At 71.1% G+C, this 57671-nt stretch carries 43 protein-coding genes and 2 pseudogenes; 22 read left to right on the top strand and 23 right to left on the bottom strand.

All coding sequences use genetic code 11. The annotated features are described in order from the left end of the window. Positions 1-94 precede the first annotated feature (94 nt). The 6 genes and pseudogenes from Q0R63_RS01935 to Q0R63_RS01910 all read left to right on the top strand — a co-directional run. Positions 95-769, top strand: coding sequence for a GntR family transcriptional regulator (locus tag Q0R63_RS01935; RefSeq protein WP_295693193.1), 675 nt, complete (start codon positions 95-97; stop codon positions 767-769). A gap of 70 nt (positions 770-839) precedes the next feature. Continuing rightward, positions 840-2951, top strand: coding sequence for a hydantoinase/oxoprolinase family protein (locus Q0R63_RS01930; RefSeq protein WP_295693190.1), 2112 nt, complete (start codon positions 840-842; stop codon positions 2949-2951). Position 2952: 1 nt separating this feature from the next. Continuing rightward, entirely contained in the window at positions 2953-4860 is a 1908-nt protein-coding gene (locus tag Q0R63_RS01925) for a hydantoinase B/oxoprolinase family protein (RefSeq protein ID WP_295693187.1), read from the top strand. Between the two features lie 42 nt (positions 4861-4902). Next, the gene (locus Q0R63_RS01920) at positions 4903-5580 is read left to right on the top strand and encodes an isochorismatase family protein (RefSeq protein ID WP_295693184.1); all 678 of its coding nucleotides are present in this window, start codon (positions 4903-4905) and stop codon (positions 5578-5580) included. A gap of 145 nt (positions 5581-5725) precedes the next feature. Next, positions 5726-6163: an HNH endonuclease gene (locus Q0R63_RS01915; protein WP_295693179.1), complete on the top strand. Its 438-nt coding sequence runs from the start codon at positions 5726-5728 to the stop codon at positions 6161-6163. A 256-nt stretch (positions 6164-6419) separates the two neighbouring features. Beyond that, positions 6420-6842 (top strand): annotated as a pseudogene (locus tag Q0R63_RS01910) (GNAT family N-acetyltransferase); the annotation flags it as partial. A 48-nt stretch (positions 6843-6890) separates the two neighbouring features. Here the strand turns inward: Q0R63_RS01910 and Q0R63_RS01905 are convergent. Further along, on the bottom strand, positions 6891-7571 hold the full coding sequence (locus Q0R63_RS01905) for a winged helix-turn-helix domain-containing protein (protein ID WP_295693177.1): 681 nt from the start codon (positions 7569-7571) through the stop codon (positions 6891-6893). Positions 7572-7948: 377 nt separating this feature from the next. On the opposite strand from Q0R63_RS01905, the gene Q0R63_RS01900 reads away from it, so the two are divergent. Then, positions 7949-12121 carry a choice-of-anchor J domain-containing protein gene (locus tag Q0R63_RS01900; RefSeq protein WP_295693173.1) on the top strand — a complete coding sequence of 1391 codons (4173 nt, stop codon included), beginning with the start codon at positions 7949-7951 and terminating at the stop codon, positions 12119-12121. Between the two features lie 99 nt (positions 12122-12220). Here Q0R63_RS01900 and Q0R63_RS01895 read toward each other — a convergent pair whose 3' ends face one another. The 6 genes and pseudogenes from Q0R63_RS01895 to pstC all read right to left on the bottom strand — a co-directional run bounded on the left by Q0R63_RS01895 (position 12221) and on the right by pstC (position 19540). Beyond that, complete coding sequence (locus Q0R63_RS01895) at positions 12221-12775, bottom strand: hypothetical protein (RefSeq protein ID WP_295693170.1); 555 nt, start codon at positions 12773-12775, stop codon at positions 12221-12223. Between the two features lie 59 nt (positions 12776-12834). Then, a complete protein-coding gene (locus Q0R63_RS01890) occupies positions 12835-14334 on the bottom strand; it encodes an alkaline phosphatase family protein (protein ID WP_295693168.1) in 1500 nt (499 codons plus the stop codon). 165 nt (positions 14335-14499) lie between these two features. Then, positions 14500-16200: a substrate-binding domain-containing protein gene (locus Q0R63_RS01885; protein ID WP_295693166.1), complete on the bottom strand. Its 1701-nt coding sequence runs from the start codon at positions 16198-16200 to the stop codon at positions 14500-14502. Between the two features lie 104 nt (positions 16201-16304). Beyond that, a complete protein-coding gene (locus Q0R63_RS01880) occupies positions 16305-17141 on the bottom strand; it encodes a phosphate ABC transporter ATP-binding protein (protein ID WP_295693208.1) in 837 nt (278 codons plus the stop codon). 195 nt (positions 17142-17336) lie between these two features. Further along, positions 17337-18191 (bottom strand): annotated as a pseudogene (gene pstA / locus Q0R63_RS01875) (phosphate ABC transporter permease PstA); the annotation flags it as partial. 368 nt (positions 18192-18559) lie between these two features. Beyond that, a complete protein-coding gene (gene pstC / locus Q0R63_RS01870; protein WP_295693163.1) occupies positions 18560-19540 on the bottom strand; it encodes a phosphate ABC transporter permease subunit PstC in 981 nt (326 codons plus the stop codon). Between the two features lie 297 nt (positions 19541-19837). On the opposite strand from pstC, the gene Q0R63_RS01865 reads away from it, so the two are divergent. From Q0R63_RS01865 to Q0R63_RS01845, 5 genes are all read left to right on the top strand, one after another. Beyond that, positions 19838-22171 carry a hypothetical protein gene (locus tag Q0R63_RS01865; protein WP_295693160.1) on the top strand — a complete coding sequence of 778 codons (2334 nt, stop codon included), beginning with the start codon at positions 19838-19840 and terminating at the stop codon, positions 22169-22171. Continuing rightward, entirely contained in the window at positions 22168-23166 is a 999-nt protein-coding gene (locus Q0R63_RS01860) for a sortase (protein ID WP_295693158.1), read from the top strand. The genes Q0R63_RS01865 and Q0R63_RS01860 overlap by 4 nt, the downstream gene beginning before the upstream one ends. Positions 23167-23171: 5 nt before the next feature. Then, positions 23172-23633 (top strand): hypothetical protein, encoded by a 462-nt coding sequence (locus Q0R63_RS01855; protein ID WP_295693156.1) that lies wholly within the window; start codon positions 23172-23174, stop codon positions 23631-23633. 58 nt (positions 23634-23691) lie between these two features. Continuing rightward, positions 23692-24858 carry a substrate-binding domain-containing protein gene (locus Q0R63_RS01850; protein WP_295693153.1) on the top strand — a complete coding sequence of 389 codons (1167 nt, stop codon included), beginning with the start codon at positions 23692-23694 and terminating at the stop codon, positions 24856-24858. Between the two features lie 307 nt (positions 24859-25165). Continuing rightward, entirely contained in the window at positions 25166-25576 is a 411-nt protein-coding gene (locus Q0R63_RS01845) for a hypothetical protein (protein ID WP_295693150.1), read from the top strand. Positions 25577-25873: 297 nt separating this feature from the next. Here the strand turns inward: Q0R63_RS01845 and Q0R63_RS01840 are convergent, their stop codons facing one another. From Q0R63_RS01840 to Q0R63_RS01825, 4 genes are all read right to left on the bottom strand, one after another. Continuing rightward, positions 25874-28552: an alkaline phosphatase family protein gene (locus tag Q0R63_RS01840; RefSeq protein WP_295693147.1), complete on the bottom strand. Its 2679-nt coding sequence runs from the start codon at positions 28550-28552 to the stop codon at positions 25874-25876. A gap of 180 nt (positions 28553-28732) precedes the next feature. Beyond that, a complete protein-coding gene (locus tag Q0R63_RS01835) occupies positions 28733-30112 on the bottom strand; it encodes a deoxyribodipyrimidine photo-lyase (protein ID WP_295693144.1) in 1380 nt (459 codons plus the stop codon). Next, positions 30105-30941, bottom strand: coding sequence for a type II CAAX endopeptidase family protein (locus Q0R63_RS01830; protein ID WP_295693141.1), 837 nt, complete (start codon positions 30939-30941; stop codon positions 30105-30107). Before Q0R63_RS01830 ends, Q0R63_RS01835 begins: the two co-directional genes overlap by 8 nt. After that, complete coding sequence (locus tag Q0R63_RS01825; protein ID WP_295693137.1) at positions 30938-31846, bottom strand: NAD(P)H-binding protein; 909 nt, start codon at positions 31844-31846, stop codon at positions 30938-30940. The genes Q0R63_RS01830 and Q0R63_RS01825 overlap by 4 nt, the downstream gene beginning before the upstream one ends. 213 nt (positions 31847-32059) lie before the next feature. Between Q0R63_RS01825 and Q0R63_RS01820 the strand changes: the two genes are divergently transcribed. From Q0R63_RS01820 to Q0R63_RS01805, 4 genes are all read left to right on the top strand, one after another. Then, complete coding sequence (locus tag Q0R63_RS01820) at positions 32060-33205, top strand: acyl-CoA dehydrogenase family protein (RefSeq protein WP_295693134.1); 1146 nt, start codon at positions 32060-32062, stop codon at positions 33203-33205. Next, entirely contained in the window at positions 33205-34008 is an 804-nt protein-coding gene (locus Q0R63_RS01815; RefSeq protein ID WP_295693131.1) for a PhnD/SsuA/transferrin family substrate-binding protein, read from the top strand. The genes Q0R63_RS01820 and Q0R63_RS01815 overlap by 1 nt, the downstream gene beginning before the upstream one ends. Further along, positions 34002-35033, top strand: a complete 1032-nt coding sequence (locus Q0R63_RS01810) for a radical SAM protein (RefSeq protein ID WP_295693127.1) — start codon at positions 34002-34004, stop codon at positions 35031-35033. The genes Q0R63_RS01815 and Q0R63_RS01810 overlap by 7 nt, the downstream gene beginning before the upstream one ends. Positions 35034-35198: 165 nt before the next feature. After that, entirely contained in the window at positions 35199-35765 is a 567-nt protein-coding gene (locus Q0R63_RS01805; RefSeq protein ID WP_295693124.1) for a DoxX family membrane protein, read from the top strand. Between the two features lie 132 nt (positions 35766-35897). Here Q0R63_RS01805 and Q0R63_RS01800 read toward each other — a convergent pair whose 3' ends face one another. Then, on the bottom strand, positions 35898-36662 hold the full coding sequence (locus tag Q0R63_RS01800) for a DUF4232 domain-containing protein (protein ID WP_295693121.1): 765 nt from the start codon (positions 36660-36662) through the stop codon (positions 35898-35900). 148 nt (positions 36663-36810) lie between these two features. Then, a complete protein-coding gene (locus Q0R63_RS01795) occupies positions 36811-37293 on the bottom strand; it encodes a nitroreductase family deazaflavin-dependent oxidoreductase (RefSeq protein ID WP_295693118.1) in 483 nt (160 codons plus the stop codon). Between the two features lie 312 nt (positions 37294-37605). Between Q0R63_RS01795 and Q0R63_RS01790 the strand changes: the two genes are divergently transcribed. The 3 genes from Q0R63_RS01790 (at position 37606) to Q0R63_RS01780 (ending at position 40594) form a co-directional block, all read left to right on the top strand. Then, the gene (locus tag Q0R63_RS01790; protein WP_295693115.1) at positions 37606-38319 is read left to right on the top strand and encodes a TetR/AcrR family transcriptional regulator; all 714 of its coding nucleotides are present in this window, start codon (positions 37606-37608) and stop codon (positions 38317-38319) included. A 336-nt stretch (positions 38320-38655) separates the two neighbouring features. Further along, positions 38656-39435: a hypothetical protein gene (locus Q0R63_RS01785; RefSeq protein WP_295693113.1), complete on the top strand. Its 780-nt coding sequence runs from the start codon at positions 38656-38658 to the stop codon at positions 39433-39435. A 97-nt stretch (positions 39436-39532) separates the two neighbouring features. After that, on the top strand, positions 39533-40594 hold the full coding sequence (locus tag Q0R63_RS01780; RefSeq protein WP_295693110.1) for a sigma-70 family RNA polymerase sigma factor: 1062 nt from the start codon (positions 39533-39535) through the stop codon (positions 40592-40594). A 24-nt stretch (positions 40595-40618) separates the two neighbouring features. Here Q0R63_RS01780 and Q0R63_RS01775 read toward each other — a convergent pair whose 3' ends face one another. The 7 genes from Q0R63_RS01775 to Q0R63_RS01745 all read right to left on the bottom strand — a co-directional run bounded on the left by Q0R63_RS01775 (position 40619) and on the right by Q0R63_RS01745 (position 49284). Then, positions 40619-41848, bottom strand: coding sequence for an FAD-binding domain-containing protein (locus tag Q0R63_RS01775; protein WP_295693107.1), 1230 nt, complete (start codon positions 41846-41848; stop codon positions 40619-40621). 156 nt (positions 41849-42004) lie between these two features. Beyond that, entirely contained in the window at positions 42005-43513 is a 1509-nt protein-coding gene (gene araA, locus Q0R63_RS01770; RefSeq protein ID WP_295693104.1) for an L-arabinose isomerase, read from the bottom strand. Between the two features lie 17 nt (positions 43514-43530). Continuing rightward, a complete protein-coding gene (locus Q0R63_RS01765) occupies positions 43531-44250 on the bottom strand; it encodes an L-ribulose-5-phosphate 4-epimerase (protein WP_295693102.1) in 720 nt (239 codons plus the stop codon). Then, positions 44247-46037: a ribulokinase gene (gene araB / locus Q0R63_RS01760; RefSeq protein ID WP_295693100.1), complete on the bottom strand. Its 1791-nt coding sequence runs from the start codon at positions 46035-46037 to the stop codon at positions 44247-44249. The genes Q0R63_RS01765 and araB overlap by 4 nt, the downstream gene beginning before the upstream one ends. Continuing rightward, positions 46034-46948, bottom strand: a complete 915-nt coding sequence (locus Q0R63_RS01755; protein WP_295693096.1) for a carbohydrate ABC transporter permease — start codon at positions 46946-46948, stop codon at positions 46034-46036. Before Q0R63_RS01755 ends, araB begins: the two co-directional genes overlap by 4 nt. Before the next feature lie 2 nt (positions 46949-46950). Next, on the bottom strand, positions 46951-47898 hold the full coding sequence (locus tag Q0R63_RS01750) for a sugar ABC transporter permease (protein WP_295693092.1): 948 nt from the start codon (positions 47896-47898) through the stop codon (positions 46951-46953). Positions 47899-47925: 27 nt separating this feature from the next. Further along, a complete protein-coding gene (locus tag Q0R63_RS01745) occupies positions 47926-49284 on the bottom strand; it encodes an extracellular solute-binding protein (RefSeq protein WP_295693088.1) in 1359 nt (452 codons plus the stop codon). A gap of 248 nt (positions 49285-49532) precedes the next feature. Between Q0R63_RS01745 and Q0R63_RS01740 the strand changes: the two genes are divergently transcribed. Next, on the top strand, positions 49533-51047 hold the full coding sequence (locus Q0R63_RS01740) for an alpha-N-arabinofuranosidase (protein ID WP_295693085.1): 1515 nt from the start codon (positions 49533-49535) through the stop codon (positions 51045-51047). A gap of 103 nt (positions 51048-51150) precedes the next feature. Continuing rightward, positions 51151-52194 carry a LacI family DNA-binding transcriptional regulator gene (locus Q0R63_RS01735; RefSeq protein WP_295693082.1) on the top strand — a complete coding sequence of 348 codons (1044 nt, stop codon included), beginning with the start codon at positions 51151-51153 and terminating at the stop codon, positions 52192-52194. A 58-nt stretch (positions 52195-52252) separates the two neighbouring features. On the opposite strand, the gene Q0R63_RS01730 is transcribed toward Q0R63_RS01735, so the two are convergent. After that, positions 52253-53470: a low temperature requirement protein A gene (locus tag Q0R63_RS01730; protein ID WP_295693080.1), complete on the bottom strand. Its 1218-nt coding sequence runs from the start codon at positions 53468-53470 to the stop codon at positions 52253-52255. A gap of 62 nt (positions 53471-53532) precedes the next feature. Beyond that, entirely contained in the window at positions 53533-54192 is a 660-nt protein-coding gene (locus tag Q0R63_RS01725) for a hypothetical protein (RefSeq protein ID WP_295693077.1), read from the bottom strand. A 157-nt stretch (positions 54193-54349) separates the two neighbouring features. On the opposite strand from Q0R63_RS01725, the gene Q0R63_RS01720 reads away from it, so the two are divergent. Continuing rightward, on the top strand, positions 54350-56326 hold the full coding sequence (locus Q0R63_RS01720) for a peptidoglycan recognition family protein (RefSeq protein ID WP_295693075.1): 1977 nt from the start codon (positions 54350-54352) through the stop codon (positions 56324-56326). A 9-nt stretch (positions 56327-56335) separates the two neighbouring features. On the opposite strand, the gene Q0R63_RS01715 is transcribed toward Q0R63_RS01720, so the two are convergent. Continuing rightward, on the bottom strand, positions 56336-57574 hold the full coding sequence (locus tag Q0R63_RS01715) for a glycosyltransferase family 87 protein (protein ID WP_295693072.1): 1239 nt from the start codon (positions 57572-57574) through the stop codon (positions 56336-56338). Positions 57575-57671: the final 97 nt, after the last annotated feature.

Here is a 57671-nt window from a genome sequence, read left to right as displayed (position 1 = left end):
GAAACTCTTGTGGGGCCAGTGCTGAGACCCCTAGATTGCACACAATCATTCGTCAGCAGGACGGACCTCTGCGGTCCCGGACCCGGGAGGGGCGATGGCGGTCACCACGACCGACCGTGTCGTCGACACCGTGCGCGAGCTCATCCTCCACGGCGACCTCGCGCCGGGGGCCCGGCTCGGTGAGGTGGAGCTCGCGGAGCGGCTGGGGGTGAGTCGCACCCCGGTGCGCGAGGCCCTGACGCGGCTCGCGGCATACGGGCTCATCGACCTGACGCCCAACCGCGGGGCTCGCGTCACGACGTGGAGCCTCGCCGAGCTGGAAGGAGTCTTCGACCTGCGGTCGTCGCTCGAGCCGCGCCTCACGGCCCTGGCCGTGCCGCTGGCGACGCCGGAGGACCTCGACGTGCTCGACGACCTCGCCCGGCGCATGCTCGAGATCGGTATGCCGGGTGGCCGGCAGGACCTCGAGGCCCTCGTGCCGCTCAACCGCGCCTTCCACGACCGCATCGTCGCCATCGCCGACCACCCAGCTCTCGCAGGCGCGCTCGCGTCCGCCATCCAGACGCCGATCCAGCGCCGCAACTTCCAGACGTACGACGAGCGGTCGCTCCGCCGCAGCCTGTCCCAGCACGTCGAGATCGTCGACGCCTTCCGCGCCGGCGACGCGATCTGGGCCGAAGCGGTCATGACCGCCCACATCCGCAACGCCCGGGCCGTCATGGTCCGCGCAGCCCGATCCGCAGCCCGCTCCGAGGAGGACGAGAGATGACCCGCACCCGTCACACCCGTACCTGTGTCACCTGCAGCAGTGACCCCCGCTCGGGCGAGGGAGCGACCCCGTGAGCTACCGACTCGGCGTCGACGTGGGCGGCACCTTCACCGACGTCCTCCTCGTCGACGAGACCAGCGGCAGCACCTGGCGGGCCAAGACCGCGTCGACCCCGGACGACCAGGCCGTCGGTGTCCTGCACGGGATCACCCGGGTCTGCGACGACGCAGGCATCTCGCTGTCCGAGGTGGAGCAGGTCCTGCACGGGACCACCGTCGCGACCAACGCCATCCTCGAGGGCAAGGGCGCGACCGTCGGTCTCGTCACGACCAAGGGCTTCCGCCAGGTGCTCCAGATCGCCCGCTCCTACGTGCCTGGCGGCTTGGCCGGCTGGATCATCTGGCCCAAGCCTGAGCCCCTCGCCGCGCTCGAGAACACCGTGGAGGTCGACGAGCGGATCGCCAGCGACGGCACGGTCCTGCGCGAGCTGGACGAGGCCGACGTCCGCGCCGCGCTCGGGCGACTCTCCGGCATCGAGGCACTGGCGATCTCCTTGATCAACTCCTTCGCCGACCCGGCCCACGAGCGTCGGATCGCCGAGATCGCGGCCGAAGTGCTCCCCGGCATCCCCGTCTCGCTGTCGTCCGACGTGCTCCCCGAGATGCGCGAGTACGAGCGCACCGTCACCACCGTGGCCAACGGCTACGTCCAGCCTCAGGTCAAGCGCTACGTCGGGACGCTCACCGACCGGCTGCGCGAAGGTGGCGTCGGCGGCGAGCTGGCGATCCTGCGCAGCGACGGTGGCCTGTCCGGTGCGGCGGCCGCCACCGAGTCACCGGTGACGATGCTGCTGTCGGGGCCGGCCGGCGGGGTGACCGGCGCCGTGTGGATCGCCGAGCAGTGCGGCTATCGCGACCTCATCACCTTCGACATGGGCGGCACCTCGACGGATGTCGCTCTGGTGCAGGACCTTTCGCCGCGGATCGGCCGTGAGACGAAGGTCGGCGACCTCACGGTGCGCGCCTCCAGCGTCGACGTCCGCACCGTCGGCGCCGGCGGCGGCTCGATCGCCCACGTCCCCCAGCTGACCAAGGCCCTGCGGGTCGGGCCCCAGTCCGCCGGCGCCGATCCTGGCCCCGCGGCATACGGCAAGGGCGGGGCGGAGCCGACGGTCACCGACGCCAACGTCGTCCTCGGCTACCTCCCCACCGACCTCGCCGGCGGCGAGATCTCGCTCGACGCGGACGCGGCGCGCACGGCGGTCGCGACCGTCGCCGACGCGATGGGGCTCGCGTCCCCCGAGGCCGCCGCGGCGGGGATCATCGACATCGTCAACGAGAACATGCTCGGCGGCCTGCGACTGGTGTCGGTGCAGCAGGGATTCGACCCGCGCGACTTCGCCCTCATCGCCTTCGGCGGCGCAGGACCGTTGCACGCCAACGCTCTTGGCAAGCTGACCGGTGCCTGGCCGGTCATCGTCCCGCCGTCGCCCGGCGTGCTGTGCGCCCTCGGCGACGCGACGACGAGCCGACGGGACGAGTCGGCACGCACCGTCCTTCGCCGGTTCGCCGACCTGACCAGTGACGACCTGCGAGCCGTCCTCACCGAGCTCGGCGCGGACGCCGGCGCCCGGCTCGAGGCGCAGGGGGTGGAGCGCAGCGGCCACACGGTGGCCTACACCGTCGACGTGCGCTTCCACGGGCAGGGCTTCGAGATCCCCATCCCGGTGGACCCGGGCTGGCTCGAGGGCGCCGATCCGGCCGAGGGTCCCGAGGCGCCCGACGCCCTGACTCGGCTCGCGGCGAGCTTCGACGCCGAGCACGAGCGGCTCTTCAACTTCCTCCTCACCGTCGACCACGAGCTCGTGAACGCCCGGGCCACGGTCAGCGGCCCGCGCCCGGAGGTCGCCGGTGTCACGCTCGCGGAGACGACCGGACCGCCAGAACCGTTGCGCACCATCACGATCCACGTCTCTGGTGCGGCGGTCGAGGCCAAGCTCTACGACAGGGCGACCCTGCGGGCCGGCGACGTCCTCACCGGTCCGGCGATCGTCACGGAGATGGACTCCACGACGCTCATCCTGCCGGACCACGCCGCGACGGTGCACCCGTCCGGCAGCCTGCTCATGAACCCCGTCGACACCCCTCTCGACACCCCTCTCGACACCCCCGCGGAGGCCTGACATGGCGCGCATCATCGAGACCGCGACGGACGCCATCGAGCCGACCGCGGTCGACCCGGTCACCCTCGACCTCATCGAGAACGGGCTGCGCAACGCCCGCTACGAGATGGACGAGGTGCTCTTCCGCACGGCGCTGTCACCCGGCATACGGGAGCAGCACGACGAGTTCCCGCTCATCGCCGACCCGGGCGGCAAGATGGTCGTCGGTCAGTTCGGGCTGTCCATCCCCGACTTCCTCGACGGCTACGACGGCCCGATCGAGGAGGGCGACGTCATGCTCACCTCCGACCCGTATGCGTGTGGCGCGGCGATCAGCCACGCCAACGACTGGCTCGTCGTCGTGCCGATCTTCCACGAAGGCAGGGTCGTCGGCTGGTCGTCGATGTTCGGCCACATGTCCGATGTCGGCGGCAAGACGCCGTCGTCGATGCCGACCGACGCGCGGACGATCTACGAGGAGGGCGTCGTCATCCCGCCCTTCAAGCTCTACGCCAAGGGGGTGCTCAACGACGACGCCCTACGGATCATCCTCAACCAGGTGCGGGTCCCCGACTGGAACCGCGCGGACCTCAACGGACTCGTCGCCGCCTGCCGCACCGCGTCCCGGCGGGTCGTCGAGATGTGCCAGCGCTTCGGCACGGCGACCTATCTCTCCGCGCTCGACGCGCTCCTCCAGCGGAACTACGACGCGATGAAGATCCTCCTCGCGATGGTCTTCGAGGACGGCAGGACGCTGTCCTTCACCGACTACATCTGCGACGACGGCGTGGGCAACGGCCCCTACGAGCTGAAGCTGTCGCTCACCCGCACCGGCGAGAAGGTGCACCTCGACTTCACCGGCTCCAGCCCGCAGGCCGTCGGCCCGATCAACTACTACATCAACGAGAACCTCACCCGGATGTTCTTCGGGATCTACATGATCACCGTCGCCGACCCGCAGATCCTCTGGAACGACGGGTTCTACCCCCTCGTCGACGTCACGATCCCCGACGGCTCCTACTGGAAACCGCGGCACCCCGCCGCGCTCTCCGGTCGCAACCACGGGATCGGCCGCGTCTTCGACCTCTTCGGCGGGCTGCTGGGACAGACGAACCCGGCTCTGCTCAACGCCGCCGGCTTCTCCTCGAGCCCCCACTTCATGTACTCCGGCCACTACACGACCGGCGACCGGGCGGGCGAGTGGTTCCAGCTCTACTCGATCGGCTTCGGCGGGATTCCCGGACGGCCGCTCGGCGACGGACCCGACGGCCACTCGCTGTGGCCGAGCTTCGTCAACATCCCCTGCGAGTACCTCGAGTCGTACTACCCCCTGCGGATCGAGCGCTGGGAGACCATCGCCGACACCGGTGGCGCAGGACTCCACCGCGGCGGCAACGGCGTCGACGTCGCCTACGTCTTCGAGGAGCCCGGCGCCATCGCCATCCACGACGACCGCTGGCTCACCTACCCCTGGGGCGTCAACGGCGGCCACCCCGGCTCCCGCGGCACGAAGTGGGTCGAGCGCGCCGACGGCACCCGCCAGGTGCTGCCGTCGAAGTGCCACGACGTGCCGGTCTCGGTCGGCGACGTCCTGCACTTCGTGACCTGGGGCGGCGGCGGCTGGGGCGACCCGTTGGAGCGCGACCCCGCGCTGGTGGAGCTCGAGGTCCGTCGCGGCCTGGTGTCGGTCGAGGGGGCACGTCGCTACGGCGTGGTCGTTTCCGAGGGGGGCAGCGGCGGTGACGGCGGCGGCAGTCACGGCGGCGGCGTGGACGTGGCGGCGACGACGTCGTTGCGGGAGCGGATGCGGGCGGACCGGCCGGCCGAGCTGCCCGTCTTCGACATGGGTCCGCCGATCGAGGAGCTGCTGGCCCGCTGCGAGGAGGAGACCGGGCTGCCCGCCCCCAAGCGCCCGGTGTGGACGACCTGAGGCACGAGGTGAGGCCGGCGTGAGCGGGCTGGTGAGCCCGACGTGAACGGGAAGATCGGCGGTCCGCACGGGACCGCGTTCTCCGGTCGGGTCGGCTGGGGTGCGCAGCCGGCGCTGCTCGTCGTCGACCTGTGCCGCGCCTACACCGAACCGCACGGACCGTTCGCGCTCCCCGATGTCGGCCCGGTCGTGGCGGCGAACGCAGCTCTCGTCGCCGCCGCCCGAGCCGGTGGTCACCCGGTGGTCTGGACCGCGGTGCAGTATGCCGCGGACCTCGCCGACGGCGGCTGGTTCGTCCGCAAGGTCCCGGCTCTCGCGGCCTTCGCGGAAGGTGCTGCCGGAGGCTGGGGGGAGCTGACCCTGTCGCCGCTGCCGACGGAGCCGGTGGTCGTCAAGCAGTACGCATCGGCGTTCACGGGCCACCTGCGTTCGGGGCAGGAGGGTGGGGCGACGGGCGGCGGTGACCTCGCGGCATACCTGCTCGGCCTGGGGGTCGACACCCTCGTGGTGACCGGGGTCTCGACGTCGGGGTGCGTCCGGGCCTCGGCGACCGACGCCCTCACGCACGGCTTCCGGCCGCAGGTCGTGGGCGAGGCCTGTGGCGACCGCACGTCGGACCTGCACGACCAGAACCTCGCCGATCTCGATGCGAAGTACGCCGACGTCGTGTCGCTCCACGAGGCTCTCGTCCACCTGGCACCCGCGCGGACGCCCACCTGACTCGGAGTCGGGCCGGGCGGAGGTCGAGTACGGGCGGACGTCACCTGCGGGCACCCTGTTGGCCGTGAGATCCACGTCAAAACTAGGGGCAGGATCGGCCTCGGACAAGGCACGATGTCCTTGGACGACATGGAGGTGACGCGCGATGACCGAGGTGGTGATCCTCAACGCCTCCTACGAGCCGATCGGCGGCGTCTCCGTCCGGCACGCGATCGGGATGCTCGTCCGTCAGGTCGCCGTGGTCGAGGAGGCCGTGGCCGGTCAGATGTTCGGGCCCTACCCGCGCCCCAAGGTCGTCCGGCTGATCCGCTACGTCGCCGCGAAGTGGCTCTACCGGCCCGCCGGCTGGTCCAAGCGCAGCGTCCTCAAGCGCGACCGGCACCAGTGCGCCTACTGCCGCGGTCGCGCGACGACCGTCGACCACGTCGTCGCTCAGTCCCGCGGTGGCAGCTCGACGTGGCTCAACACCGTGGCGTCCTGCTCGCCGTGCAACAACCGCAAGGGTGACAAGGCCGCTCGCGACGTCGGGCTGCGCCTGCAGTGGGAGCCCTGGGTCCCGCGGCACGTCGACCTCGTGGCCTGAGCGGCCGGTGCCCGACCCGCTCGACAACCCGGTCCGCGCGGCGTTGCTCGGCGCCCATCACCGGTATGCCGTGCGCGACGGCCGCGCACTGGCCTACCGGCCGGGCTACTCGCCCTTCGCGGCCCTGCCCGACGAACCGGCCGAGGAGGACTGGGCGGCCCTCGCGCGCCTCGTCGGGGCGCACGGGGTCGCCGTCCTGTTCGGGGGCACGACGCCGGTCGGGTGGACCGAGCAGCGCCGCTTCGACGCGCTCCAGATGGTCACCCGCGGGCCTCGCGTACCTGTCGACCCCACGCCCATCGACCCCTCGCCCATCGACCCCACGCCCGTCGACCCCACGCCCGTCGACCTCGGCCCGGACGACCTCAACGCCGTCCTCGGCCTCGTCGCGCGGACGGAGCCCGGACCCTTCCTCGGACGGACGCTCGAGCTCGGGCACTACCTCGGCCTGCGCTGCGACGGCCGGCTGGTCGCCATGGCGGGTGAGCGGATGCGCTTCGCGGGGTGGACCGAGGTCAGTGCGGTCTGCACCGACCCGGCCGTCCGCGGGCGGGGGTTCGCCGGCCGGCTCGTGCGCGCCGTGGTGGCCGGCGCCGCGACGCGGGGTGACGCGGTCTTCCTCCACGTGCTGGCCAGCAACGTCGGCGCCGTCCGGCTCTACGAGTCCTTGGGGTTCGTCGTCCGGAAGCAGCTGGTCATCGTCGCGACGTCCCCGCCGCGGCCCGGCCTACTCGTCGCCGGTCTGCACCCGGAAGCCGACCCCGCGCACGGCGTCGATGGTCAGGGCGACCCCGGCCTCCCGGATCTTGCGCCGGATCCGTTTGAGCGCCGAGTGGACCAGGGAGGGGTCGCCGAGATAGCAGCCGCCCCAGGCGTGCTCGAACAGTTCACGGTAGGTCCAGACCCGACCGGGGTCCGCCACGAGACAGCCGAGGATCGCGCGCTCCCGGTAGGTGAGCGGTAGGGGGCGACCTCGCCAGGTCGCGAGATGGTGGGCCTCGTCGAGGGTCAGGCCGAGCTGGTGGCCGGCGGGTGCGGCGCGTGCGGTGGAAACGGTGGAAGCGGCGGAGACCGAGGGGACGACGTCGTCGAAGAGCGGCGTCACGGAGACGACCGGCGCCGCTGGTGCCACGGGTGGTGCAGACGCCACGGGTGGTGCAGGTAGGGGCGCCATCCCCTGGAGCATCCGCACCGCGCTGGCGGCGTCGTGCGCGATGAGCACGATCTCGAAGTCGTCGTAGAGGTGGCTCACCTCGGCGGGGTCGGGCGCGTGGTCGAGGATCAGCACCGCGATGGACGGGGTATGCCGTGGCGCGTGCTCGAGGGGCGGTGCGACCTGGTCGAACTCGAGGGTGTCGCTGACAGGCCGCCGGTCGTCCGTCAGCAGATGCAGCTCGGTGACGCTCATCCGCAGACCCCCGTCCCGGCTCATGCCCTGCTCAGGCTCACGGCAGAGCCCGGACCACCCCGTGTGGTGCGAAACCCGACGTGGTGTGTCAAACCGTAACGGTGGTCGGCCGATCCCGCGAAAGATAGCCACACGGGACCACCTGCCGAAGGAGACCGGTGACCCATCGGGCCGGCCGGGGCGTGCCCGGATCTGGGCACCGGTGCCCACCGCGTCCGGATCGGACGCGATCCTGACCACGACCCGACCATCAGCGGTCCTTGTCGAAACTCTCAGATGATTCGTAGGTTGCGACCATCCCCCTCGGTCCGCGTCGTCGTGTTCCCTATCCGGGCCCGCCAATTCGGACCACCCCTCTGCCAGGGAAGGTCCCCCGCATGTCGAGCCCCCTCAGGAACCGGCGGTCAACACGGCTCCGTCGTGCTGTCGTCGCCCTCTTCGCGGTCACCGCGACCGTCGCCGCCCTCGGCGTGACGGTCTCGCCGATCGCGAACGCCATACCGAAGCCGACGCCCCAGACGTCGGCAGCACAGAAGAGCGCCGTTCCCACCAAGCAGGTGTGCGCGGCCACGACGACCCCGTCGAAGGCCCGCTGCCTGGCCCTGAAGCGCACGGACATCGCCGCGCGCTCGGGCATCATCCCCAACGTCGACCCCTCCGGCTACGGCCCGGCCGACGTCCAGAGCGCCTACAAGCTGCCCGGCGCGACCGCCGGCGACGGTCAGGTCGTCGCCATCGTCGACGCCTTCGACAACCCCACCGTCGAGGCCGACCTCGCGGTCTACCGGCAGCAGTACGGACTGCCGGCGTGCACGAGCGCCAGCGGGTGCTTCACGAAGGTGAACCAGCGCGGTGTCGTGGGTGAGTACCCTGCCCCGGACCCGGGCTGGGCGAGCGAGATCGCGCTCGACGTCGACATGGTCTCCGCGGCCTGCCCGAAGTGCAAGATCCTGCTGGTGGAAGGCGACTCGAACAGCCTCGCGGATCTCGGGGCGGCCGTCGACATGGCTGTGCAGCTCGGGGCGAAGTACGTCTCCAACAGCTACGGCACCGGCGCGGAGGACCCCAGCACGATCCCCATGAACGCGCACTACGACCACCCCGGAGTGGCGATCACCGCCAGCACGGGTGACAGCGGCACGGGCGCCTCGTTCCCCGCGTCCGTCGGCTCGGTCGTCGCGGTCGGCGGGACCTCGCTGTCCACGGACACGAGTGCCCGTGGCTGGACCGAGTCCGCCTGGGCCGGAGCGGGTAGCGGGTGCTCGGCCCAGGAGGCCAAGCCCAGCTGGCAGGACGACCCGAGCTGCCCGACGCGGGCTGAGGCCGACGTCTCGGCCGTCGCCGACCCGGCCACCGGTGTCGCGGTCTACAACTCCTACTCCGACGGCGGCTGGACCGTCTACGGCGGCACCAGCGCCTCGTCGCCGATCATCGCCGGCACCTACGCGCTCGCCGGTCAGCCGGTGGCCGCCACCTACCCCGGCTCCTACCCGTATGCCTCGCGCGGCCAGCTCTTCGACGTCGTCACGGGCGACAACGGCACCTGCACGATCGCCTACATCTGCCACGCCGGCCCGGGCTACGACGGCCCGACCGGACTCGGCACCCCGAACGGTGTCGGGGCCTTCCAGACCGGTCCGCACGGTGTCGTCAGCGGCGCCGTCACGAGCGGCGGCGTCGCCGTCGTCGGTGCCACCGTCACGGTCGGCGACGCCTCCGCGACCAGCGGCGCCGATGGCACCTACACCCTCACCGTCGCCACCGGCACCTACGCGGCGAAGGCCACGGCATACGGCTACACCACGGCGACCAAGACCGTCACCGTCACCGGTGGCGGGACCGTCACGGCGGCCTTCGTCCTGGCCAAGGTCCCGAGTCAGGCCGTGACCGGCACCGTGACGGACGGATCGGGCCACGGCTGGCCGGTCTACGCCAAGGTGACCATCGACGGCGTCCCGGGAGCACCGGTCTACACCGACCCCTTCACGGGCCGCTACAACCTGACCCTCCCCCGCGGCAAGACCTACACGGCCCACGTCGCGCCGGTCCTGCCCGGCTACCTCACCCGTGACCTCACCATCAAGGTCGCGGCCGCCGACGTCGTGAAGAACGCCACGGTCGTCATCGACCCGAGCACCTGCCTCGCGCCCGGCTACACGACGACCTACACCGGCACCCGCCAGACCTTCGACGGCACCACCCTGCCGGCGGGCTGGACCGTCACGGACAACAACGCGTCCGGCGGGGTGTGGTCGGTCACCGACGCGGGTGCTCGTGGCAACCTCACGGGCGGCAGCGGCGGTTTCGCGATCATCGACAGCGACCACCTCGGGTCCGGCAACACGCAGGACACGACGCTGATCTCGCCGAAGACCGACCTCAGCGCCTCCACCGCGCCGATCCTCGAGCTGGGCTCGGCCTACAAGTCGTTCATCAACTCGACCGCCGACATCGACGTCACCGTCGACGGGACGACGTGGACCAACGTCTGGGAGCAGACGACCACGAGCATCAGCGGTCCGATCAGCATCGCGCTGCCGATGGCCGCCGGGAAGAAGGACGTCCAGGTCCGGTTCCACTACACCGGCACCTGGGCCTACTACTGGGAGGTCGATGACGTGCTCATCGGCAACCGCTCGTGCGGCCCGGTCTCGGGTGGTCTCGTCGCCGGCTTCACCAAGGACGGCAACACCAAGAAGGCCCTCACGGGCGTGACGGTCGCCAGCGTCGACGTGGCGACGAACACCGGTGTCTCGGCGGCCACGCCGGACGACGGTGCTCTCGGCGACGGCTACTACTGGCTCTTCTCGTCGGCCAAGGGCGCCCACAAGTTCACCGCCACGTCCGGCCGCTACACACCGGCCACCGCCACGGTGAACGTCATCGCGAACTCGATCACCCGCAAGGACTTCACCCTCGCGGCCGGTCGGGTCGAGGTGAGCCCGGCCGACCTCACGGCGACCGAGGTCCTCGGCTCCAGCACGAGCGTCCCGCTCACGCTGAAGAACTCCGGGACCAAGCCCGCACACGTCGAGCTCGGTGAGCAGGACGGTGGCTTCGTCATCGCCGGCAAGCCGGCCCCGGCGGCATACGCCGGTATGCCGGGTGCGGCGGTCCGCCACGTCGCGGGCACCTACCTGCCCACCCGTCTCGCGGGCAGCGGCACCAAGCCGTCGACAACGCCGCCGGTCAGTGCCGCCGCCCCCTCGGCAGCGCCGTGGCAGGCCATCGCCGACTACCCGACCGCGATCTCCAACAACGGGGTCGCAGCGGGTGACGGCAAGATCTACTCCGTCGGTGGTTACGACGGGTCCGCCGACGTGGCCACCGGCTACGCCTACGACCCGGCTGCCCTCTCGTGGTCGCCGATCGCCGACATGTCGACGATCCGCGAGGCTCCCAGCGTGGGCTTCATCGGTGGCAAGCTCATCGCCACCGGCGGCTGGGGACCGGGCGCGATCCCGACGGGGATCACCGAGGCCTACGACCCGGCCTCCAACACCTGGACCACCCTCGCCGCCAACCCGAAGCCGCACGCCGGCGCCGGGACGACGGTCGCCGACGGCAAGCTCTACGTCATCGGCGGGTGCGCCGCAGCCTGCGGGAGCACCGACGTCCAGGTCTACGACCCGGCCGCCGACTCCTGGAGCTCCGCGGCTCCCTACCCGCAGGACACCTCGTGGGGCTCCTGCGGCACCATCGGCATGATCTACTGCGCCGGCGGCACGGCGACCTCGACGTCGACCAAGGTGTTCTCCTTCGATACGGGGACCAACACCTGGGCACCGTTGGGAGACATGCCTGCTGACGTCTGGGGGGCGGGCTACTCCGTCGCCAACGGACAGCTGCTCGTCTCGGGTGGGGTCATCAACAGCAACGCCGTGGTGACCAACGAGGGATGGGCGTTCGACCCGAGCTCAGGCGCCTGGACGGCCTTGCCGGCGTCCAACAACGCCTTCTACCGGCTCGGTGCGGCCTGCGGGTTCTACAAGATCGGCGGCAGCGCCAGCCAGTCCGCGCCGGCCAGCGCCTCCTCCGAGGTGCTCCCGGGATACGACTCCTGCGGTGCCGGGCAGGACGTCAGCTGGATGTCCGAGTCCCCGTCCACCCTCGACCTCGCCCCGGGTATGTCGGCCACCGTCTCGGTGACGCTCGAGAGCACGACGGTCACCCAGCCGGGGACCTACACGGGCAAGATCACGGTCGCCACGGACACGCCCTACCCGGGTTCGTCCATCGGCGTGTCCATGGTCGTCACCCCCCCGAAGACGTGGGGAAAGCTCCTGGGCACCGTGAGCGGCGCAGCCTGCGCCGGCACACCGGCACCACTCGCCGGCGCGACCCTGCAGATCAACAGCTGGAACGCGGCCTACACCCTCAACACGGCGGCTGACGGCACCTACGCGATGTGGATGGACACGCGGTCCAACCCGCTCACCCTCATCGCCGCCAAGGACGGCTGGGCCCCGCAGACCGCGACGGTCAAGCTGCTGAGGGGGGGCGAGATCACCAAGAGCTTCACCCTCAAGCCGGCGAAGGCCTGCCACTGACCGGTAGCTGATCGTTCCGAACACGCGTTTTGCCGAGTTTCCGACCCTCCCCGGGCCGCGGAACTCGGCAAAACGTGTGTCTGGAACGAGGGGGTGGGCTCAGTCCAGCTCGATGGTGAAGTCCCAGAGGACGAGCGGCTGGCCGCTCGGCTGCCAGGTGAGCTGCGCGGCGCCGCTGCGGAAGACCCCGGAGACCACGGCCCGGGCGGTCGTCCCACCCTTGACGGTCAGCGTCGCGCCGCCGACGGCCGTGAGCGGCACGATGGAGCCGGTGTCGTCACGGCAGACGAGGTCCGCCGTCCGGAACGTCACGTCCTTCGCACCGGCGACGACGGTGACGGCGATGGTCCCCGGCGTGCGGGGCCGGGAGCCCTGGGTGATCGGCTGGGGCGTCGTGACGGCCTGCGCCGGCCCCGACGCGGTGACCGTCGCCTCCACGCCCTGGCCCAGCAGCACGCGCACGGTGTTGCCCATCGAGACCAGCTGCAGCCGGTGCGCCGAGGCCACCGGTACGGGGATCGAGGTGTCCGGCGTGGGGATGGGGACGGCGCCCAGGGACGACACGACCTGGCCGGCGTCGAGGGTCGGCGCGGCGGCGACGCCGGCCGGCGCGGAGGTGCACCCCGAGATGGTCAGGGCCAGGGCGGCGGTCACGGCCAGGGCCGCGGCCGCCCGGTGAGGGGCGAGCCGCGGCCAGGTGGGCTGCGTGGTGCTCAGCGGGACACCACCGGTACGGCGGCCCGGGCGATCCTGGGCTGGGGGTCGTCGCCGACCAGGCTGGTGGCGGGGTAGACCGAGCTGCCGGACGCCGAGGGCTGCAGCGCCCGTCCCGTGCGGTTGTTGTAGATGTCCTTGCCGAACGGGCGCAGGCCGTCCATCGCGGCATACCCGAGGTGGCCCATGCCGTCCGCGCCGCCCGAGGTGATCCCGAAGGTGTCCTCCATGCTGCGCAGCCAGCTGTAGTGGTTGTAGGGCTGGTCGCTGATCGATCCCGGGGTGATGAAGCGGCTGATGAAGACGGCTCCCGTGATGCCACCGCCGGGGGTGGTGTCCTGGTTGAAGGCCTGGAAGCCGGGCTGGGTCGTGTTCGGGCCGGGCAGCTCGTTGCAGCACGCCACCACCGACTGGGCGGTGTTGGCCTCGGCCTGGACCGGGTTGCCCGTCGCGCTGTCGGTCCCGAGCGCCGCGTCGCCGGCGTATGCCGCGTCCGCGACGGAGTTGCCGTACATCTTGTAGGGCGGGAAGGCCTCGTCGAAGATCACCTGGATCTCGCCGTCCTTCTGGAAGGCCGGGGAGGCCATGATCTGGGGAACCCACTTCTGCAGGAACAGGTCCGCGGCATACAGGCCGCCCTGGTGGTTGTTCGGGTCGCCCGAGAGGTTGTCACCCTTGCAGGTCGCGTCGTGCGCGTCGGAGCAGTTGTTGGGCGAGATCCACGAGAAGGCGGGGGTGGTGGCGATCGACTGGAGATCGGTGGCCATGCTCGGGATCGCCTTGTGCCCGGGCGTCGCCGGGTAGCCGTCGAGCGGGACGACGTTGGCGCAGTCCTTGGCCGAGTCGGTCAGCGAGTGGAACCACGGCGCGGGGTTGTGCTTCGGCACGTACTGGTCGGTCGGGGTCGCGCTGCCGGGGTCGGGCACGCCCGCGCCGGAGGGGTCCCCGGGACGACCGCACTGGTAGACCTGCTCGCGGGTCGGGTCGTTGCCCATGTCCTGCGCGTAGACCTTCCAGCTGGCGCCGACCGAGTCGAGCTGGTCGAAGAGCGTGTGGGTCTGCTTCGGGTAGACGCACCCGGAGGAGGCGAACGTCTGACCGTCCGGGGCCGGCAGCCCCGGAGCGACGTTCTTGTAGGTGCCGCAGTCGGCCTGGAGGTCCGGTGCCGGCGACTGGCCCGACACGAGGCTGATGTAGTTGTCGAGCGAGTAGTGGCCCGTGCCGTAGTACTGGCGGAGCAGCGCGCCGTAGGAGGGCAGCGTCTTCCAGAGGTAGTCGTTCGCGTTGAGGCCGGTGAAGGTCGACTCGTAGGACTTGTTCTCGAGGATGATCGTCCAGACGTGGCCGATCTTCGGGCCGGACGCGACCCCGGCACGGGCGGTCTGGCCGCCACTGGCGGCGCCCGCGGTGGCGAGGCACAGCAGCAGCGCGACGGCTGCGCCCAGGGCGATCCGGAAGCGTGGTCTGCGGTGGGGGGACGAGGGGACCACGAGGTTCATGGAGCTGCTCCGATCGGGCTGACGACACGGCGGGGACGCGCGCAGGACCTTGCCCCTCCGCGCACCTGCGATGCTGCTGTGGCCGCCTGCGAAACCGCTGGGAACGGGTCGACAACGCTTCGACGCGTCGGTGAACTCTTGGTGTCGGGCCCGTGACGGCCCGGGCTACCGGGAGGACCGGCGACCGAGGACGGTCACCAGCGTCGGCACGAGCAGCAAGCCGAGCAGCAGGACCGCCGGCAGCCAGCCGAAGGGGTCGTCGGGGACGGCTGCGGCGAACTCGACCGGTTTGGCCGCCCGCCACGCGGAAGCCGCGCTCCCGCCTCCGACGGCGAGGACCCGACCGTCGGTGCTCGTCTGGGCGGCCGCCGAGGATCCGGCGGCGGCGGCCGCTGCGGCGGAGGTCGCGGCCGCGCTTCCTGCGGCGCCCGGTGAGGCGGCCTTCGACGCGGCGGCCGACCCTGGTGCCGCGGCCGAGCTCCCCGCCGTCCCCGGGGCGTTCGCGGCAGCGCCTCCCGCGCCGGTCCCCCCTGCTGCGGGTGCCCCCGCGGCGGGACCCGGCGCTCCCCCTCCGGTGGACGAGCCGGCCTGGGTCCCGCAGAGGAACGGGTCGCAGGGGCTGACCGACCCGGCACCGAGGGAGCCACTGAAGCGGGGGTTCGAGCAGTTCGCGGCCGAGAGCGTGACGGCGGGTTGCCCGGTCAACCGCGAGACGGAGTTCGCCATCTCCCGGCTGAGGTTGACGGGGAGCGGCGAATACCCCTGTGCGGCCATCGTGACCTGTCCGTCGCACGCGATGTAGCTCATCCACTTGGCGAGCGTGGCGCCGACGCCGGCGTTGGGATAGGCGCCCTTGCAGGTCGCCCGGTCGGCCGCGGCCGCGCACTGGGTCACGAGGTAGGAGTAGGCGGAGATCGGGTATGCCGTGGGGCTGGGACTGGCGTAGACCGCCGAGAGGTCCTGGCTGAGGTCCGGTCGGAGCCTGGCGCTCTCCAGCGCCGCCGAGATGTTCTGCGCGTAGGGCAGCACGTACTTCCCTGCGGAGTTCTGGATCCACGCGGTGGGTGCCTTGTAGACCTTGGCGTAGCCGAACTCGTCGAAGGCGATGGAGCCCAGCCCGGTGGCGGAGTTCGCGACGTACTGGGCGATCTGGTCGGAGTCGTTGAACGAGACGGTGGAGGGGATGAAGCCGGGCTTCGCGCACTGGATCAGCACGGGGCGCACGTCGGCGGCGCCGCACTGGAACTGGTTGAAGCGGGCGGTGAACTCCGCCCCCAGGGTGTTGGCGATGAAGTCGTAGAACAGGGCGGTCGTCCCGGAGGCGTTGCCACGCAGCACGACGCGAATCGGCATGTCGGGGAACTTGATTCCCTTGTTGGTGGCGCTGATCGCCGGGTCCGACCAGTTCGTGATGGTGCCGATGAAGATGCGGGCGACGGTCTGACGACTGAGGTGCAGGTAGTCGACCTGGCGTCCGGAGGACTCCTTGACGTTGTACATGATCGCCGTGGCGCCGGCGACGTCCGGGACGTACTGGTAGCCACGTGACGGGTTCAGGCCCAGGGAGACGAACTCGGCCTCGGTCGCCGCGAAGTCCACCTGCGCCAGGTTGTACATGTTCATGCCCGTGGGCGACCCCACCGGGGTGTAGTTGAGGGACCACCCCTGGCTCTGGCCCTGGGCCACCCACTGGCGCATCGCGATCCCCACGTAGGTGGACCCCGACCCACCCGCCGGCGCAAGCGTTTCGGCCGACGCCGGGGCGCAGGCGAGCAGGACGGCGAGCAGGGCGGCGAGCAGGGCGGCGGGCAGAGCGGCGGGCAGGGCGGTTGCGGCTTTGCGTGCCGAGCGGCGACGGGCTCTCATCGGGTGCTCCAGGGTGCGGGGGTGGCTGGATGGTGTGGACCGGCTGGCTGCTGTGGATGGACTGGCTGCTGTGGATGGACTGGCGTGATGGGGCTGCACAGGTCTCACCCGAACCGGCCGCCCACGTAGTCGCGGGTCCGCGAGTCCACGGGCCGGCCGAAGACGTCGGTCGTCGGGCCGTGCTCGAGCACCCGGCCGGGTTCGCCCTCGGCCGCGAGGAAGAAGGCGCAGAAGTCCGAGACCCGTTGTGCCTGCTGCATGTTGTGGGTCACGATGACGACGGTCACGTCCTGGGAGAGCTGCTTGATGGTCTCCTCGATCCGCCGGGTCGACGTCGGGTCGAGGGCCGAGCAGGGCTCGTCCATGAGCAGGACGTTGGGACGCACCGCGAGCGACCGGGCGATGCACAGCCGCTGCTGCTGGCCGCCCGAGAGCGCGCCGCCCGGGGAGTCGAGCCGGTCCCGCACCTCCCTCCACAGTCCGGCCCGCTCGAGGCTGTGCTCGACCAGGGCGTCCTTGTCGGAGCAGCCGAGGCCGCCGAGCTTGAGCCCGGACAGGACGTTGTCGCGGATGCTCATCGCCGGGAAGGGGTTCGGCTTCTGGAAGACCATGCCGACGCGGGCGCGGACCCGTTGCGCCCGCATACCCGGCCCGTAGATGTTCTCGCCGTCGAGCAGGACCTGTCCGGCGAGCGAGGCGGTCGGCACCAGCTCGTGCATCCGGTTGAGCATCCGGAGGAAGGTGGACTTGCCGCAGCCGGACGGCCCGATGAGGGCGGTCACGCGGTTGGCCGGCATCACCAGGTCGACGCCCTCGAGGACGAGGCGCTCCCCGAACCAGGCGCACAGGTCGACGGTCTCGATGCTCGCGGCGCCCTCGGGCGGCCCTCCCGTGAGGTGGATCTGCCCGGCGGCCGGGGCCCCGTCCTCGGGACGGAACATCGTGGTCGGGGGGTGGGATGACATCGCAGGCTCTTCTCCAGGGGGCAGGGCGGGCAGGGCGGGCAGGGAGGGCAGGGCGGGCGTGGAGGGTGTGGCGGGTGTGGTGGGCGTGGCGGGTGTGGTGGGCAGGGAGGCCGTGGTGGGGCGGGTCGGGCGGGTGCGCCGTCGGGTCACGCCGCCGCGTCCGAGCAGGCGGGCGACCACGAACAGGATCAGGACCAGGCCGATGAGGACGACGGCGCCGACGTAGCCGCGGTCGCTCTCGTTGGCCGAGGGGGACTTGACCAGGCGGAAGACGTAGAGGGGCAGGCTCTCCTGCGGCCCGGACAGCGGGTTGGCGTTGATCAGCAGGGAGCCGAAGGCGGTGAAGAGCAGCGGGGCGGTCTCGCCGACGATCCGCGCCAGCCCGAGCACCGTGGCCGTCGTGACCCCGCTGCGGGCGGTCGGGAGGACCACGCTCCACACCGTCCGGCCGCGACCGGCTCCGAGCGCCAGCGAGGCTTCCCGGAGTCCGGCCGGGACGAGGCGCAGGACGACCTCGACGGTGCGGGTGACCGTGGGCAGCATGACGAGCGCGAGGGCGAAGGCGGCCATGGTGCCGTTGAAGTTGAAGAAGGAGGAGTCGACCGGCTTGCTGACGATGAGCGCGGAGTAGATGAACAGGCCGGCGACGATCGAGGGGAGCCCGCTCATGGCGTCGACGACGATCCGGATCGGTCGCCGTAGCCGGGACGAGGTCTCGTTGAGGAAGACCGCGGTCAGGAGACCGAGAGGGAGCACGAGGACGAGGGCGATGCCGGCCTGCTCCAGCGTTCCGATGATGGCGTGGAGGCCGCCGCCCTGCTCGGGAGGAAGGTTCGGGGTCACCCCGCGCAGGTCGTGGGTGAAGAAGTTCAGGGACAGGTGCGGCAGCCCGCGCACGAGGACGTAGCCGAGGAGGCTGACGAGGGGGACGACCAGCAGCAGCGCGCCGGTGGAGATGACGATGGTGACGATGCGGTCGATGGCCGCCTGGGTCCCACCCTGCTCCCGGCTGAGGGCGTAGACCATGACGAGCGTGATGGCATACCAGGTCAGGAGGTCGGCCAGCCAGCCCGGCGAGCTGGAGAGGACGTGCAGCACCAGGCCGGTGAGGAAGGCCGAGGAGACGGCCGAGCCGGCGACGAGGACGACGTCGCCGGGCGTCCACGACGTGGGGCGCACCCTGGTCCGCGACCCGGCAGGCCGCGGCGACGACGGTCCCGGTGGCGCCGCCGCGGGCGACGGGAGGGCAGAGCCGGAGCGGGTGCCCCCCCCGACCACGGGGCTCCCCTCCGGCATGACCCGCAGGGTGAGCTGACCGTCCGCCTGCTGTCCGATGAGGACAGTCGTCGGTCCCGTCGCGTCCAGTGTGAGGGGGATCTCTTCGCCGACGTTCGTCATGCGTCCACCCCGGCCCCGGACCGGCTCCTCGAGATGATCAGGCTGGCGATGAAGTTCGTCGCCAGGGTGAAGACGAAGAGGACGAGTCCCGCAGCGAGCAGCCCCGAGAGGGCCAGCCCCGACACCCCGGTGTTGTTGGCGATGAAGCCCGCGATGGTCGACCCGCCGTACTGCAGGATGTGCACCGTCGCCGAGGGGATCTGAGGGAGCAGGAGCGACACGGCGATCGTCTCCCCGAGGGCGCGCCCGAGCCCGAGCATCGAGCCACCGATGATCCCGCCGCGACCGAACGGGAGCACCACCGTGCGCAGCATCCCCCACCTGGTGGACCCCAGGGCGAGCGCCGCCTCCTTCTCCCCCGGCGGCACCTGCATGAAGACCTCGCGGACGATCGAGGTGATGATCGGCAGCGTCATCAGGGAGACGACGAGGCCGGCGATGGCGTAGGACGAGATGAGGGGTGCGCCCTGGTCGACCCGGAGGAACGGCACGAAGCCCAGGTGGTCGGAGACCCAGAGCGACAGAGGGGGCAGCAGGGGGGACAGGAAGGCGAAACCCCAGAGGCCGTAGAGGAGGCTGGGCAGCGCGGCCAGCAGGTCGACCAGGCCCATCATCATCGCCCGCAGCCGGCCGGTGGCGACGTCGGTGATGAAGAGCGCCGTGAGCACGCTCGTGGGGATGGCGACCGTGACGGCGATCAGCGCCACGGTCACCGTCCCGATGAGGAGACCGAGGACGCCGAGCACCGGCGGGCGCAGGTTGCTCGCGAAGTCGACGGTGGTGAAGAAGGACCACCCGCTCGCCGAGAGCGCCGGTCCGGCCTGGTCGACGAGGAAGACTGCGATCAACGTCAGGATCACCAGGACGAGGATCCCGGCGCCACGGGTGAGCCCGGAGAAGACGCGGTCCGACGGGGTGGAGCGGTCTCGGGGACGGACGCGGGCTCGTGGAGCGCGCTCGACAGGGATCTCGGCCACGAGGAGTCACTGTCCGGTCCGGGACTGACCGCCCGACGCTGCGAAGGTGAACACCCGACGTCGAGGGGGTCAACGCGGGGAATCGAGCCTGATCCCCTGTTGACCCGGGTTCCCTTGTCCCACACCATTCTCAAGGACGCGGACGTGGGGAACGTCGCGGTTCACCACACACCAGAACGTGCGCCACACAACTCAGGAAGGGTGGGCATGCGCTCGCTCCACACCGTCAGCCCATCTCGTGATGCCTATCGTCGCCCCCTCCACAGACGCGCACTCCACAGACGCGGACTGGTCCTCGTGCTCGCAGCGCTGGCCCTCCTCGTTCCCGCCGCCGCCTCGGGTGCGCCCTCGCCCGGCGACCCCGCCCCGCGGGTCCTCACGGACCCGAAGGCCGGCAGCGCGATCACACTGAGCGTCACTCCCGCGTCGCTCGCCGGCGTCAAGCAGGGCGACGTCGTCCACCTGCACTTCGCGGGGCTCACGGCGAACGAGTACGTCAACAGCATCGGCACCTGCCCCGCCGGGCTCCCCATCAGCAAGATGGCCCTCACCAACAAGAACACGGGTCAGCACGCCTGCGCGGCCCGCCTCCCCACCGGCCTCACGGGTGACACCGATCCGTCCTCGCTCAACACGCCCGGCCTGTCGACGTCCACCTACCACGCGAACCCGGACCTGAGCGGGAACGTCGACGTTGACTTCCTCGTCGGGTCCGGGACCTCGGTCGGCACCTACGGCTACACGGTCGACTTCACGCACGGCCCCTCCAAGACCTACCCCAGCCTGGCGTGCGACCCGACCCACCCCTGCACGATCGGTTTCGTCGTGCAACACGCGGACGGCATCACCAACTGGACCGACCTCACGAGCCTGACCCTCGCCCCGGGCCCGATCGGCGGGTCCGGCGCGCAGGGCTGCACCGGCCTCAGCGCCACCACCACCGTGACCGCCACCGGTCCCGAGCGGCTGCAGAACCCCATCGCGGCGCTCGACCGGTCCTTCTGCGCGGCCACCCCGTCCCCGATCCCCGTCTCCTACGTCCCGACCGGCCTGGGGGAGAACGACCCGTCCGGCGTCCCGACGGTCGGGACGACGTCCGACCTCGCCTTCATCGGCTCACCCGCCCTGACCAAGAGCCCGCTGGCCGCGGGCCAGGTGCGGATCCCCATCGCCCTCAACGCGGTCTCGGTCGCCCAGCTCGGCGGGTTGACCTCGCCGTCGCTCACGCCAGGGCAGCTCGCGTCCACCGTCACCGACCCCGGCTCGATCGCGCTGTCGACCTCGGACGTCGCGCGCATCGTCCTCCACGACTTCCCCACCTCCATCCCCGACACGCTGGCCACCACGGCGGCGGACGGCGCGAAGTACAACCCGCTCGGGGCCGCCATCCTGACCCGGTCCACGAACGCCAAGAAATTGCCCACGCTTGACCCCTCGCTCATCGGTTTCCCGTTCGTGATGGCTCCCACGACCACCTACTCCGTCGGGGAGGACTCCACCGCGATCGCTCTCTCGTCGCTGCTGGCGGCCGGGGCGCCGAGCGCGTGGACCTTCCCCGACAACGCGGTCAACCGCAGCCTCGGGCGGGCGACCAAGGCCGTCGGTCCGGTCAGCGACTTCGGGTCGCTGGTCGACCACTCGACCGTGGTCACGGGGACGGTGCTGACGTCCCAGACCTCCTCGGTCGGGGGTCTCTACAGCGCCAAGATCTCCAAGGACATCACCAGCGGCAACTACGCGAACATGTGTCCCTTCATCGCCAGCTCGGACCTCCCGCCTTACCAGAAGGCGCTGACCAAGGGCTGCCTCCGGTTCGCCGTCATGGACACCGCGACGGCCGCCACCATCTCCGTCACCTCGGCCCGGATCTCCGCGGGCACGGACTATGCGGCGCCCACGACGGGCACGATGCAGAAGGCTGCCGCGGGGGCCCTCGGCACCGCCGGCTACTACGCCAGCACCGACGCCTCCGCCTACCCGTTGACCTTCGTCGAGTACGCCGTCGTCCCCACGGCGCCGCTGCTGGACGACAGCTGCAAGCCGCGGACCCAGCAGACGACCCTCAAGGCCTACCTCTCGTATGCCGTCGGGGCCGGCCAGGGCAACCTCTCCGCCGGGTTGGCGCCCCTCACACCGCAGCTGGTGGCCCAGGCCAACGCAGCGATCGCGCAGATCGGCACCGGCAAGCCCACCGGGGCCTGCGCGCCGAAACCGGCTCCGACGCCGGCCGCCACCCCGACGCCGACCCCGGCCGCGACGCCGGCCCCTGCGGCCCCAAGTGTCGGCGTGGGGCCGGTCGCCGGCGACGGCGCCGCGTCGTCCTCGTCCGGCGCCTCCGGCGTGGTCGGCACGACGCCCACCGGGTCGGGAGCAGGCCGCACGGACACCCCGGCGGCACGCAACGCCGAGGCGGCCGCGCTCACGGAGCGGTCGACGCCGATCGCCGCGCGTCCGGTGTCCGCCGACATCGCGGTGGCCGCCTTCCAGGGCGCCGCGCACACCTCGACGACGTCGTCCCTGCTCGGCATGCTCGCCATCGTCCTGCTCCTGACGATCGGCGGCGCCGCGGCCGCCGGCCTGATCCCCGTCAAGCGGCTCACGGCCGCCTGGGGTCGTCGGGGACGTCGATGAGCACGCACGAACAGACCGTCGCACCAACGGTGCTCAGGATCTCGGCACCATCGTCACCCCGCCCCCCCTCGGCCGGTCACGCGTTCGGGCTCGGCCCGGCCCCACGATCGGAGCCCGCCCCACCGACGCCACCATCCTGGGGCCCGGACGCCGTCCGCAGCGGGGTGCGGACGGCGGCAGTCTGGGTCCTGCTCCTCGTCGTTGCGGCCGGTCTCGTCTGCTACCCGGTGGGTCCGCTCTTCGAGTCGCGGGAGCAGGTCACCCGCACGGACGACCTGCGGCTGGCCATCGGCCAGGCCTACGGCGCCGCGAACAACAGCCTCGAGGGGGCCGCGCCCGTGACACGGGCACCCGCTCTCGGCACGCCAGTCGCCCTGCTCCAGATGCCGCGACTCGCGGCTCAGCAGGCCGTGGCGGAGGGCGCCACCTCCGAGATCATGCGCGGCGGCGTGTCCCACGTGCCGGGCACGGCCGGTCCCGGTCAACCCGGGAACTCGGTCTTCATCGGGCGTCGGGCCGCATTCGCCGGACCCTTCGGTGACCTCGGCGCCTTCCGGGTGGGCGACCAGATCATCTGCGTCACGACCCAGGGCCAGAGCACCTACGTGGTCTCGCAGGTCACGCGGACCGCCGTCGGCGACGGTCTCTACGACCCGAGTGCCGGTGACCAGCTGACCCTGGCCACGTCCGACAGCCTCCTGCCGTGGAGCTCTAGAGCCGGGCTCGTCGTGACCGCCAAGCTGCAGGGGGCACCGTTCGTGCCCACCCCGCAGAACGGGTACGCGCCCGAGACCGACGGTCGCCACGGAGACACCTCCGCGTGGCCCCTCCTCGTCCTCGAGCTGCTGGCCCTCGTCGTCGCGGTCACCGCGACGATCCGGCTCTACCGCCGGTGGTCCCGGTCGATGACCTACCTCGTCACGACACCGGCCCTGGTCGCCCTCACGATCTTCACCAGCCTCACGGCGAGCCGGCTGCTGCCGGGATGGTTCTGACGCCGATGCCCGACCTCCAGGTCCCCGGTGCGAGGACGTCGCGGGCGAGGTTCCAGCTCTACGTCGCGACCGACGTGCCGTTGTGGCGCCTCCTCGGTGGCAACAACCGGGCATACGGCCGATCCGTCCGTCCCATGCTCTCCGTGACGGAGGCCCAGCGGTCCTGCCTGCTGGCGGCGACGGCTGCCGTCCGAGGCACGTTCGAGCTGTCCAGCGCCTCCGGCCGCGCCTGGACGTGGGTGCTGATCTTCGAGGGGGAACCGGTGGCGCGATCCGACAGCCCCTACGGTCGGCGGATCGAGTGCCGGGCGAGCGCGGCCCGGTTCAAGGCCGCCGCACCGGCCGCGATGCTGACGATCGTCCGGTATGTCCCGCGGGAGCTGGCTTCGACATCTCGCGTCAGCCTGGGCAACGTCGGCCGTTCACCTTTGTGGGACAACGGTGTTCATGGACCACTGGGGAGATAGCCACGGCGGTACGAGCCGCCGGAAAAACCAACGTGGAGGACCAATGCATTCCTTTCGCATGACGCTGATGGCCGCGGTGACAGGCCTCGCCGCAGTCATCGCCGTGGGCACCGGGCCGGCGCTCGCGCTGCCCGTCTCGAACAAGACCGCGGACACCCTGACCTTCGTGGGTTCCGACACCACCCAGTACCTCGACGACGCGTTCTGCGCCGCGATCAACAACAACACCAACGGCGACAACCCGAAGCCGGCTTCCGGCGCGACCGACACCTGCGTCAACGTGCACGCCTTCGCGGCCCCGGGCGAGACGACCAAGGTCGCCCCGGCCGACGCCTTCAGCCCGGCCTGCACCTGGAGCATCCCCCCGAGCACGGCACCGTCCGGCTCGTCCTGCCTGAGCGGCGGCAACGGCATGGAGACCGCGCCGTCGGGCTCCGGCGCCGGCGCCGCCCGCCAGGAGGCCAACCCCACCGACGCCTCCGTCGACGTGGGTCGGGCCTCCTCGCTCCAGTGCAGCTCCTCGCGCCCCAACCTCGAGTGCTACGCCTACGCGCGTGACGCGGTCGGCTACGCCACCTACCGCACGCAGAAGATCACCCTCACGACCGCGCAGATCCAGGGGATCTACAACTGCTCCATCACGGACTGGAGCCAGATCCCGAAGGCGGGTTCCGGCGCCATCGCCCGGTTCTTCCCGCAGACCGGCTCCGGCACGGGCTCGTTCTTCGTGGCCAACTTCCTCAACGGCGTCGACCCGCGGCTCAGCTCGACCTGCACCGTCACGCAGGTCGCGGAGAACGACGGCAGCGCCATCCCGTCCGCCTCGCGGGCCAACGCCATCGTCCCGTTCTCGGCCGGTTCCTGGATCGCCCAGGGCAACGCCGTCGTCCCCGACACCCGCAACGCCATCACGCTCGGCAAGGTCACGGTGGGCAGCACGACGTTCGCCCTGACCGGAGGGTCGGCCGGGGCGTACACGCCCAACGCCGCCGCCTACAAGGAGGGTTCGGCCTACCCCGGCGCCCGCTACGTCTTCCACAACGTCGACAACCGCGCACCGCAGTACGGCCCGGCCCTGCGCTTCATCGGCTTCGACGCCACCGGCAAGAGCAAGCTGTGCTCGGGCGCCTACGCCTCGACGCTCAAGCAGTACGGCTTCCAGGCCCTGGCCAACATCTCGGGTGACGCTCCCGACGCCGGGACCTGCCGGCTGATCCTGCAGTAGTCAGGATCCAGCAGCAGCAACGCCGCTCACGGCTTCACGACAGCAACGGTGGCCCGGGGAGAACGTTCCCCGGGCCACCGTTCTGCGCGTCCCCCCTTCCGCGTACCGGACTCGCGATCCTCGCAGTCCGGGGCCCTCAGGTGGCCCAGGATCGCGAGGATCGCGAGTCCGGAAGGCGGCAGGGCATCACTCGTGGCTCCCGCGAGACCGAAAGATCGCCAGCTGTCCGAGCCGTCGTCCGGGTCAGCACTTTCAAAGCCAGGCCTCATGAGGTCTGGTCCTCGGGCGGTCGTGGCAGTCTTGGGCCATGGTGTCCTCACGTCCGGCGCGCCTGATGGGACTCGAGCACTTCGCGGGGACGGGGTTCCGCCTCTGGGAGATGTCTGTCGAGGGTGCGTGGCCGCCCGCGTCAATTCACGCGGCCGTTCGACCACTCGTGGAGCAGTTCGCCGCAGAGGTGCACGGTGATGCGGGGTTCGTCCTCGTGCACACCGCGCGTCCCGCCTTCTTCGTCCTGGCGCACGTATGGGATGGCGTCGACCTGATCCAACGAAGTTGGACCGCATCCCTCGAGGCCCCCACCGTGCTGGAACGTCATCGCGACGGCGCCATCGGCTGCGTGTGGGAGCTCGAGGTCATCTCCGCCGAGCGCGAACGCTGGGCCGCCGTGTGCGAGCGGGATGGCGCGATGGACCACTACCTCGGCGCCAGCGACTGACGAGAGCGGTCATCACGTCACGGCCAGAAGGCATGGTCTGCGCAGCCTCCCAGATCAGGCGCGGGCCAGTTCCACGTTCGACTGGTGGGGGGCCTGCGCGCTGCGGACGACGGTCGTCGCCTTCTACGTCCAATCGCTCACCGACCCGCTCGACAACCTGCTCACCCTCAAGGCGGGGTGAGGGTTGATCCCGTCCGACCGTCCCGGCCCGAGGCCGACAACGCCCCGGCTGCGTCAATGACGCAGCCGGGGCGTTGTGTGTTCCTGTCGCGGAGCAGGTGGAGCAGGTGGAGCGGATCAGTTGGCGTCAGCCACCGGCGCGGCCGCAGCGCCGGGGACCTCGGTGGGGAGCAGGACCTCGGTGTCACCGGGGTAAGGGACCGTGAAGTGGTTGGTGGAATACCAGATGTCGCGGTTCTCCTGCGCCATGTTGACCATGTCCTCGGTCCGGAAGTTCTGCTTGGCCGACCACGCTGCCCACGCCTTCTCCACCGGGCCGGCCGTCGCCGCGAGCGCCGGGTTGGTGGCGGTCAGGGAGATCTGGTTCGGCCGCACGGCATACGGCGTGAGGTCGGCGTCGGGGGTGAAGGCTTGGTACATCGGCTCGGCCGTCAGGTCCTGCTGGTTCATCGGCGGCAGCCCGAGGATCTGCTCGATCGTCCGGACGACGTTGAGCTGGCTGTAGTACGAGTGGTCGACGGTGCCGTGCGCGGCATACGGGCTCACGACCAGGGTCGGACTGCGGTGGCCGTCGACGTGGTCGACCCCGTTCTGGGAGTCGTCCTCGACGACGAAGATCGCGGTGTTCTTCCAGTAGGGGCTGTGCGAGATGGTGTCGATGATCCGTCCCGTGGCCAGGTCGTTGTCCGCGACGTAGGCCGAGGGGGTGATGGCCCCGGGGTAGGTCCCTGCCGTGTGGTCGGCCATGACCCACATCATGTTGAGAGCCGGCAGGTTGGCGTTCTTGACGTAGCCCGCGAAGTCCTTCTGGAAGAGGTCGGCGCGGTACTGGTCGGGGATGTTGAGGTCGAAGTTGGGGAAGTTCGGCTTCGTCACCTGGGCCAGGGAGGGGATGTCGGTCTTGGCCTTGTAGGACCCGATCGGGTAGTTGAGCGGGCCCGTCGCCTTGCCTTCGAGGACCTGGGAGTCGTGGTACCACTGCGGCCAGCTGCCGGTCACGGTGCCGTTGCCCGCCGGGTCGACGTAACGGTCGATCTGCTCGCCCCAGTTGGTGACGGACTTGCCGTGGACCAGGGCGTTGTCCCAGATCCAGCCGGTCTTGACGTCGCTCAGCGGGTCACCGGTCTGGTATGAGCGCTCGTAGTTGCCGTACATCTGCTGCATGTAGTTGTTGACGAAGGCCTGGTCGAGCCAGTGGTGACCCTCGGCGGAGTTGGTGCCGTCGGAGTAGAGGTTGTCGACCAGCGGGAACTGCTTCGCCAGGGCGTGGATGTTGGGCGTGGTGGCGCCACCGAACTGGGCCAGCGACGGGTCGCCGTTGCCCCGGGTGTCGTCGCCGAGCACCTGGTCGTAGGTGCGGTTCTCCTTGACGATGAGGAACACGTGCTGGATCGTCGAGGGGTCGCCGACGTGCAGCGGCACGGGGACCGGCTTCGCGTTACCGCTGCCCGCCCGGTTGCGCTCGCTGAGGCCGTTCCACTGGTTGTTGGCGAAGACCTGCTTCGTGAAGGTCGCCATCTGGGCGTTCGTCGGCACGGGCAGGGTCTGCAGGGTGCCGATGAAGTTGTAGCCGAGGTGGGACGTCGCGGGGTTGGTGCCGACCCCCTGGACGTTGGTGCCGTCGGGACCGACCGAGCCGACGCCCTGCTCGCTGGCGACGACGAGGCGCTTGAGGGAGGTGCTGAAGCCCAGACCGGTGGGGAACGAGCCGGTGGGGATGAGGCCCTCGAAGCTCGGCGAGCTGTAGGCGTCGGTGTAGGTGTAGACCGCGACCGCGTTGTCGCGGCCGAGGCTCACCGCGAGGTGGGTCGGGTCCAGCATCGTCAGGCCGTTGGGCTGGGCTCCGAAGGGCGAGCCGGGAGCCGGGTTGGCCACCCAGGTGCGTCCGACCCGCTGCTTCACGGTGTCGATGCTCGCCACGGTGTCGTCGTCGGTGTTGGTGACCACGACCGACGACCCTACGGCGAGCAGGGCGCTCGGCTCGAGCCCGACCTTGAACGTCGTCAGCTGGGTGCCGGCGACGAGGTCGACCTCGGAGACGGACCCGGTGGAGGGCACCGCCTGGTTGTTGTTGGTGACGATCGGCGTGCCGTAGGACAGGTCCGTCCGGTCGCCGGGTTTGGCGGGCCGGCCGCCCTGGTTGCTGACGTAGGCCTTGCCGTCCACGACCACGACACCGTTGGGCGCGTTGCCGACGGGGATCTGCCGGGTGACGGTGGCGGTCGTCGTGTCGACGACGGCCAGGGTGTTGTTCGCGCTGAGGGTCACGAGCAGGTCCGTGCCGTTGGGCGCCCACGCCATCCCCGCCGGGACCGCCAGGTTCGTCCCGACGCCCGGGAGGGCGATCGTCACCTGTCCGGAGAGGGTGCCGTCGGCCGCGACGTCGAAGCGGGCGAGGCCCGCCGGCTGCGCCGCATACACGTGCGTGCCGGTCTTGTCGTAGATGATGCCGCCGTTGGAGATCTTGCCGGTGCCGGTCTGCTGGCGCACCGTGTGCCGCACGAGGTCGAACACCGTGACGATGCCCGTGGTCGCGCCGCCGGTGTTGAGGGCCACGGCCGATCGGCCGTCGGGGCTGAGGGCGAGCCCGAACGGCCGCCCGGTCACCTTGGTGACGTCGCCGGCCGGGGTGACGAACTGGTTGGTCTGCGTGAGGTAGGAGCTGTCGGCCTGCAGGCCGACCGTCTTCGTCCCGAGGGGGGTGTTGCCGAACGCGCCGGCTGCGTATGCCGCGCCGCTGCCGACCGCGACCGCGGTGACCGCCGCGGCGACCACCAGGGTCTGTCTCTTGTGCATCCTCATTGGTGCCGTCCTTCTCGAATCCATAGCTGACAGCTGGCGAGGCTAGGGACGGAGGCTGGGACGCACGTGCCACTCAGTCATCGGCCGGGTGAAGGCTCGGCGACCGCGAGGTGTCCGACAGGTCAGCAGCAGGTCAAGTGCGCTCGACCCGAGGGGAAGGGCCCGCGCGGAAGGTCAGGTCTCGCGCGAGATCGCCTTGAGCCGGTCGAGGGCCTCGAGCCTCTCGACCTTGTGGTCCACCATCGGTGGCGGGTAGTCCGCGGGTGGCTCGTCCTGCGTCCACGGCTGGTGCACGGCCGCGCCCGGTATGGCGCGCAGCTGCGGCACCCAGCGCCGCACGTAGTCGCCGGTCGGGTCGAACTTCTCGCCCTGGCTGACGGGGTTGAAGACCCGGAAGTAGGGTGCCGCGTCGGTGCCCGTGCCCGCCGTCCACTGCCAGCCGTGCTGGTTGTTGGCGAGGTCGCCGTCGATGAGGTGATCCATGAAATGCCTTGCGCCACGGGTCCATTCGAGGTGGAGATCCTTGACGAGGAAGGACGCGACGATCATCCGCACCCGGTTGTGCATCCACCCCTCGGCGAGCAGCTGACGCATCCCGGCGTCGACGATGGGGAAGCCGGTCTCGCCCTTCGCCCACGTCTCGAAGGCCTCGTCGGCATGCTTCCCGCCGTCGTACCTCATCCGCTTCATGTCGGGCTTGAAGTAGTCGTGCGCGCTGCTCGGCCAGTGGTGGAGCACCTGCCCGTAGAAGTCGCGCCAGCAGATCTGCCGCCGGTAGGCGTCGTTGCCGCCCTCGAGGTCGACGAGCATCGTGCGGGGGTGGATGGTGCCCCACTTGAGGTGTGGCGACATCCGGGAGGTCTGGTCGAGATCGGGGCGGTTGCGGATCTTCGCGTAGTGACGAAGACCATTCTCCTGAAAGGCTTTCCACGTCTCGAGGGCAGCCGCCTCACCCGCCTCGGGGAGCTCCGCGTCGGTGGCCGGGTCGTCCGGGATCGCGTCGCCGTCGACCACGAGCCACGTCACCCTCGCCGGGTCGGAGTCCGCAGGCCTACGCCAGCCGTGCTCGGACCACGCGCGGTAGAACGGGGTGAAGACCTTGTAGGGGGTGCCGTCGGCCTTGAGCACGCGACCGGGGGCGACGGCATACGGCGAGCCGGTGGGGACGAGCGGCACCTCGCCCAGCGCCGCCGCGACGCGCTCGTCGCGACGCGCGCCGTAGGGTCCGAAGTCGGCGCTGACGTGCACGGCGGCGGCGCCGATCTCCTGGACGAGGGCCGGCACGACGTCCTGCGGCGTGCCGTGACGGACCGTGAGGGCGCCGCCGTGCGAACGGAGGTCGGCGTCGAGGGCACGCAGGGTGCGGAACAGGTATGCCGTGCGCGGCCCCCCGCTGCTCGCCAGCAGCGTGTCGTCGAGGACGAAGAGCGCCGTGACCGGACCGTGGCTCGCCGCGGTCATCAGCGCGGCGTGGTCGCCGAGCCTCAGGTCACGCCGGAACCACAGCACCGACGGGGGCTCGGACGCGGGCTCGGACGGGTGCTGCTCAGCCACGGAGCTCCTGACGAATTGCCTTGCGGAACAACGGTGGCAGAAACCTCAGCATGAGGACCGACCACGTCAGGTGGGTCAGTGCCGGGGCCTGGATGCCCCCCGACGCCCGGCGCTGCAGGCCGAAGAGCGCCCCCATGACGCCGCCGGCGAGGACGAGCGCGGGGTTGCGCGACGCGGCGGTGACCGCGGTGTAGGCGAGGGTCGAGGTGAGCACGGGGTGCTCATCGCGGAAGACGGAGTAGAGCGCGCCGCGGAAGAAGAGCTCCTCCGCGATCCCGTTGGTGCAGGTGGTGAGGACGACGAGGGGGGTGGACCCCTGGTCGGCGTAGCGCAGCACGTTGCCGATGGCTCCCTCGAGCAGGGGGATCTCCCTCGCGACCAACGCGGCGCCGTAGAACGCGCCGAAGGCGAGCACGCCCGTCCCGATCGGGGTGAGGACCGGACGACGTGTCGACTCGCCGAGGGTGCGGATCCAGCCGAGGTGCAGCGGTCCCGAGGCGATCGCCCCAGCGGTCCACGTCGCCGCCAGCGCACCGGTGAGCACGTAGAACCGTCGCGACCCGGGCTTGGCGGCGAGCGAGAGCCCCAGCAGGCCGGCACCGGCGACACCGAAGCCGGAGACGATCTGGCGACGACGCATCCGGATGGCGTCGCTCTCCTCGTAGACCGGGGGCACCTGCTCGGCCATCGGCTTGGGGAGGACGTCGATCAGTCGCCGACGCGCCTCGTCCCAGAGGCGCTCGGCCCAGTCGCCGTCAGCCTGGTCGTGCCCGGTCCGGTCGCGTTCTGCCCCAGCGGTGCCGGGCCGGTGCCGTCCCGCCGAGCTCATCCGGAGACCTTCTTCGCGTCCTGCTCCTCGGCGCGTTCCTGCAGGGCCTGCCGCACCGCGTCGTCGTAGCCCATCGGCTCGAAGGGCACCAGCTGCCGGATCGTGTCGTCGCGGACGACGACCTCGTTGCTCATCGAGTCGATGAGCGACCGGCCGGTCTGGGTGTCGACGTCGGTGACGAGCGACAGCCAGCGCGCGGAGAGCGACGGGGTCAGCAGCGGCACCGCCTGGAGGAACAGGGGACGGTTCTGGATGGTGGCCACCCGTTTCATCATCGTGGAGTACTCGAGGACCTCCGGTCCGCCGATGTCGAAGGCGTGTCCCGCCGCTGCGTCGATGGTGAGGACGGCGACGAGATAGCGGATGACGTCGGCGACGGCGATCGGCTGGGTACGCGTCTTGACCCACTTGGGGGTGATCATCGCGGGCAGATGCTGGACGAGCTGGCGGGTCAGCTCCCACGAGATGCCACCGTTGCCGATGATGATCCCGGCGCGCAGCGTCGTCACGGGCACGCCGGCGTCGCCGAGCAGGTGCTCGACCTGGCGCCGGCTGCGCAGGTGCGCGGACAGGGTGTCGCTGTCGTCGCCGAGTCCGCCGAGGTAGACGATGCGCTGCAGCCCCGCGGTCTTGGCGGCCCGACCGAAGGACCCGGCCGCCTGCGCGTCCTTGGTCTCGAAGTCCTCGTCGTCGAGGGAGTGCACGAGGTAGTAGGCCGCGTCGCAGCCGACGAGCGCTGCGCTGAGGCTCTCGGGCTCCGCGACGTCGGCATACACGGCCCGCCCGGGCCCGGCATACGTCTCCGGGTGGCGGGTCATCGCGATCACGTCGTGCCCGGCCTCGACGAGGGCGGGGGTGAGACGGCGGCCGACGAACCCGGAGGCGCCGGCGACGAGGACCTTCACTCCGGGTGCCCGAGGGTGCGGTCGTCGCTCACGCTGTGGGGGCGGGTGAGATCGCCGGTCCGGGAGGCCACGCCATCAGCGTACAAACCTTCGACCGACACTGCACCCGAGCGGCGCGGCACCCAGCCACACGAGCCTCACGCCTGCTCTGTACCCCGACCGATAAGTGGCGGTACGGTCGGGCCACTCCCGACGACGACAGGATGCTGACCGATGGCCACGATCGAGGATCATCTCGCCCCCGTTCTCGACGCACTGGCCCCCGTTCTCGAGGTGGCGGCTCGGCACGCCGGCGACGTCGACGAGCGAGGGCGCTATCCGCAGGAGGCGGTCGACGCCCTGCGGGGGTCCGGACTGCTGGGACTCACCCTCCCGGAGGGCGTGGGCGGGATGGGGGCCGGACCCGAGGTGTTCTCCCGGGTCACCGGCAGGCTCGCCGGGGCGTGCGGGTCCACGGCCATGATCTACCTCATGCACGTGGCGGCGGCGATGCCGCTCGCCGCCAGTCCCCCGAGCGGGCTCGACGTGCTCAAGGGCATGGCCGGTGGAGAGCTTCTGGGCAGCCTGGCGTTCAGCGAGAAGGGCAGCCGAAGCCACTTCTGGGCGCCCGTCTCGCAGGCGTCCGTCACGCCGGACGGGATGCGTCTGACGGCGGACAAGAGCTGGGTCACCTCGGCCGGTCACGCCGACATCTACGTCGTCAGCACCCGCTCGGTCGACGCCGACACGCCCACCACTGCCGACCTGTATGCCGTGACGGCCGACCACGGGGGCTTCGAGGTCTCGGCGCCCTGGCTCGGGATGGGCCTCCGGGGCAACTCCTCCTCACCGATGCGCTTCGACACTGCGGTCGACGACACCCTGCGGCTGGGTGACTCCGGCGCAGCCTTCGGCACGATGATGGGTGTCGTCCTGCCGTGGTTCAACCTCGGCAACGCCTCGATCACCCTCGGACTGGCCCGGTCTGCTCTCGAGGCGGCCGTCCGGCACGTCAGCGGTGCCCGGTTGGAGCACCTCGACACGCGGCTCGCGGATCTCCCGACGATCCGGGCCCGGATCGGTCGGGCCGGCACGGTCCTGGCGGCCATGGAGGAGTACGTCTGGGCCACGGCGCGCAAGATCGCCGAGCCCGCCGACGACACCATGCTCTACGTCCTCGGCGCCCGGGCGGCCGCCAACGACGCGGCCCTCGACATCACCGACGAAGCCATGCGGGTGTGCGGGGGCGCCGCCTTCTCGAAGCACCTCCCCGTCGAGCGGGCCTTCCGCGACGCCCGCGCCGGACACGTCATGGCTCCGACCTCCGACGTGCTCTACGACTTCTACGGCAAGGCGCTGTGCGGGATGGATCTCTTCTGATGGCTGCCCTCGTCGTGGGCGCCGTCGCTTACACCGCCAACGTCGTCCCGATCTGGGAGGGCATCCGGGAGTACTTCGCGGACTCGTCGGCCCCGATGGACTTCGTCCTCTACTCCAACTACGAGCGGCAGGTCGACGCCCTTCTCGCCGGGCACGTCGACGTCGCGTGGAACACCAACCTCGCCTACCTCCGGACCGTCGGGCTGACCGGCGGCACCTGCCGGGCGCTGGCGCAACGCGACACCGACGTGACCTTCAAGACGGTGCTGGTGGCGCGCGAGGGGTCGGGGCTGCACGGTCTCGAGAGCGTGCGCGGGCAACGACTCGCCCTGGGCTCCAAGGACTCCGGCCAGGCGCGCATCCTGCCCATCAAGTTCCTCGCCGATGCCGGCATCAGCCTCGATGACGTGCGTCCGGTCATCTTCGACTCCGACGTGGGCAAGCACGGTGACACGGGGCGCAGCGAGCTCGACGCCCTGCAGGCGGTGCTCGGCGACGAGGCCGACGTAGCGGCGCTGGGCATCACGACGTGGCAGCAGCTGAAGCAGGCCGGCGAGCTGGGCGTCGAGGAGGTGTGGACCAGCCCCGACTACTGTCACTGCAACTTCACGGCGCTCGCCTCCCTCGACGATGATCGCGCCGAGGCGTGGACCTCCCACCTGCTCGCGATGGACTGGGACGTCCCCGAGCACCGCCGCATCCTCGAGCTCGAGGGGTTGACGCGGTGGGTCCGTCCGCAGCTCGAGGGGTATCGCTCGCTCGAAGAGGCCATGCGCGAGCAGGCGATCCCGCTCACGTGGTGACGACCGCCGGGCCGGATCAGGTCCGGTCCGCGCGTCGGGCACAGCTGTCCATCCGGCTCGTCGACGTCGTCGGTCGACTGGCCGCCGGCACGACGACGCTGGTGCCGGTCGAGTCGCCGGCCGAGGTGGAGGTCGTCGACACCTGGTGCCGTGGCACCGGCAACAGCGTGCTCGCGGTCCATCCCGATGCCGTCGAGGTCTACCGAGGTCGGCTCAGCGACCTCGACAGCATCCTGCCGCCCGACCGTATGCCGGGTCGTCGCCTGTGGCTCTACACGAACTTCCACTGCAACCTGGCCTGTGACTACTGCTGCGTCTCGTCGTCTCCCAAGGCGGACCCTCGCGTCCTCGGCGTGGACTCGGTGGCGGCGCTGGTGACCGAGGCCGGCGAGGCTGGCGCGACCGAGCTGTTCCTCACCGGCGGGGAGCCGCTCATGCACCCGGCCATCGCCGAGGTCGTCGCGATCTGCACGACCGCGGCCCCCACCGTGATGCTCACGAACGCCATGCTCTTCCGGGGAGCCCGCCTGCGGGCCCTGGACTCCATGCCGCGCGAGGCCCTCACCCTCCAGGTGAGCCTCGACTCCGCCACCCCCGACCTCCACGACAGGCATCGTGGTGCCGGGACCTGGGCGCGGGCGGTCGAGGGGATCCGGACGGCGCGGGAGATGGGCTTCACGGTACGCATCGCCATGACCGTCGCCTCTCGTGCGGGTGGCGAGGAGGTCGAGGTCGAGCGCTTTGCGGCCACTCTCGGCATCAGGCCCGGGCAGCTGGTCGTGCGGCACATCGCCAAGGAGGGGGAGGCCACCCAGGGGATCGTCCTCACCCGGGCGACCCTCGTGCCCGAGGTGTGCGCGACCGCCGACGGCATCTGGTGGCATCCGGTGGGGGCCACCGACGAGGCGATGCGGGTCAGCGCCGACCTGCTGCCGCTCCGGCCGACGATCGAGGCGATCCGTGAGGAGTACCTCGGCTATCGGCGGCGTGGCGACGTCCTGGCCGCGAGCTTCCCGTGCGCGTGACGGCGACCGGGGGAGGGGCGCCGGCGGGCAGGGGCACCGCCGTCCACCAGAGGCCGTAACCGCGACGTCATTCCTGTCCGAGCCCGTGAGGTCTAGCGTGGTGCTGCACGGCTCACCCCGGCGGTTCGACGGGGCGACCTCAGGCCCACCAGCGGAGGCATGACCATGAGCAGTCCCCTCAGGAACGGCACGGGACGGGCCGAGACGGGTTCCCCGAGGACGGTCGACCCGGCGTCAGCCGAGCTGATGGCGAAGGCCTTCACGGCCCTGCGCGTCTTCACGGGTCTGGTCTGGTTGACCAACGGTCTCGCCAAGGTCATCGGCAGGGCGAGCTACGACCTCGGGTTCTTGTCGTTCAACCTCGTCGATCGGGGCGTGGCTGAGGAGATCGCGCGTGACGCGTCCTCGAAGACCTACATCGCGCCGTTGGGGGCGTTCTACCGTGACGTCGTCCTCCCGAACTACGGCTTCTTCGGGTGGTTCCTCACCCTGGCCGAGCTCGCCGTGGGGCTCGGCCTCCTCCTGGGGGTGCTTCCGCGGGCGGCGGCGCTCGGGGGATTGCTGCTCATCGGACCGGTCTGGCTCATGCTCCTGCACACGAACCTCTACCTCTGGCAGTACCCGGCGGAGGACCTCTTCCCGCTCGTGCTGCTGACCGTCGTGCCGACCTGGGGCCGGTTCGACCTCGCCCAGCGGATCAGGGGACGGCTCCCACGACGTTGGCCCTTCTGACCCGGGACGCAGGACGCAGCTGCCCGGCGGCGTCAGGCGGCGTCAGGCGGTGTCAGGCGGTGTCAAGCGGTGTCAAGCGGTGTCAAGCGGTGTCAGGCGGTGTCAGGCGGTGTCAGGCGGTGTCAGGCGGTGTCAGGCGGTGAACGGCTTGACGCTCAGCTGGTGCACCGAGGCCGGCTGGCACGCCGAGACGGGCGATGGGGCGAAGCTCGCGGTGGTCTGACCCGGGAGGTAGATCCGGAAGCCCGCCGCCGTCGTCGTCGTCCCACAGCTGCTGCCATAGAGCGCCGCCTGCGCCACCAGGATCGAGGAGACCGCCGTCTTCCCGGGCTCGAGGCGCATCAGCGGCGCGTCCCCGGGCACGCGGTCGGCCGCGGCGCCGAGCTGCGCGCCGCTGCCGGGGGCGGTGAGGGACACGCCGGGGTAGCCCTGCAGGGTGCACTGCGTCGGGCCCGTGTTGGTCGCGATGATCTGCATCTCCTCGTGCCCCGCCGAGCCGCCGCCCGGGGCACCCATGACGGTCACCCGCATCTGGCTGGGCGCACAGGCGGTCAGGCCGGTGGTCGCCGGCGCGCCCGGGGCCTCGGCGCCGCCGTTCGACGACGTCGGGCTGGGCTGGCCACCCGAGCCGGGGCTCGTCGTGCTGCCGGTGCCCGGCGACGACGAGGTCGTCGAGGGGCTGGGGGGCGCGGTCGTCGTGCTGGTCACGGTCGTCGTCCCGGCGCCGGCCGTCGGAGCGGGTGAGCCGCTGCTGCAGGCCGCGACGGTTGTCACTCCGAGGGCGAGACCGGCGAAGCCCGCCGCCAGTCGGCGGCCGCGGCGCGCGCGGTTGCCTCCGTGCGTCCTGCGGCCACCGGTGTGCCCGTCGGCGCGGGTCGATCCTGCTGTGGTCGTCATGACTCCACCTCCATGTCTCGGAACCTCGAAAACCTCGGCACTCGGAAAACACGGTATGCCGTGCTGTCCTACCCCTCTGACGCCGCAGCCGACCCTGTGGTTGGGTCGGCCGGCAGGGACATGTGCGGACAGGTCGGGAGGGCGAAGCTCACCCGGCCAGGCTCGCGACGCGGAACACGGGGAAGCCGGGGGCCGCGGCGATGATCGTGGCGTCGTCGGAGTCCTTGGTCAGGCCCTCGATGAAGCGGCCGACCTCCCAGCCCCAGCGCATGAGGTAGACCCGGATGACCGGCAGCCGCTCGTCCACGGGGACCACCGTCATGGCGACCCGCTCGGTGCGGCGCCCGACCCGGAGCTCGGCCTCGCCGGCGGCACGGACGTTGCGCACCCACTGCGTGTTGCCGCGGACCGCGACGAGGTAACGCTCGTCCCCGAGGGTGAGGAGGTTGACCGGCACCCGCTGGAGCGCGCCGGTCTTCCGTCCGCGGACGGTGAGGACGCGGGAGCCGAGGAGGCTGATGCCGTGGTCGGTGAGCCAGGCGACGGAGGCGTTGAAGGCGAGGTCCAGCCGGCTGGTCGGCGGGAGGTAGCGGGCCCCGGGGGAGCTGGAGGTCGGGGTCGGTGTGGTCATGGCGGGCTCCTCGTGGTGGGGTTCTCGGGAAGGGAGAGCAGTGCTCTTGTCAGCGAATGTAGAGGTTGGTCGCGGAAAAAGCAAGAGCACTGCTCTCGGACTTGCTACACTTCCCGTATGCCGTCCTCCGCCAGCTCCCGACGCCGTACGGCCGACCCCGCAGGGCTCGTGCCACCCGCTGCACCCGCTGCACCTGCATCACCCGTTGCACCGGCGGCACCCGCGGCACCCGCTGCACCTGCATCACCCGCGGCACCCGCGGCACCCGCGGCACCCGGGCCCAGCGGCATACGGGCTGAGCGGCGCGAAGCCGTGACCGCGCGGATCCTGGAGATCGGCCGGGCCCACCTGGCCGAGGAGGGCGCGGCCGGGCTCTCGCTGCGGGCGGTGACCCGCGACCTCGGGATGGTCAGCTCGGCGGTCTACCGCTACGTCGCCAACCGCGACGACCTGCTCACCCTCCTGGTGGTCGACGCCTATACCGAGCTCGCCGACGCCGTCGACGCCGCCCTCGACGAGCTCGACGAGCTCGACGAGCTCGACGAGCTCGCGATGCTCGAGGGCCCCGACGCCGCCAGGAGTGGGGTCGAGGCCCAGGTGCTGGCGCTCGCCGGCGCGGTGCGCGCCTGGGGGTTGGCCGAACCCTCCCGGTTCGCCCTGCTCTACGGCAGCCCCGTGCCGGGCTACCACGCGCCGGGCGAGCAGACCATCGGACCCGGGACGCGCGTGATGCGTCGCCTCGTCAGCGTCCTCGACGCCGGTGTCCGCGACGGGGACCTCCCCGTCGGGAGTGGTCCCGTGCCCGTCCCTGCCGACCTCGCGCTCGACCTGGCGGCAACACGGAGCGACCTCGCGATCGAGCACGCCGACGACGCCGTGGTCGCCAGCGGCATCTTTCTCTGGACGGCCATGCTCGGCGCGGTGAGCGCCGAGGTGTTCGGTCAGTTCGGTGAGGACGCCTTCCGCGCGCGGACGTCGTTGTTCGAGCACGGGATCCGGCTCGCGCTCACCGTCCTGCGGGGCTGACCCGCGTCACAACCCCGCTTCCTGCGCCGAATGCCCCGAATCATCGGGCACTTCGGGCGTGTTCGGTGCATCGCGCGCAGGAAGCGGGGTTGTGGGGGGTCGCGACGGGCAGGTGCACAGGGCGCACCCATCAGGGCCGGTAGTCTGGAGGGGTCCGAGACACCGGACGACACAACGAGACGCGAGACGAACTCCCGGCGATGGCGGCGGACGGCTCGAGCGCGACAGAGCACGAATTCCCCCCTAAGGCACTGCTTCCGGCATGACCATCTCCCACCTTTCCTGCCCCTGCACCGATGAGTTTCCGGCTGCCCCATCCGGCGCCCGGAGCGCCCGGTGAGCCCGCTGGCCCCGCTCGCCCCGCCGACGGCGCCGCTGCCGCAGCCCGTCCCACGGTCGTTCGGACTCAGCGTCCCTCAGGTCCTCGCCAGTGCCCTGGCCGCCGCGACCGCCGCCGTCGCCGCCTCGTTCCTCGGGGTGGCCGGCACGATCATCGGCGCCGTGGTCGGGTCGCTCGTCGCCACCATCGCGACCGCGGTCTACGCCCACTCCCTCCGCTCCGCCAGCGTCCACCTCAAGGTCGTCCGGCCGGGCGACACCCACGGTCTCCCGGTCGAGCTGCCGGTGGTCCTCTCCGCCACCTCCGCCGACCCGCCCGGTATGCCGGGTGCGCCTCGTCCGCTGCAGCGTCGGGGCTGGGTGCGGGTGGCCATCGGCTTCGTCCTCGGGATCGTCCTGGCGCTCGGGCTCGTCACGGGCATCGAGGCGGTCCTCGGCCATCCGCTGTCCGACTCGTCGTCGTCCGGCACAACCATCGGTCACGCGGTCACGGGGTCCTCGGGCCCCGGCCAGAACGTGCTCCCCAGCACGACCCCGTCGACCTCCGGCTCGGGCGCCACCACCTCCACGCCGTCCCCGACCACCACCGCCGGCTCCGGCGCGACCTCGAGTGCGACCTCGAGCGCGTCGACCAGCGTCGGTCCGAGCGCGACCTCGACCGCCACCGGAACCGCGTCCCCCACCACGGCGTCGGTGACCCCGACCGCCGGCGGCCTCGCGACCTCGCCGTCGGTTCCCTCGACCAGCGGCCCGGCGCCGGTCGCGATTGCCGGCTGACCCGGCATACGGCGCTCGAGTGGCCGAGACCCACGCTGGCCCAGGCTGGCCGACGCTGACGCCACCGGATGTCGGCGCCGTCCCGTAGGTTCCTCCCATGACGACCGTCGTCACCGACCACGACTTCCTCGCCCTCGTCGAGCCGCTGCGCCGCGAGCTCATCGCGCACTGCTACCGGATGCTCGGCTCCGTCCACGACGCCGAGGACCAGGTCCAGGAGACCTACCTGCGGGCGTGGCGGGGCTATGGCCGCTTCGAGGGGCGGTCCTCGGTGCGCACGTGGATGTATCAGATCGCCACCAATACCTGCCTGACCCACCTCGAGGGCCGGGCACGCCGACCCCTGCCCACCGGTCTCGGCGCCCCGGCCTCGGCGCCCGACGGCCCCCTCGAGTCCCGACCGGAGATCACCTGGCTCGAGCCGCTGCCCGACAGGCTCGTCGGCGTCGGCACCACCCCGACCGACCCCGAGGCGATCGCCCTCACCAGCGAGAACATCCGCCTCGCCTTCATCGCCGCGCTGCAGCACCTCACGCCCCAGCAGCGCGCGGTCCTGATCCTGCGTGACGTCCTCCAGTGGCGGGCCAGCGAGGTCGCCGCGGTGCTCGACACGAGCGTCGCCGCTGTCAACAGCCTCCTCCAGCGGGCCCGGGCCCACGTCGACGACCTCGCGCCGAGGGCCGACGCGTCGGTGACCGTCGACGACCCTGCCGTCCGGGCGCAGCTCGAGCGCTATGTCGCCGCCTTCGAGGCCTACGACATCCAGGGCATCGTCGCCCTCCTGACGAAGGACGCCGTCTGGGACATGCCGCCGTTCACGGGGTGGTACCAGGGGCGCGAGGCGATCGGCGTCCTCATCGCGACCAACTGCCCCGCGCAGGGCCCGGGCGACATGCGGCTCGTCGCGACCTCCGGAGCCAACGGACAGCCGGCGTATGCCGTCTACATGCGCGAGCAGGACGGCGTCCACCGCGCGTTCCAGATCCAGCAGCTGACCCTCGCCCGCGGCGGGGTCAGCGCGGTCACGACCTACTTCGACCTCGACCTGTTCGACAGCTTCGGGCTCCCCCGCGAGCTCGACCGCGACACCGGTGATATCCCTGCGCCGCTGGCCGGGGAGGACGCCTCGTGGGTGGGATCGTCCACGTCAGGACCGTGACGGCTCCACCCGGTGACCGGATCCTCAGCGGTGGCTGTCGCGTCGCCAGGCGCTGAAGGAGCGGACGGACGCCGTCCCCGGGCGCACCAGCCAGGGCCACGGGTGCACCTCGACGGGTTCGAGGAACCGGGAGATCCGCGACCAGCCGGGCACCGGTGCCCAGGTGGCGGCCAGCGACCGACCAGCCAGCTCCTGCGTCACCACGCCGCGACGGACCTCCAGCTCACGGAGCCCGGCCAGCTCACCGAGGGTCTCGGCCAGGAAGACGAGCCGCTTGCCGGAGAGTCGCAGTCGGCGCAGCAACGGCTCGTCGAAGACGAAGACCGCGGGTCGGCCCTCCTCGGCCGCCAGCGCGGGGTCCGAGACACCGAGGGACTCGGCCGTCAGCCAGACCTGCTCGCCGGTCCCGGCACCGACCACCTCGGCGGGTCCGGCCGGCACGGGGGCCTTGCCCAGATCGGGCCCGGACACCTGAGGCCCGGCTTCGGCGTCCGGCCACTGCTCGATCGGGCAGGCTGAGGACAGCGCGCAGTCGCGGCACAGCGACGGCGCCCGCTTCTCCACCTGCCAGCGACTGAAGCCGTATGGCTTGCCGCTGCCGGTCCCCACCGTCCACTGCCACCCCAGCCGGTTGGCCGCCCGCGAACCGTCCAGCAGGTGCGCGAACATCTCCTGCTCGCCGGCCCGCCAGTCGGCCCCGGCGCGCACGGCCCACTGCGACGCCAGCCACATCCGGGTCTGGTTCACCAGCCACCCGTCGGAGTGCAGCTCGCCCACCACGGCCTTCATGCAGTTCATCTCGGCCGGCCAGGGCTCGTCCTCCCAGCCGGACGTGCGGGGCTGCTCCCGGGTCAACGCCTCCCCGGAGGCCCGTCCGACCCGGGCGTAGAGGTGCCGGGCGAACTCCTGCCACAGCAGCTCGTCGCGGTAGCGGCTGCGATCACGGGAGGGGGCGTCCGACACCGCCGACCAGACCTCCGGCAGGGTCACCAGACCGTGCCGGATGTAGGGCGACATCCGGCTGGCGCCGCGGCGGGAGACGGGCAGGACGACGCTGCGGTCCCGGGCGTAGCCGGTGATGTCCAGCGAGGCCAGGGCAGCGTCGGCCGCCTGCTGGCCGCCGCGCAGGGCCCCCGCGGCGATCTCACCGGGGCCTTCGAGGGTCAGGTCACCGAGATGCTCGGCCACCCACGTCACGACGTCGTCCACCGAGGCACCGTCGGCGGCAGAGGGTGGCGTCGGCAGAACGGGCATGTCTGCACTGTGCCCGTCGGCACCGACACTCACACCGCCGGGGTCGGCCCGCCCCCCGGCAAACGCTGCTCGACCCGGAGTCGAGCCGCTCGACTCCCCGTGCACTCCGTCAGGTGACTCGACTCCGAGTCGGGCGGGTCAACCGAGTCGAGCGGGTCAGAGCCCGTCGGCGAGCCGGTAGTAGGCCGCGTTCCACCGCAGGGTCTGCGCGAACTCCCGCGTCGTGGTGGCGTCGTCGATGACGAGCAGCTCGGACCCCAGCATCTGCGCGAGGTCCTCGAAGGCCTCGATGCCCACGGCCGTCGTCATCACCGTGTGGTGGGTGCTGCCCGCGGTCAGCCAGGCCTGGACGGCGGTGGCGAAGTCGGGCTGCGGACGCCAGACCGCCCGCGCCACGGGCAGCTTGGGCAGCGGCTGCGGCGGGCGCACGATCTCGACGACGTTGGCGGTCAGCCGGAAGCGGTCGCGCATGTCGGTCATGCCGACCACGACCGCCGGGCCCGGGTCGGCGTCGAAGACGAGGCGGACCGGGTCCTCCCGCGCGCCGATCCCCAGCGGGTGGATCTCCAGCTTCGGGCGGGAGGTGGTCAACGACGGGCAGACCTCGAGCATGTGTGCGCCGAGGATCAGCTCGGAGCCCGGGGTGAGGTCGTAGGAGTAGTCCTCCATGAGCGACGCGCCCCCCGGTGCGCCGGCGCCCATGACCTTGGCCAGGCGCACGAGCGCGGCGGTCTTCCAGTCGCCCTCGGCCCCGAACCCGTATCCCGAGGCCATCAGCCGCTGGACCGCGACCCCCGGCAGCTGCCGCAGGCCGCCGAGGTCCTCGAAGTTCGTCGTGAAGGCGGTGAACCCGCCCTCCTCGAGGAAGGAGCGCAGGCCCAGCTCCTGCTGCGCGGCATACCGGAGCGAGGTATGCCGCTCGCCCCCGTGCCGCAGCTCCGGCACGACGTCGTAGCTCTCCTCGTACTCCTTGACGAGGAGGTCCAGCTCGCTGCCCCCGACCCCGTCCACCCGCTCGACCAGCTCGTTGACGCTCCAGCTGTTGACCGAGATGCCGAACCGGACCTCGGCCTCGGTCTTGTCGCCCTCGGTGTCGGCGACGTTGCGCATCGTGTCGCCGAAGCGGGCCAGCCGCAGCGACCGGGAGGCGGTGTTGGCGGCGGCCGCCCGCGCCCACGTCCCCACGCGGGAGGTCACCCTCGGGTCGCTGACGTGGCCGACCACCGTGGTGCGCTCCATCCCGATCCGGGACTGGATGTAGGCGAACTCGCGATCGCCGTGTGCCGCCTGGTTGAGGTTCATGAAGTCCATGTCGATGGTGGCCCAGGGGAGCTCGACGTTGGCCTGGGTGTGCAGGTGCAGCAACGGTTTCTGCAGCGCGGTCAGGCCGCGGATCCACATCTTCGCCGGCGAGAAGGTGTGCATCCAGGCGATGAGGCCGATGCAGCGGTCGTCCTGGTTGGCCTCGAGGGCCGCCGCCCGGATCGCGGCGGAGTCCTTGAGCACCGGCTTCCAGACGATCTCGACCGGCACCTCGGACGCCGCCCCGAGGATCTTGGCCACGTCCTGCGACTGCCGGGCCACCTGCGCGAGGGTGTCCTCCCCGTAGAGGTCCTGGCTGCCCGTCAGGAACCAGACCTGTTGCGTCGCAGTGTCGTTCGTCATTCTCTCGATCTCCTCGATCAGTCGGGCGGTCGGGTGGCGGGCACGGGCTGCTGGCCGTAGACGTTCTGGTAGCGCGCGTAGAGCGAGTCGATGTGCTCCTGGTCGATGGGCATGGGGGCGCCGAGCTGGCGCGCGAGGTGGACCGTCCGGGCGACCTCCTCGACGAGGACGGCGGCCTTGACCGCCGCCCGCCCGTCGCGGCCGATCGTGAAGGGCCCGTGGTTGCGCATCAGCACCGCCGGGCTGCGCGAGTCCCGCAGGGTCTCGACGATGCCCCGGCCGATCGAGTCGTCGCCGATGACGGCGAACGGGCCGACCGGCACGGGCCCGCCGAACTCGTCGGCCATCATCGTGAGGACGCAGGGGATCTCCTCGCCGCGCGCCGCCCACGCCGTGGCGTAGGTCGAGTGCGTGTGCACGACGCCGCCGACGTGCGGCAGGTGCGCGTAGACGTAGGCGTGCGCGGCGGTGTCGGACGAGGGGGCGTGCTCCCCCTCCACCAGCCGCCCCTGCAGGTCGCAGACCACCATCGACTCCGGTGTCAGCTCGTCGTAGGAGACGCCCGACGGCTTGATGACGAAGAGGTCGGCGCCCGGGACCCGCTGCGAGACGTTGCCCGCGGTCCACGCCACGAGCTCCCACCGGGGCAGCTCGGCGTGCAGGGCGCAGACGATCTCGCGCACCTGCTGCACGTCACGCCGCACGTCCGCGTCGTAGGACACCAGGTCGGCGGTCACCGGGACACCTTGGTATACGCCTCGTAGGGCTCCGACCCGGAGGGTTCCGCAGGCTCCGACGGTGCGTCGGGCTGGGGTGACCCGGCCGGCGAGGACCCCGCGCGGGCCAGCGCTTCCCGGCGGATGGCCCGCAGGCCGTAGAGGATGTCGCGTCCCGGACCGGGCCGACCGAAGTGCTCGTGCAGGGCGGTGTAGTGCGCGAACAGCGTGTCGTAGGAACGCGACTGCTCCTCGCGAGGCCGGTATGCCGCGACGGTCCGCCCGCCCATGGCCGCACCCGCCGTCGGCACGTCGGGGTAGGCGCCGGCCGCTACGGCCGCGTGGATCGCCGACCCGAGCGCGGGCCCCTGCGTCGAGGTGATCGTCGACAGCGGCAGGCGGGTGACGTCGGCATACAGCTGCATGAGGAACCGGTTCTTCAGCAGCCCTCCGGCGACGACGAGCTCGGTGACGGGCACGCCGGAATGCTCGAAGGCCTCGACGATGGTGCGGGTGCCGAACGCCGTCGCCTCGAGCAGCGCGCGGTAGGTGTCCTCCGGCCGGGTCGCGAGGGTCTGCCCGACCACCACGGCGGACAGCTCGTGGTCGACGAGCACCGAGCGGTTGCCGGAGTGCCAGTCGAGCGCGACGAGACCGTGGGCGCCGACGGGCTGGGCCTCGGCGAGGTCGCTGAGGAGCTCGTGCACCGAGCGACCGTCGGCGTCGGCTCGGGCGAGGTAGTCGGCGGGGACGGAGGTGTCGACGAACCAGCCGAAGATGTCGCCCACGCCGCTCTGTCCCGCCTCGTAGCCCCAGAGGCCGCGGACGATCCCGCCGTCGACGACACCACACATCCCCGGGACCTCGGCCAGCTGGTCGCTGTTCATCACGTGGCACGTGGACGTGCCCATGATCGCGGTCATCTGACCCGGTGCGCAGGCGTCCGCCGCCGCCGCCGTGACGTGCGCATCCACGTTGCCGACGGCGACGACGATGCCCTCGGGCAGTCCGGTCCAGGCTGCGGCCTGGGCGGTGAGCCGCCCTGCGGGAGAGCCGAGCTGGCCGATCTCCTGCTCGAGCTTGGTGCTGACGACGTCCGCGAAGCCGGGGTCGAGAGCGGCGAGGAAGTCCGCGCTCGGATAGCGGCCGTCCTGGTAGATGCCCTTGTAGCCGGCGGTGCACGCGTTGCGCACGTAGCGACCGCAGAGCTGCCACACGATCCAGTCCGCCGCCTCGACGAACCGGTCCGTCGCGGCATACACCGCAGGGTCCTCCTCGAGGACCTGGAGCATCTTGGCAAACTCCCACTCCGAGGAGATCCGGCCGCCGTAACGTCCGATCCAGGGCTCGTCGCGCACGTGCGCGAGGTCGGTGATGCGGTCCGCCTGCCGCTGTGCCGCGTGGTGCCGCCAGAGCTTGACGTAGGCGTGCGGGCGCTCGGCCCACCGGTCGAGCTCGCTGAGCGGGGTGCCGTGCGCGTCGACGGGCAGGATCGTGCACGCCGTGAAGTCCGTGCCGATCCCGATGACCTGCGCGACGTCGATGCCCGCGTCGGCGATCGCCCGCGGGACCGCGACCTGCAGGACCTCGACGTAGTCGGCCGGCACCTGCAGGGCCCAGTCGACGGGCAGGGCTGTCCCCGTTGCCGGCCCGGTGGTCAGCTCCCGGTCCATCACAGTATGCGGGTAGTCGTGGACGGCGGTCGCGAGCTCCGCGCCGTCGCGCACCCGGACCACGACGGCCCGACCCGAGAGCGTGCCGTAGTCGACCCCCACGACATACTGCTCGTCCGTGGTGCTCGTGCTCATCCCTTGACCCCGACGCCCGCGACGCCCTCGATGATCCGGCGCTGGAAGAAGAAGTAGATGATGATCAGCGGCAGGGCGCCGAGGATGGCCGAGGCCTGGATGTCGGCGAGGCGCTGGCCGTAGGAGCCCTGGACCGTGGCGAGCCCGACGGGGATCGTCATGAGCTTGGGGTTGGAGAGGGTGAACAACGGCAGGATGAGGTTGTTCCAGACGGTGACGAAGGTGAGGATGCTGACCGCCGACAGGACCGGCCTGGACAGGGGCAGGATGATCGACCAGTAGATCCGCCAGAACCCCGCACCGTCGATGCGTGCTGACTCCTCGTACTCCTTGGGCAGCCCGTCGAAGAACTGCTTGAAGATGAAGACGGCGATGACCGCCGGCACCTGCGGCAGGATCACCGACCAGTAGGTGTTGAGCAGGTGCATCGCGCTGAGCTCACGGAAGATCGGCACGACGAGCACCTGGGTCGGCACCATGATGCCGATGATCATGAGGATGAAGACGACCTTCCGACCGCGGAAGACCATGCGGGACAACGCGAATCCGGCCATCGAGGCGAACAGCACCGTCAGGGCGACGGTGGCGACCGAGGTGATCGCGCTGGACATGTACCAGTTCCAGATGTCGCCGCTCTGCAGCAGCACGGAGTAGGAGTGCAGGGTGGGGCTGGTGTCGGTGAGCACGGCACTCGCCCCGAGCGACGCGGTCGCGTTCGAGACCAGGGACGTGCGGATGGCCCAGAGGGTCGGGACCAGCCACAGCAGGGCGAAGAAGATCAGCAGCACCCGGCTGATGATCGTGAAGCTGCGTGAGTCCTGCTGGACCCGACCGCCTCCGGAGCCGGACCGCGCGGGTGGGGGTGCCGCGGCAGAGATGCCGGGGGTCTTCTGGATGGTCGTGCTGGCCATGGTCAGGCCCTCGCGTTCTGGAATCGGGTGAGTCCCTGTCGGGCGGCGGCGATGAGCATGATGACGACGAAGAGCACGACCGAGGCCGCGGAGGCGACGCCGATCCGGTTATCGGTGAAACCGACTCCGGCGATGAAGGTCAGCGCCACCTGGGTCGCCTGCCCCGGTCCGCCGGAGGTCATCAGGAAGACCTGGTCGAAGATCTTCAGGCTGGCGATGATCTGCAGCAGGACGACGAGGGTGGTCGTGCGCCCGAGGAGCGGGATCGTGAGGTAGCGGATCTGCTGCCACGGTGACGCGCCGTCGATCGCGGCGGCCTCGTAGACCTCGCGCGGCACGTCCTGCAGACCCGCCAGGTAGAGCACGAAGTTGATGCCGATGGTCCACCACACCGTGGCGGCCGCGATGCCCCACATGGCCCAGTTCGGGTCGGCGAGAACGGCGCTGGGGGTCATCCCGAGCCAGCCCTGGACGAGGTTGAGCAGCCCCGTGTCCGGCATGAAGATGAAGACCCAGATCAGGGCGATCGACGCGGAGGGGAGCACGAAGGGCAGGAAGAAGGCCAGCCGGAAGAACCACTGGCCGCGGCGGATCCGGTTGGCGAGGACGGCGAAGACGAAGGCCAGGATCACCAGGGGCGGGGTCGTCAGCACGGTGAAGAGCACCGTGTGTCCCATGGCCGACTGGAAATCGGGGCGGCCGAGCACCTCGACGTAGTTGCTCAGTCCGGCGAAGGTGCCGAGCCCCGACTTCACCAGGCTGGTGTTGTAGAGGCTCGCGACGATCATGTAGATCGTCGGACCGACGAGGAAGAGGAGATACATGATCGAGAACGGCGCGAGGAAGAGCCAGGCGGGTCGTTCGCGCTCGACGGCCGTGGGTGCCTCGGCCCTCGGAGGGCTGGTGGCCGGTGGCCGGGTGCGGGGGAGGGACGGGGTCTCAGTGGTCATGGTGATGATCTCCTCGCGGTCCGCGGGTCAGAGCGGGTTGGCGGCGGACAGATACGGACCGAGCTGCTTGCGGATGCTCGACAGGGCGTCGGTCGGAGACGACAGGCCCTGCTGGACGAGGCCGATCTGGGAGCCGACGATGTTCTCGAAGGACGAGCCCGACCCCGAGTACCACGCGAGGGAGTCGAAGACGGTGTAGTCGGCGACCGAGGCATAGCTCGCCTGCGGCTCGAGCGCCTTGTAGTCCGCGCTGCTGAGCGTCGGCAGGTAGGACGGGATGTGTCCGCCCTTGGCCCAGGTCACGCTCTGCTCCATCATGAACTTGATGAAGCCCATGTCCCGGGTGAGCTGCTCCGGGGTGCGGTCGAGCTTGGGGAGCACGAAGGTGTGCGAGTCGGCCTGGACGGCCTTCTTGTCGAACAGCTGCGGGATCGGCGCCATCCCGAACTTCAGGCCCGGGACCGCCTGCGCGGTCGTCAGCTCCCACTCGCCCTGGAGGTAGAAGGCGGCCTTGCCGGTGAACATCATCGTCTCGGACCCGCCGTAGTCCGCCGTCTTGGGGATCCAGCCCTTGGCGCTCATCCGCTGGATGTAGGCCAACGTCTTGACCGCCAGGTCCTCGTTGAGGGTGAGCGTCTTGCCGTTGTCCCCGAGGAACGGGGTGTTGCCGTCCATCTGGGAGTAGAAGGTCTGGAACATGCGCCACGGGGTGGCGTACTCGTTGACGTTGGCCACGCCGAGGGCATACGCGCCGGTGGCCTTCTGCGCGGCCGTCAGTGCGGCCTCCCACTCGGCCACACCCTGGATCGGCTTGAGCGCCCCCTCCGGGGTGAGCAGGCCGGCCTTCCGGCAGACCTCGACGTTGTAGAAGAGGACGAAGGGGTGGGTGTCGAGGGGGATCGCGTAGTTCTTGCCGTCGCGCTGCTGGCTCTTCCAGACGTTCTGGTTGAAGTCGGCGGCCGCCAGGCCGACCGAGCTGAGCATGGCGTCCGTGATCGGCGTCAGCAGGTCTGCGGCAGCGAGGTTCTGCATCCGGGTGAGGTGGGCGACGGCGACGTTGGGCGCCTTCTGGCCGACCGTGGCAAGGGTGAGCTTCGTGTAGTAGGGGTCGCCCCACGCGAAGGTCGATGCGGTCAGCGAGCCGGCGCCGTGCTGCGTGCGGTAGGCGTCGAGCATGGTCGTCAGCCGGACCCCGTCACCGCCGCCGAAGAGGTTCCAGAAGGTCACCACCCCCGGGTCGAGCGCGCTGCCGGCGAGGCCGGCCGCGAGTGGGCTCCCGCACCCACCGAGCGCTGCCGTCGTCCCGAGGCCCACGGCGCCCAGCGCCGCCGACTGCAGCAGGGTTCTTCGGGAGATTCCCCTCGTACGGAAAGAGTCTGCGTCCATGGGAGCCCTGTCCTTCCACCCGTCTTCGTCGACGAGTAAGTTAGCGATAACAGTGGTGCTGTCCGGTGAGGATGTCAAGACCCTCCCGTCGATTCATTGGTCGATTCATCGAGCGAATCGGGTGACGGGTTCCCGTGGTTGTCCACCGGCCGTCCGCGCCCTACAGTTAGCGCAATCAGCGTCGATGGAGAATCGTTGTGCGCTGCCCCGACCCTCTTGCTCCACCCTGATGAGAGAAGGCAATGCGCATGACCACGGCATCGGTGCACCTGGATCCGGCTTTCGTCGTCGCCCCGGTGCGACGGCGGATCTTCGGCTCGTTCGTCGAGCACATGGGGCGGTGCGTCTACACCGGGATCTACGAGCCGGGGCACGCGAGCGCCGACACCGACGGCTTCCGCGGCGACGTGCTCGAGCTCGTGCGGGAGCTCGGCGTCTCCGTGGTGCGCTATCCCGGTGGCAACTTCGTCTCGGGTTACCGCTGGGAGGACGGCGTCGGACCGGCGGCCGACCGACCGGTGCGCCGCGACCTCGCGTGGCACACCCTCGAGACCAACGCCGTCGGCATCGACGAGTTCGCCCGGTGGGCCCGCAGCGCCGACGTCGAGCTGATGTACTCCTTCAACCTCGGCACGCGTGGCGTGCAGGAGGCCCTCGACGCCCACGAGTACATGAACCACGACAAGGACACCGCCCTCTCCGACCAGCGGCGCAAGAACGGGGCCGACGCCCCATACGGGGTCAAGCTCTTCTGTCTCGGCAACGAGATGGACGGGCCGTGGCAGACGGGTCACAAGACGGCGCACGAGTACGGCCGTCTCGCGGCCGAGACCGCCCGTGCCCTGCGGAGCGCGGAGCCGGACATCCAGCTGGTCGCCTGCGGGAGCTCGCACTCCTCGATGCCGACCTTCGGCGCGTGGGAGGCCGAGGTCCTCGAGCTCACCTACGACCAGGTCGACTACATCTCGGCGCACGCCTACTACGAGGAGCTCGACGGCGACCTCGGCAGCTTCCTCGCCTCCGGGGTCAACATGGACCACTTCATCGACAGCGTGGTGGCCACGGCGGACAGCGTGGGGGCGAAGCTGAAGAACCCCAAGCGGATCGAGATCTCGTTCGACGAGTGGAACGTCTGGTATCAGACGCGATTCGCGAACGAGGGCGCCGGCGACGACTGGACGGTCGCCAAGCCGCTCATCGAGGACGTCTACAACGTCGCCGACGCCGTCGTCGTGGGCGGCCTGCTGATCTCGCTGCTGCGCCACAGCGACCGGGTCGGCGTCGCGTGCCTCGCCCAGCTGGTCAACGTCATCGCCCCCATCATGACCGCGCCCGACGGGCCGGCCTGGCGCCAGACGATCTTCCACCCCTTCGCCCTCACCTCCCGTCTCGCCTCCGGGGTCGTGTTGCGGGTCGAGCCCCAGAGCGAGACCTACACCACCGCTCGCTACGGGGAGGTCCCGCTGCTCGACGCCACCGCCACCTACGACGAGGGCACGGGTGAGGTCATCGTCTTCGCCCTCAACCGCAGCACCGACGCGCCGTTGACCCTCGCCTCGAGCCTGACGGGTTTCGGTGAGCTGGAGGTCGCCGAGAGCTGGCTCATCGGTGGCGGCGACCCGTCGGTGACCAACGACCGGGAGCACCCCGACCGCGTCGTCCCGACGGCGCTCGCCTCGGTGGAGGTGGCCGACGGCGTCCTGCGCGCCGAGCTCCCGCCCGTGTCGTGGTGCGCCATCCGGCTGCGGGCCACGACGAGCTGAGCCGGTCGCCGGCCGGACCCGCTGAGCCGGCCTCGGCCGGGTTCGGCCGGGTTCGGCCGACGCCTCTCGTAACCTGTGCAGATGCCGATCGGGGGCGTGACCCATGACTGCTGAGATGCGTCCCACGACGATGTCCGACGTCGCGCGGCTCGCGCAGGTGTCGGCCATGACGGTGTCGCGGGTCGTCACCGGTCGAGGTCAGGTGAACGGCGCCACCCGTGAGCGGGTGGAGACGGCGATGCGTCAGCTGCGCTACTCCCCCAACGTCGCCGCGCGCACGCTGGCCAGCGGGAGGTCCGGCACGATCGGTGTCCTCACCTTCGACACGAGCCAGTACGGGCCCGGCGCGGCGCTGCTCGGCATCGAGCGGGCCGCCCGCCAGCGCGGCTACGGCGTCAGCATCGCCACGGTGCCGACCCTCGACCGGGTGTCGATGACCGAGGCCCTCGACTCGTTCGTGCAGCGTTCGACCGACGGCGTGATCGCGATCGTCCCGCACCTCTCGGCGGCGCAGGCCCTGTCCGAGACGCGGCCGAGGCTGCCGGTCGTCGCCGTGCAGGGGACCGGTTCCCCCCGCATCCCGGCGGCCGCCGTCGACCAGCGGACCGGGGGGTTCCTCGCCACGACCCACCTGCTCGACCTGGGCCACGAGACGGTCTGGCACATCGGGGGGCCCGAGGACTGGTTCGAGACGCGCGAGCGCGAGCGCGGCTGGCGGGAGGCCCTCGCCAGCCGGTCCGCCCCGGTGCCGCCGGTGGTCTCGGGCGACTGGTCCCCCGGGTCGGGGTATGCCGCGGGTCGCGTCCTGCTCGCGGCCACCAGACCGCCCACGGCCGTGTTCGTGGCCAACGACCAGATGGCCCTCGGTCTCCTCCACCTGCTCTACGAGCACGGTCTCTCGGCGCCGAAGGACCTTAGCGTCGTCGGCTTCGACGACATCCCGGAGGCGGCCTACCTCTCACCCGCCCTGACCACCGTGCGCCAGGACTTCAACGAGATGGGGCGCCTCGGGATGGCGCTGCTGCTGGACATCCTGACCGCCGACCGCCACCCCACGGCGCCGGTCGCCCTGATCGAGCCCGACCTCGTCGTGCGCGCGAGCACCGGACGCCCGCCGAGCCTCGCCAAGGCACGCCGAGGGGGTTGACGCCGCGTCAAGGGGGTTGACGCTGGTTATAGCGTGCGTCAACCCCGTTGACGCAGCGTCAACCCTCCCGGGGTTGGAGTCCGGCGGCCCTGGCCATCGCGACGCTCCGGCGCTGGGACAGCTGCTCCCCGATCGTGGCCTGCCAGACCGCGGGCACGACGGCGAGCCAGGCGAAGGACACCGGCAGCAGGTGGGGGGCGAGGAAACCCAGCACCACGGCATACAGGGTGGCGGTGCCGGCGAAGAGGAGGACCCACTCCCACCCGGCCGTCCGGGCGGACAGCCCGGCGACCAGTGCGACCCCGCGGGGGGCCGCCATCCCGCCGGCGACGAGCCACCCCACGGCCGGCTCGACGTGCCCCGCCCCGCTCTCGGTGAGGAGGATGCTCAACCCCGTCGCGAGGAGGACGAGCCCGAGCGTCGAGACGAGGTGGAGCGGCAGGCCGAAACGCGGTGGGAGGTCGGCGAGGCTCGTGTGCGGCGCCCCGGTGAAGCCGTGGGCGAAGGTCGTGCGCCACAGCCCGACGAGCAGGATGAAGCTCGCCACGGCGACCCATTCGAAGTCGGTGGTCCACTCGGCCGTCGCAGCGGCCTGGACGAGCTGCACGACCGCCTCCCCCAGCACGATGATGACGAAGAGACCGAGCCGTTCGTCGAGGTGGTGCCGGTCGATGTCGACGACGACCAGGTCGGGGACCCGATGCCCCCGGTGGTCGTCGTGCCGCTTCTGGTTGAGCCGGGCGAGGTTGCGCCCCGACACCTCGTCGGCGCGCAGGACGGACAGGACGAGGTCGATCGCGGCCCCGACCGCCCACGCCCAGTACTTGCCCGGGGTGTCGAACCAGAAGCTCACCACCCACGGCAGGATCGCCCCGGTCTGCTGGAGGCCGGGGAAGTTGTCGAGGAACCGGCCGGTCTCGAGCGAGCTGCGGGCCAGCAGGAGCCGCAGGACGATGTATGCCGCGGCGAACAGGTTGGCCCGCGCGGAGTCGTGCAGCGGGGCGCTGGCGGTCATCAGCGCGATGAGGAACATCGCGAAGGTCATCGTGCGGACACGGGTCTTCTCGCGAGCGACGTTGGCGTAGAACACCGCCAGGGTCCAGCTCGTCCAGATCGCGACGTAGACGAGCACCGTCACCCCGAGCCCGTGGGCCGTGAGGTCCTCGCGGAGGCTGTCGGCGAGGACGCTGACCGCGGCGACGACCACGAGGTCGAAGAACAGCTCGAGCCAGCTGATGGACTCCGCGCGACCGGAGTCGCCCTTCCCGTCCGTCATGCCGCCCGACCCTAGCCGCCGGCCCGGCATACCCGGCTCGGTTTCAGCGCGTATGCCGCGGCTCAGCCCAGCGGGTCGGCGACCCGCGGGCCGGCGCTCGTGTCCTCGGCGCCGGGGGTGAAGGTCCGGGTGACGTCGGCGAAGGCGATCCCGTGGTCGGCAAGGAGGCGGCTGACCTTCTCGAGGGCCTCGCCGGCGGCGGAGACACCCTGCGGCTCGCCGAGGTCGACCTCGAAGGAGACCACCCCGAAGACCGTGCCCGCGACGCCCGAGGCGGTGATGGCGGGCACCGCGCAGAAGCGTACGTCGCGCATTCCGGAGTAGATCCAGGCCTGGGTCTCGTCCCCGGTGACGGCGACCGGGTCGACGACCGCCGCCGCCTCCATCCCCTCCGTCAGCAGCGGGGCGAGCGTCTGCGGGGACGCGTCGATGACGAGGGTGCGGCCGAGGGTGCGCAGCTGCCGCCCGGCGTGGCTCGCGACCACCGAGGCGCTGACGTCGCGGACGACCTCGGAGGTCCCCCGGGCGACGGTGGTGGCCGAGCCTGCGGCCCCACGTGCGCTCTCGGCCGCTGCTCGCGCCGCGTCCTTGGCGCGCCGGGCCTGTTCCGTCGCCCCCTCGCGGGTGAAGAGCGCCCGCGGGTTGCCGAACGCCTTGCGGGTCGACGGGAGGGCGATGAGCGCGACGACGACCAGCACGATGACGAGGTAGAGCACGATCACGGGGCCCTCGAAGGGTGTCGGGTGGAGATATCGGACGGTTCGCGTCGAGGTTATACCGGGTGATTCATCTGTCAATTAGTTACTAGGTGCGCAAGTGCCGTGGCGATGGTTGACTACAGGCTCCTGACGCGTTGGTCTCACCCCGGAGGCGCCTCACATGACTCATCCAGCGAACCCACCCCTCGACCCCCAGACCAACGCGCGAGCGCGTGGTCGGGCCCTGCGCCGTAGCGCACTGGCCGCCACCTGCTCGCTCTCGGTGCTCGGCGCGCTCGCGCTGGGATCCACCCACGCGGAGGCGGCACCGGCCGACTCCGGCCCCACCTCACGGGCGCAGGCGTTCGCCGCCGCCGCCCAGGAGTTCGGTGTCCCGCAGACCGTCCTCGAAGCGGTCTCCTACTCCGAGAGCCTCTGGGAGGGACACGGCGGCACCCACAACACCGACGGTGGCTACGGCCCGATGAACCTCATCGACGGCTCGCTCTTCGCCGCCGACCAGGCGGAGGGGAAGAACGGCACCCTCGGGTCCAACGCCGGAGTCATCCCGAAGAACATCGACAGCCTCGGCCGGGCCGCGACCCTGCTCGGCGTCGACCGCGACGTGCTGCGCAAGGACTCCACCGCCAACATCCGTGGTGGCGCCGCCCTGCTCGCGGCGAAGCAGAGGTCCCTCGGCCTCCCCGTGGGCGCGGCCAGCGACCCCGGCCAGTGGTATGCGACGGTCGCCGACGCGAGCCGCTCCTCCGACGCCGCGGACGCTCAGGCCTTCGCCGACGATGCGTATGCCGCCCTCGCCACCGGCGCGGCCCGGACCACCACCGACGGCAAGTCGGTGGCGATGCGGGCGACGGCGACGACCCCGCAGAAGAGCCAGTTCGCCAAGCTGGGTCTGGCCGCACCCAAGGCCAACCCCAACATCGACTGTCCGGTGGGCCTCGGCTGCGAGTGGATCCCCGCCCCCTACGTCGACCTCGGGGGCGGCAACTACGGCAACCACGACGTCGCCCAGCGCGACGTCGGCAGCCCCAAGATCAACTACATCGTCATCCACGACACCGAGGGGTCCTACCAGTCGACCCTGCAACTGGTCCAGGACCCGACCTACGTCAGCTGGAACTACACGATCCGCTCCTCCGACGGTCACATCGCCCAGCACATGAACCCCAAGGACGTGGCCTACCACGCGGGCAACTGGTACGTGAACACCCACTCGATCGGGATCGAGCACGAGGGCATCGCCGCGCAGGGCGCGACCTGGTACACCGAGGCGCTCTACCGCAAGTCCGCCAAGCTGGTCAGCTACCTCACGACGGAGTGGAACATCCCCGTCGACCGGGCCCACATCATCGGCCACGACCAGGTGCCCGGCATCGCCCCGGCATACATCCCGGGAATGCACTGGGACCCGGGGCCCTACTGGGACTGGGAGCACTACTTCGCCCTGCTCGGCCACCCGCTCGACGCCCTGAGCGGCACGCCCAGCAGCCAGATCGTCCGCATCCTGCCCGGCTTCAAGGGCAACCGGCAGGCGGTCACCGGGTGCGACACGGCTGGCGTCGCCTGCGCGGCCCAGGGGACGAACTTCGTCTACCTGCACACCTCCCCGAGCGACGCGGCCCCCCTGGTCTCGGACATCGGGCTCTATCCCGACGGCCGGGCGTCCACGACTGCGGTCGCCGACATCGGTGCCCGCGCCGCGACCGGTACGGAGTTCGCGGTGGCCGGCAAGCAGGGCGACTGGACCGCCATCTGGTACCTCGGCAACATCGCGTGGTTCAAGAACTCCGCGACGAAGCCGACGGCGATCCCTGTCAACGGGTCTTACCTCGTGCCCAAGAAGGGCGTGACCTCGGTCCCGACCTACGGCGTGGCCTACCCGAAGGCGTCGGAGTACCCGGCCGGGATGACCCCGCAGACGGTCACGCCGCTGCCCTACACGATCAAGGCCGGGCAGCGCGTCGTGCTGGCGGACTCGAAGGTGCCGACCGACTACTACTACGCGATGACGTTCGACACCCCCCCGCCGCTCGACCACGTCGACGTGATGGGACAGGAGCGGTACTACGAGGTCTACCTCGGTCACCGGATCGGCTACGTGCCGGCCGACCAGGTCGACATCGTCAGGGCGAAGTAGGCCCCGCACCTAGGGCCGAGGGGCCCGTCCCGACCGGGTGGTCGGGACGGGCCCCGTGCCGTATGCCGCGGGCCAGGGGGCCGTTCGCCGCCATACCTGACGCAGCAGGCACGCCAGCAGCAGTGGCGTCACCACGATGTGCGTCGTTGCCGCAATGGGCGCGGCCAGCCAGGGAAGCACCCAGGCCAGGGCAAGCAGGTTCCGGTCGCCCCGCAGCCACCCGTTCTCCAGACCGAGCAGCGCGAGCCAGGCGATCGGGAAGGCCAGGAGGGCGAGGTCGTAGTCGGCGGCATACGGGGTGACGAGGAAGGTGCCCAGCACCACCGCGCTGCCCCGCAACCGCAGGTCGGACGTGCGCCCCCACACCCGCCAGACCACCAGGACGACACCCAGAGCGACCAGGCCGTGCAGAGCCAGGGCGGCGCCCTGCGGCAGTCCCACGAGACGGAAGGCGGCATACGGCGTGACGAACTTGTCCACCGGTAGCGCACCGGCGTTGACGGCGGCGCCCACCAGACCCATCCCGTCGAGCCAGAGCCGGATCGAGCCGAACCCGAAGACGAGAGCCCCCACGGCCATGGCGCCGAGTGCCGTGACGGCCGCCACGGCGAAGGTTCCCCAACGCCGTCCCGCGACCAGGATCACGGGGAACAGCACCGCGAGGTGGGGCTTGATGACCAGCAGGCCGATCAGGACTCCGGCCCACCACTGACGGCGATCGAGCAGGAGAAGGGCGCCCCCGACCAGACCGGCCACGACGAACTGGGTCTGGCCCTGCGCGATCCCCAGCCAGACCCCGGGGAACGCCACGGCGAGCGGCCAGGCATACCTCTGCCCGCGGATGATGGGGCCGAGGGCAGCGTAGAAGACACCCAGCCCGACCGCGGTCCACACCAGGAACGCTGCGGTGTGGGAGAGGTAACCGAGAGGGGCGACGACCACGAGGGTCGCCGGGGGATAGACCCACGCGGTGGGGCCCGCCAGTCCGGGGAATGCGGCGAACTCGTCCGAGGCGAGGCGGTGCACGTCCCAGGCCCAGCTGCCATGTCCCTCGACCGCCAGGCGGGCGGCCGACCAGAAGGCGATGAAGTCGCTGCCGACCGACTGCCCCCGCCCGTCCACTCCGTCGTGGAAGGTCCTCGCGTAGACCGGGATCGCCACCGCGAGGACACCCAGCAGGAGGCGGGGATAGACGCGGAGCCGACGTTCGATGAGCCAGTGCCTCGTCGCTTCGGCCCGCTTTGTCACGTTGTGAGCGTATACGCGTCGCTCGACTCGGGCCTCACGGGCGCACCCCCTCCCGCTGAGGTCGTGGTCTGGCGCTCAGGTCGTGGGGTGCACACCA

This window comes from Lapillicoccus sp., assembly GCF_025353065.1.
In the GTDB taxonomy this organism is placed as follows: Bacteria; Actinomycetota; Actinomycetes; order Actinomycetales; family Dermatophilaceae; genus Lapillicoccus.
This window is presented reverse-complemented; position numbering and strand designations above follow the sequence as displayed.

Coding starts and splice junctions, on each gene's coding strand:
- Q0R63_RS01795 (WP_295693118.1), bottom strand. CDS start 37,293: ATGACCACACCGACCCCGACCTCCAGCTCCCCCGGGGCCCGCTACCTC.
- Q0R63_RS01905 (WP_295693177.1), bottom strand. CDS start 7,571: ATGAGCGTCACCGAGCTGCATCTGCTGACGGACGACCGGCGGCCTGTC.
- Q0R63_RS01855 (WP_295693156.1), top strand. CDS start 23,172: ATGCCCGACCTCCAGGTCCCCGGTGCGAGGACGTCGCGGGCGAGGTTC.
- Q0R63_RS01735 (WP_295693082.1), top strand. CDS start 51,151: ATGACTGCTGAGATGCGTCCCACGACGATGTCCGACGTCGCGCGGCTC.
- Q0R63_RS01745 (WP_295693088.1), bottom strand. CDS start 49,284: ATGGACGCAGACTCTTTCCGTACGAGGGGAATCTCCCGAAGAACCCTG.
- Q0R63_RS01915 (WP_295693179.1), top strand. CDS start 5,726: ATGACCGAGGTGGTGATCCTCAACGCCTCCTACGAGCCGATCGGCGGC.
- Q0R63_RS01820 (WP_295693134.1), top strand. CDS start 32,060: ATGGCCACGATCGAGGATCATCTCGCCCCCGTTCTCGACGCACTGGCC.
- Q0R63_RS01815 (WP_295693131.1), top strand. CDS start 33,205: ATGGCTGCCCTCGTCGTGGGCGCCGTCGCTTACACCGCCAACGTCGTC.
- Q0R63_RS01890 (WP_295693168.1), bottom strand. CDS start 14,334: ATGAACCTCGTGGTCCCCTCGTCCCCCCACCGCAGACCACGCTTCCGG.
- Q0R63_RS01830 (WP_295693141.1), bottom strand. CDS start 30,941: ATGAGCTCGGCGGGACGGCACCGGCCCGGCACCGCTGGGGCAGAACGC.
- Q0R63_RS01740 (WP_295693085.1), top strand. CDS start 49,533: ATGACCACGGCATCGGTGCACCTGGATCCGGCTTTCGTCGTCGCCCCG.
- Q0R63_RS01730 (WP_295693080.1), bottom strand. CDS start 53,470: ATGACGGACGGGAAGGGCGACTCCGGTCGCGCGGAGTCCATCAGCTGG.
- araA (WP_295693104.1), bottom strand. CDS start 43,513: ATGACGAACGACACTGCGACGCAACAGGTCTGGTTCCTGACGGGCAGC.
- Q0R63_RS01755 (WP_295693096.1), bottom strand. CDS start 46,948: ATGGCCAGCACGACCATCCAGAAGACCCCCGGCATCTCTGCCGCGGCA.
- Q0R63_RS01860 (WP_295693158.1), top strand. CDS start 22,168: ATGAGCACGCACGAACAGACCGTCGCACCAACGGTGCTCAGGATCTCG.
- Q0R63_RS01935 (WP_295693193.1), top strand. CDS start 95: ATGGCGGTCACCACGACCGACCGTGTCGTCGACACCGTGCGCGAGCTC.
- Q0R63_RS01850 (WP_295693153.1), top strand. CDS start 23,692: ATGACGCTGATGGCCGCGGTGACAGGCCTCGCCGCAGTCATCGCCGTG.
- Q0R63_RS01780 (WP_295693110.1), top strand. CDS start 39,533: ATGACGACCGTCGTCACCGACCACGACTTCCTCGCCCTCGTCGAGCCG.
- araB (WP_295693100.1), bottom strand. CDS start 46,037: ATGAGCACGAGCACCACGGACGAGCAGTATGTCGTGGGGGTCGACTAC.
- Q0R63_RS01840 (WP_295693147.1), bottom strand. CDS start 28,552: ATGCACAAGAGACAGACCCTGGTGGTCGCCGCGGCGGTCACCGCGGTC.
- Q0R63_RS01800 (WP_295693121.1), bottom strand. CDS start 36,662: ATGACGACCACAGCAGGATCGACCCGCGCCGACGGGCACACCGGTGGC.
- Q0R63_RS01880 (WP_295693208.1), bottom strand. CDS start 17,141: ATGTTCCGTCCCGAGGACGGGGCCCCGGCCGCCGGGCAGATCCACCTC.
- Q0R63_RS01775 (WP_295693107.1), bottom strand. CDS start 41,848: ATGCCCGTTCTGCCGACGCCACCCTCTGCCGCCGACGGTGCCTCGGTG.
- Q0R63_RS01885 (WP_295693166.1), bottom strand. CDS start 16,200: ATGAGAGCCCGTCGCCGCTCGGCACGCAAAGCCGCAACCGCCCTGCCC.
- Q0R63_RS01845 (WP_295693150.1), top strand. CDS start 25,166: ATGGTGTCCTCACGTCCGGCGCGCCTGATGGGACTCGAGCACTTCGCG.
- Q0R63_RS01900 (WP_295693173.1), top strand. CDS start 7,949: ATGTCGAGCCCCCTCAGGAACCGGCGGTCAACACGGCTCCGTCGTGCT.
- Q0R63_RS01750 (WP_295693092.1), bottom strand. CDS start 47,898: ATGACCACTGAGACCCCGTCCCTCCCCCGCACCCGGCCACCGGCCACC.
- Q0R63_RS01925 (WP_295693187.1), top strand. CDS start 2,953: ATGGCGCGCATCATCGAGACCGCGACGGACGCCATCGAGCCGACCGCG.
- Q0R63_RS01720 (WP_295693075.1), top strand. CDS start 54,350: ATGACTCATCCAGCGAACCCACCCCTCGACCCCCAGACCAACGCGCGA.
- Q0R63_RS01805 (WP_295693124.1), top strand. CDS start 35,199: ATGAGCAGTCCCCTCAGGAACGGCACGGGACGGGCCGAGACGGGTTCC.